Consider the following 57,571-nt stretch of genomic DNA (forward strand, 5'->3'; position numbering starts at 1 on the left):
TACAACATCGATTGCGGCCTCGCAGTACAACAACGGACTGAACGTCAACATCGGCCGTCGTCCAAGCGGCGATTTGTACTTCGACGGCAAGATTGATGAGGTGCGCGCCTATGATCGGGCGTTGACCGCTGCAGAGATCGCGGCATTGAATTAGCTGTTTTTCAATAACATAACATGGAAAAGAGCCTCACACGCCTTTGCAAGCGGCGTACGAGGTTCTTTTCCATGTTATAAGCTTCGCTTTTTCACGGAGGGGTATTTCTATACAGAATTGGATGTGCATGTTATATTCTGTTAAAGGAGTTGAACGACGTGAGAGAACATCATCAAGTGGCAGTTAACAATCTGATTGCCCACATCAAGGATCAGAATGAATTTTTGGCCATTATTGTGTCCGGCTCGATAGCCAAAGGAACCGCAAGAGAAAATTCGGATATTGATGTGTATTTGGTCGTTACGGAGGATGCATTTCACGAGAGGAAGCAAGACAATGATTTGTTCTACTTTAATAATGAGCTTTGCGATTATCCCGATGGCTATATTGACGGAAAAATAATAAATATGCGTTTTTTGGAGCAAGCCGTTTTGCGCGGAAGCGAGCCTACAAGAGCATCCTTTGCGGGCTCGATGGTCGTTTACTCAAGATTGCCTGGACTGGAGGCGCTCATTAAACAAATACCTGTCTATCCTGAGCATAACAGGATAAGAAATATAACGGACTTCTATGCGCAAGTGCGCTTATACGGGAATTATTTTGCCAATCAGGCATTGCAGCACGACAATGTTTATTTGGCAAGCCATTCCATCAGCAGCCTGGTGCTGTTCGCATCAAGATTGATTTTGGCTCATAATCGAATTTTGTTCCCCTGTCATAAGTCCTTAATGACGGCGGTGGAGAAAGCGACGGATAAACCGCAGCATTTCATCGAAAGCGCCAATGAAATACTGCGCGCGCCGACGATTGAGAAGGTGAAGGCTTTCGTGGAACAAATTTCTTCGTTTCAGCATTGGGGAATTACCGATAGTCAGGCGGTAAGTATTTTTGTCGAGAATAACGAGTGGAACTGGCTCGAGCAGGAGCCGCCATTACAGGATCGATAAGGCTTTGAACAGATTCGATCGGTTTGTCAAAATTGACTTATTTACGCCCGTGATGAAATTGGCTATGCTCATTTTTGAAAGTGATTTCAAAATAAGCGTGATAAGGAGAAGCATGTTGATTTTAAATTTAAGCTATGATGAGAGGGGCGATAGATTATAATAGAGTAACAAAAGGAGATTGATGCAATGATTCGTGTCATGCTCATAGATGATGAAGAAGATGCGCTGGATTTGCTCAGCATACTGCTGGGGCAAATGGGGGATGTAGCGGTGGCGGGAAGATATATGAATCCCATTCAGGCCCTGGAGGAGCTGGAGGCGACGAGGGATGCCCCTGTAGATGCCGTGTTCCTGGACATTCAGATGCCGGGCATGAAGGGCATGGAGGCCGCCAGGAGAATAAGGGACATGTATCCTGGCATGCTGATTGTATTCACAACGGCGTATGCGGAACATGCGGTCGAGGCGTTCGAAATTCAATCCATCGACTATCTGCTGAAGCCGTTTACGCTGGAACGTTTGCGAATTTCGGTTGACCGCGTGCAGCAATCCCGGTTCGTCCCCGCCGCACAGGACCGTCAGAGCGCAAGTTCCGACCCTGTCGTTCGCTCTATGGGCGGCTTCCAAATTGCAATGCCGGGCGAAGCGAACAAATCGCTGATATGGAAGACGCGGAAGGAAAAGGAGCTTTGCGCGTTTCTGATTCATTATGAAGGAGAAGCCGTGGATACCGCAACGATTATTGAGGCGCTGTGGCCAGGGCATGATTTGAGCAAGGCCAAAACCTACTTGTATACCTGTCTGTCTTATTTGCGGAAAAGCTTGGCGGAGCATCATATCGGAATACATATACGCAAGGCGAATCAAGGCTTCATGGCCGTTTTGAACGAACGGGTTGTCGATGCAATCGCTCTTGAGCAGTTGCTCCAGGACGTGTTTGTTGAAGCAGAGATGGATGAAACGGCTTATGACAAGATCAAGCGAATGTATCGGGGCGATTACATGGAAGCTTGTGATTACGGCTGGGCCGCCGAAAGACAGCTCGCGATAAAAGCTTCCTATGCTCGCGCGCTTCGTAAATGGTGCGATTGGTTCCAAGGCCGGAATAATCTTCGACTTGCGATGGACAGCTTGCAGACGCTGCTCTCGCTTGTTCCGGAATCCGAAAGCGATGGGCGGGAGCTGATCAGGCTTCTTCTTGAAACGGGCAATCGGCATGAAGCTCACCGGGTCTTGCAGCAGTTGGAGCAAGCCGTTCAAATTCAACTGGGTGCAGAACTGGAGGAAGAGACGTTGCGGCTAATCAGGCATATGCAAGACATGGACGAGCGTCGGGTCCGATGAAGAAGTCGGCTGCCGCGGCGTTAATTACGCTCTCGCTGTTAATTGCAACTTACGGCATGCTGTTAACTTATTTTTCCATTCAGAAGAAGCCGATGCCCGAAGCGGTGAACGGCGTTATGGATTTATGGGATTGGCAATTCGAGGAGAACGGAGTCGTTCGGCTGGATGGCGAGTGGTTGTTCTATCCGAATCAATTGCTCACTCTTTCCCCGGCGCTTTCCGCAGCGGGTGGAGAAACGACGCATGAGCTGATTGAAGTGCCCGGATCATGGTCCACGCAGATGAACACGCTTGGCAGGGCCACCTACCGTCTGCGCCTCCGCGTCGATGACGCCAGCGCAATCTATGGCTTGAAAACAGCCTCTATTCTTCTTTCCAACCGTATAATCATCAACGGTCAAGTGGTGGGACAGAGCGGTAACCCGGCTGAGCGCGAACATTACAAAGCGCTGAACAAGCCATATGTCGGTTATTTCAAGCTGCAGCCGGGCTGGAATGATATTCGGGTTGAGGCGGCCAACTACGAATTTCGCGTGGGCAGCGGCATTCGGGAATCCATTCAACTTGGCAAGGCGGATCAAATCGCGAGGCTGCAGGATCGGGCGAAGGCGCATGACTGGATTGCGTTAACCGCCTTCCTCATTATGGGCCTTTATTTTATCGGTTTATTTTCCCAGCGCAGAAATGATCGTTCCCTGGCGGTGTTCGGCGCGGTATGCGTCTTCATCGCCGCCTTCATAAGCGTCAGCGGAGAGCGGGTCTTGTTTGATGTAGTCGGAGCCATCCCCTTCTGGCTTTATTTCCGCCTTCAGATGCTTTTAACTGTTGGCGTGGGGGCGGGATTTTTCTTGTATATTTATACGGCATTTCGGCCTTACAGCTTGGGTTGGCTTACGCGAGGCGGTCTGATAGCAGGGGGAGCTCTGATGGTGCTGCATCTTGGCTTTGCCTCCCATATTACAACGGGGCCTTTCCGTCAATTGACTTCTTTGTATGTAACGTTCGCTCTGCTGTACGCCACCTATGTATTCGTCTATTCGGTTCTGAGCAAGGTCGCGGGCAGCTGGTATTTGGCGGTAGCGGCTATGGCATTGAATGTGCTCGTGCTCAATCAGAATATGAATGTTTATTTCGGCGTGCCCCTTTATTCGCTCCCGCCGATTGAGCCCTTTCTGGTTCTGCTGATGCTGGCGCTGCTGATGTCGCTTCGATTCTCGAACGCCTTCGAGAAAATCGAGGAGTTATCCGGGCAACTGCTGCAAGCGGACAAGCTGAAGGATGATTTCCTTGCTCGCACCTCTCATGAATTCAAGACGCCGCTTCACGGCGTAATGAATATTTCCCGGTCCATGCTGGATGATGCGTCGTACCCGCTGGCGGCCGGACAACGAGAGAAGCTTCAATTGATAACCGACATCACAAGAAAGCTTTCGCAGCTCGTGTACGATATTCTGGACTTATCAAAGCTGAAGCAGGGCGAATTACGAATTGTGCCGTCGAAAATTGATGTTCGTTCCGTAGCGGAGATACAGGTTCGATTCTACGCTTATCTGTGTACGGATAAAGAGATTGAGCTGAAGAATCAACTGCCAGAGAGTCTTCCTTGCGCCTATGCCGATGAAATTCGTCTGAGTCAGGTAATCGGAAACTTGCTCGACAATGCAATTAAGCACACGACTAGCGGAAGCATTGTTATTACAGGACGAGTGCATGAAGGGATGCTTGAAATTGCGGTGCGTGATACGGGCTCGGGCATTGCCGCAGCGGATATTCCATTTATATTCGAACCATTCAAATCGCTTGAAGACAAGCAGAAGCGAGGCTTCGGCTTGGGGCTCCCCATTGCGAAACAACTGGTTGAGCTGCAGCGAGGGACGCTATCGGTTGCCTCCGTGCCCGAAGCGGGCTCTGTTTTCACCTTTACGCTTCCAATTGCCGGCGGGGGGAGCAGGGCGGAAGCTTCCGCTTCTTATACGGATTTACCAATGCCGTCTATGGAAAATGAATTTTCGCTAATTACGCCTCATTATGCGAATGCCGGAGGCAAGCGTACAGTTTTGATCGCTGATGATCAGTTTGTCAATCTGAAGGTATTGCTGGATTTGCTTCAGGCACTCGATTATTGCGTTATTGCCGTTAAGAACGGGAAAGAAGCGCTGGAGCAAATGAACCTCCGCGGCAGGATTGATCTCGTTATTCTCGATTTAATGATGCCAGGCATGTCCGGCTATGAGGTATGTCAGGAAATTCGCAAGCGATATTCGCTGCTTGAGCTGCCCGTGTTAATGGTGACGGCGGCTATCAAGCCGCAGGATAAGGTTGCAGCCTTCCAGGCGGGGGCGAATGATTATTTGCCAAAGCCGTTTGATCTGGAGGAGCTTAAGGCAAGAATCGGAAGCTTGCTCGCCTTGAAGGAGTCGCTGGGTCGGGCGGTGCATATGGAGGTGGCTTTTTTGCAATCGCAGATCAAGCCGCATTTTCTGTACAATGTGTTGAACAGCATTCAGGCATCAAGCTACACGGATGTGGAGCGCGCGCGTAAGATGATTGCCGATCTCGCCAATTATTTGCGCGGGAGCTTCCGCTTCAGCAATGCGGAGCAGGACATTCCGTTCGCAGAGGAATTCGAGCTTATTCGAACGTATGTCGAGATTGAGCGGGCACGCTTCAAGGATCGTATTCGCTTTGAATACGACATATCCGAAGCCGCTTTCGCCTTGCGCATGCCTCCGTTGCTGCTGCAGCCGCTTGTCGAGAATGCGATTCGTCATGGCATCGGCAATCGTCTTGAAGGTGGTACAGTGAAGCTGACGGCGCAGGAGGAGCAGGGGCAGTGGAGTTTTATTGTGACTGATGACGGCGTCGGCATTGATCCCATACGATTGCAGTCTCTGTATGAGCTATCGGGAATTGATCATTCGGAGGGAGTTGGCTTGCCTAACATTAATAAGAGATTGAAATACGAATACGGCGTCTCGCTGGAGATAGAGAGCGAGCTTGACCGTGGGACGAAGGTCATTGTTCGTATTCCGTCTTCAATGGATTAACGAATCATGATTGAAGTGAGCCCCAGGTCTCGTCGATAACCGACGGGGCCTGTTCGTTATGTTGAAATCTGTCGATTTTTAAGGTTTCTTTAAGGTGCTGTCGGTTATGCTGGGTCTGGAGATGCGAACTATGCGATAATGCGACAAATCGGAGAGGAAGATGCAGATTGTTCTCGGCAATAAGCAGGAGAGGGATTATGGAAGGAATGCGAAAAACAGCGTTGTTTATCTTGGCGATCTTGCTTGCGGCACCGCTGCTGTTGAAAGGCAATATGGCTTCGGCGGCCAGCTCCAACTGGCAGTTCATAGATGGCGCGGGAATAAACGGAATCAATGTTGCTCCTGCCAGCAAGGCGGAAAATCCGGCCATAACGGTATGGAACAATGAGGTGTATGCAGCATGGCAGGAACGAGCCTCGGGCACTTCTATCAATCAAATAAGAGTGAAGCAATATAATGATTCGGGCTGGACGAGCATCGACGGCAATGGTACTTATGGATTAAATGTGAATACGGGCAAGGCGGCAACCAGGCCTGCCATGGCCGTTTTCGGGGAAGACTTGTATGTGGCCTGGACAGAACAAAACACGGCGTACTATAACCAGATCAGGGTGAAGAAATTTGATGGAGAAGTCTGGAGCAGCGCAGATGGCGGCGGCTTGAGCGGGATCAATGCGGATGCCTCCAAGAGCGCCGATATGGTTAATTTGACTGTTTATGATAATGCTCTGTACGCGGCATGGTCCGAGGCCGGACAGATTCGGGTCAAGAGCTTTGACGGCGATACATGGACGAGCGTCGACGGCGGTGCGACCGGCTTGAATATTTCGGGCAGTGTTGCGGGCTTTCCTGTAATGACTGTGTTTGGCGACGACTTGATTGCGGCATGGTCCGAGGTATCGGGATCGAATTATCAGCTTCGCGTGAAAAAGTACGACGGAGAGAGCTGGACGACGATCGACGGCGGAGCGACCGGCTTGAATATCGTGAGCTCGAAAAGCGCCGTTTATCCATCGCTCGCAGTGGTTGGCAACGCTTTGTATGCTGCATGGGACGAGCCGACCGGAGGCACGGATAATCAAATTCGCGTGAAAAAATACGATGGAGAAACATGGACAAGCATCGATGGCGGCGGTACATATGGAATAAACGTGAATCCGGCTTTTCGGGGGAATTATGTTGAATTAAAGGTATACAAAAATCAATTGTATGCGATATGGCAAGAGCATACAGGCACAGGAGTCGTATTTAAAATACGCGTGAAGAAATATGACGGAGAAAACTGGACAAGCGCGGAGGAAGGCACAAACGGATTGATTTACAATGTTTCGAGCGCCGCGAATTATCCATCTGCATTGGCGTTAAATGATGTTCTCTATGTAGCTTGGCAGGAGAAGAACAGTGTTGAGACACAAATTCGCGTTGCCTCGTATACAGAGCCGCCGCCGCCGAGCGTAAACAGCGTAAGCGTCAGTCCGAGTACGGCAAGTCTGATGCAGGGAGAGAGCCGGCAGCTCGCGGCTACGGTCGATACGGTGGGCGGAGCGGCAACGACGGTCACATGGACAAGCAGCGACACGGATAACAAAGTGACGGTGAGCGGCTCGGGATATGTAACGGCTGCAGCAGACGCCGCTCCGGGCAATTATGTTATAACAGCGATATCGACTGCGGATAGCAGCAAGTCAGGGACAGCGACAATCACCGTTACGGCCGCGCCAGCCGTAAACAGCGTAAGCGTCAGCCCGAGTACGGCAAGTCTGATGCAGGGAGAGAGCCGGCAGCTCGCAGCTACGGTCGATACGGTGGGCGGAGCGGCAACGACGGTGACATGGACAAGCAGCGACACGGATAACAAAGTGACGGTGAGCGGCTCGGGATATGTAACGGCTGCGGCTGATGCCGCTCCGGGCAATTATGTTATAACAGCGATATCGACTGCGGATAGCAGCAAGTCAGGGACGGCGACAATCACCGTTACGGCCGCGCCAGCCGTAAACAGCGTAAGCGTCAGTCCGAGTACGGCAAGTCTGATGCAGGGAGAGAGCCGGCAGCTCGCGGTAACGGTCGATACGGTGGGCGGAGCGGCAACGACGGTCACGTGGACAAGCAGCGACACGGATAACAAAGTGACGGTGAGCGGCTCGGGATATGTAACGGCTGCGGCTGATGCCGCTCCAGGCAATTATGTTATAACAGCGATATCGACCGCGGATAGCAGCAAGTCGGGGACGGCGACGATTACCGTTACGGCCGCTCCTACCTATTTGCTCGGAGACATCGCGGATCAGACGATGACGGCGATTATACAAGGCTATGCACAAGGCGCGCAAGAAACGAAAACCATTCCGCTCGTAAATACGGGTACAGGAGATTTAATGAATCTGTCGGTTTCACTTGGAGGAGAAGACACAGATAGCTTCACCGTTACGCAGCCGGATTCCACAACCCTGGGCGGCGGAGAATCAACGAGCTTCGATCTTCATGCGAACGACGATTTGCCATCAGGCACTTATACAACCACGGTCACCGTATCCGCGGAACATATGACGCCAGTCACGTTCGACGTTACGCAAGTTGTGAACCTGCCGAACGCCCCGGTCAATCCGCAGAATCTGTCAGCGGTCGGCGGCGACCGATCGGTTTCGCTTAGCTGGGAGTCGGTGTCGGATGCGACGCAATATCGTATTTATATTTCGTTGGATGCCGATCCTGGCAGCAGCGTCGAAATGGCGACGGTTACTTCCTCTACTTACAGCGTTAACGGTTTGTTAAATGGCGTTCATTATTCCTTCTTCGTCAAAGCGGAGAACGCCGGGGGCCTTAGCGGAGCATCAAATGCCGTCAGTGCAACGCCGGCGACGATTCCGGGAACGCCGACTGAGGTAACGGCTGTTGCCGGCAACGGACAAGCCCTTGTCACATTCACGGCCCCGAACGATAACGGCGGAAGTCCGATTACGGGCTATGAGGTGACCTCCGTGCCTGGCAATATTGTCGTAATTGGGGATGCAAGTCCAATTATCATGACAGGCTTGACGAACGGAACGAGCTATACCTTCACGATTAAAGCTATAAATGGCGCGGGAAGCAGCGAAGTCTCCGCAGAATCGAACGCGGTTACTCCTCTCTTGCCCGATACGCCGACCGATCCAACAGATCCAACAGATCCATCCGATACAGAAACACCGAGCGATGAAAGTAACGCAGTGGATATTCTTGTGAACGGGAAGATTGAGACTGCGGGATTCGCGAAAATATCCAAACGAAACAATCAGAGTGAAATCACGATTGTTGTAGACCAGACAAAGCTGGAGGAGAGGCTTGCGGCCGAAGGAACGAAGGCTGTTGTGACGATTCCGATCAATCAACCGTTCGATATCGCGGTCGCCGAGCTTAACGGCGAGATGGTGAAGAGCATGGAGAATAAGGATGCAGTCCTGGTATTCAAGACCGATCAGGCAACGTACACGCTTCCGGCCCAGCAGCTTCATATCGGGGAAATAGCCCAAAAAGTCGTGGCATCTGCGGTATTGCAGGACATTAAGGTGCGAATTGAAATCGCCGTCGTTGCGGGGGATGCATTAAAGCAGGCGGAGAACGCGGCAGCCAAAGGCGGTTTCACGCTTGTCACCATGCCGCGAAGCTTTACGGTAACAGCCGTATATGAGGACAGAACGATTGAATTAGAGGAGTACGACGTTTACGTGGAGAGAACCGTCACGATTCCAGACGGCATTGATCCGACTAAAATTACGACAGGTGTTGTCCTTGAAGAGGATGGGACAGTGCGTCATGTGCCGACGAGGGTACGACTGGTCAACGGAAAATATGAAGCGCAAATCAACAGCTTGACCAACAGCGCGTATGCCGTCGTATGGCATCCGCTCGAATTTGAGGATGCTGCGCAGCATTGGGCGAGGAACGCTATTAATGATATGGGCTCCAGGATGGTTGTGGATGGAACAGGCAAGGGGATGTTCGGCCCCGATCTGGCCATTACTCGCGCCGAATTCACGGCGATCATTGTTAGCGGACTAGGCCTCAAGCTGGAGAAGGGAGCAACGCCGTTCTCGGATGTATCGTCCGACGACTGGTACAGTCGCGCGATTTATACGGCTTACAGGTACCGCCTCATTAGCGGTGTGGAGGATGGAAGCTTTCGACCGAATGAACAATTAACGAGGGAGCAGGCTATGGTAATACTGTCTCGGGCAATGGTAATAACCGGCCTGAAGGAGAAGCTGTCCGAGCAAACTGAGGCTTCATCTCTTCGCATATTCCAGGATGCGGAGGAGGTGTCCGCTTGGGCGCAAAGCGCCGCCGCCGACAATGCGCAAGCCGGCATTGTAGTGGGTCGAGGCGATAACTTGCTTGCGCCGAAGAGGGCTATTACACGGGCCGAGGTTGCCGTAATGATAGAGCGCTTGCTGCAGAAATCGAATTTGATATAGGGTAGCGAAGAAGTAATTGTGAACGAGAGGAGCATCTGTCTGCGGATGCTTCTTTTTTTGCATTCGGAGCTTTATGCGCGGTTCGAGGATAAGGAAGCGGCGACTGACAACAACTTAAGATTGGTTTAAGATTCGCTGTTTATGATGGGTGTAGCCCAAATCTTAACCAATTGGAAGGAAGTGTCTTCATGAAACACCAGAGAAAATTATCATTTTTGCTTGCTGCAACTCTTGCCATACCCGGCGCAGCCGGAGCGGCAACCGTTGCATCAGCGGCAACCGTTGCTGCGGAGGATGAAACGGTTATCCAACTCTCCGACAGCTCTGTAACGGTGGATGGCGTCTTGGCTTCGACAAGCTCAAGCTCGGCAGTCTATACGAGCGATGACATCGTATACTACGAGGAAGGGACTGACGACACCTATGGCGAAGGCGCCGCGGGAGATGCGCATAGCGCGGAGGAGGCTGACGCCCATACGGTAGTTACGATTACGGAGCCAGGCACTTATCGCGTTTCCGGCGAGCTTTCCGCCGGACAGCTTGCAGTTGATCTTGGAGAGGATGCCGAGTCGGATCCTTCGGCGCGAGTTACGCTTATACTTGACGGCGTGGATATTACGAATACGGTTGCTCCGGCTGTCATTTTTTACAGTGTGTACGAGCCTTACAGCGCAAGCGAAGATACGCAAGGCACGGTCGATTTGACCGATGCCGGCGCGCAAGTCATCTTGGCGGATGGATCCATTAACGAAGTGTCAGGCTCCTATGTGGCGAAAATATATAAGGAAGGCACAACGAAGAAGCTGCATAAGTATGACGGAGCCTTCTATTCGAAGATGTCCATGCGCATCGACGGAGAAGCCGAAGGAGACGGCGAATTATATATTGAAGGGGAGAATGAAGGACTGGATTCCGAGCTGCATCTGAGCATTGACGGAGGTCATGTGTATATCGAATCTCAGGATGACGGCATTAATACGAATGAAGACGGCATTTCGGTTACGACAATCAACGGCGGTTATCTCCATGTCAATGCAGGCCTTGGGGCAGAGGGCGATGCTATCGATTCCAATGGCTACTTGACGATTAACGGAGGAACTATCGTGACGATGGCGAGCGATCACAGTCCCGACGGCGGAGTAGACGCCGACAAGGGCATTGTCATTAACGGCGGAACGGTAATTGCATTCGGCACGCGGAATGATGCGACGGAAGCAGATTCCCTTCAACCGTTCATCGAGCTTTCCTTCGCGACCACTCAGGCAATTGGCACGGAGGTTGTCCTGAAGGATGCGGATGGAAATGTGTTGTTGGATCACACAGCAGAGAAAGCTTTCCAAAGTCTTACGTTCTCCTCCGATGAGCTGGAGCTTGAGAAAGCCTATCAGTTATACATGAACGGTGTACAACAGCAATATACAGGTAATTCATTCGGTATGGGCGGAGGCTTCGGTGGTGGAATGCCGCCAGAAGGCGGATTCCCTGATGGAGAAATGCCCGAAGGAGGCTTCGGCGGCGGCACGCCTCCGGAGGGATTCCCTGATGGAGAAATGCCCGAAGGAGGCTTCGGCGGCGGTACGCCTCCAGAAGGAGGAATGGGCGGTTTTACTCCCGGGATGGATGGAGAACAAACAGATGTGAATGCTGCAGCTTCTTCCGACTTTATTATTACGAGCACTACACATAGTTTCTCGGGTATATCCGAGGCTACGGATGCAGTTGGCAAGACGGTGGCAACCTTCACTATCAATGATGGACAAGGTATTGCGAATGTCGCTTCAGGAGAAACGGCATTGCTGGAGCAAATTAAGGCGAACATGGATGTTCCGGCATCGGACATTCAAGTTACCATTACAGATGTACCATCAGAGAACTTTTCTGAGACGGGCTTATTATCAGAGCTGCAAGACGATTTCTCGCAGATTATGCCAACTGAGGATGGAATCTATCGTTTGACTGTGGCAGTAGTTAGCTCGAATGAAACGTATACGGGTGTATCGCAGTCTTACTTTACCATTGGCGGATTGCCATTCACGGATGTCAGTCCTGTCAGCGAGCTTTATAGCGCTGTGAAGAAACTGTACGAGAGCGGCGTTATGATTGGAACGGGCGCAACCACATTTGATCCGAATTCGGCAGTCACCCGAGCGACGGCCATTACGACACTTGGACGACTTCTCGGCGTAGAAGAAGCAGCCGACAACAGTTTTACAGATGTGAAGCAAGGCAGCTGGTATGCGGGCTATGTAGGCTGGGCCGTATTGAACGCTATCGTCCAGGGAGATGGCGCAGGAAATTTCATGCCTGATCAAGGCATAACCGCAGAACAGATGAAGCTTATTCTGGAACGTTATGCAGCGCTAAGCGATGTGACGTGGCAATCGGCCGCACTGGAGGGCGGCAACAGCAGCCGAGTATTAACCCGTTCTGATTTGGCTCTCATACTGTCGTCTATGCAATAGGCAAGTTTGATGGCATGTTTGCAACACATTCAAATAAGTGAAAGAAAGCAAGCTCCCGATGACCTGAGGTCATTCCGGGAGCTTGCTTTTTTCGAATCATGCCCCTCCCGAATACAAAAGCTTCTAATGGAAATAATAGCCTTCTGAGGTGAGGGTATGACGGATAAGCTGAGCAGATACAAGCAAAAAAGAAATTTCGAAAAAACATCGGAGCCGGAAGGTGCGCAGGCAGGCTCGGAGGAAAGGCTGAGATTTGCCGTTCAGCATCATATGGCCCGAAGAGAGCATTACGATCTGCGCCTGGAATGGGGAGGCGTTCTGCTGAGCTGGGCGGTGCCGAAGGGACCGTCGTACAATACGAGGGACAAGAGGCTTGCCGTTAGGGTTGAGGACCATCCGCTGGATTACAGAAACTTTGAGGGCATGATTCCAAAGGGGCAGTACGGCGGCGGGATCGTGATGCTTTGGGATGAAGGGTATTGGGAACCGCTTGGCAACGTAGAGGAAGGGCTGCGCAAGGGCGAGCTGAAATTCCTGCTGAGCGGAAGGCGTCTGAAGGGGAGGTGGGTACTCGTTCGGTGGAACGCAAAATCGGATAAGGAGAAGGATAACTGGATATGGATCAAAGAAAGGGATGAGTTTGTCCAAGCGGCAGACGGAATTTCCGAATTCAGTACCAGTATCAGGACCGGACGCACGATGGCGGAGATCGAGGCGGGGGATGAAGAGAAATTGGCGAAGAATCCTTTCAACAAAGCGGAGGTGCAGCTTGCCAAAAGGGTTGATGCGATTCCGGCGGACGAGAATTGGCTCTATGAGCTGAAGTACGACGGCTACCGAATCATGGCGTTTGTCGAGGGAAACGGCGTTCGGCTGATTACCCGCAACGGCCATGATTATGCGAGTCGCTTTCCTACTGTTGCGTCAACCCTTGCCGACCTTGCCGCCGGCAGAGCAATGGTGCTGGACGGCGAAATGACCATGACGGACGAAGCGGGGAAATCCGATTTTCAGGCGCTGCAGAGCTATCTGAAAAATTCGAAGGCCGGGAATCTGACCTATATCGTATTCGATCTTCTTGCGCTCGACGGCATGGATATTCGGAAGCATCCTCTAACGGAGCGAAAAGAACGGCTTGAAGCCTTGATGAAAAATGCTCCGCGAAGCCTTTATTTCAGCCGGCATATCAGAGGAAGCGGGAAAGAAAGCTTTGCCGCGGCCTGCAAAGCGGGAATGGAGGGAATCATCGGCAAAAAGCCGGATTCGGTCTACAGCGGCGCTAGAAACGGCGACTGGATCAAGCTGAAATGCGAGAACAGGCAGGAATTCGTTATTGGAGGATACTCGCTTTCCGACAAAAAAACGAGCGGAATCAGCTCGCTTCTACTGGGCGTCTATGAGGAGGATGAACTCATCTATGCAGGGCGTGTCGGAACGGGCATGAGCGAGGCCGACATGAAAGCGCTCAGAGCATTATTCGAGAAGCTGGAGCGGCCGAACTCTTCTTTCTCGTTTCCGCCTAAGCCAAGAGGGAAGGAAAAGCTAACATGGCTTGACCCCGAGTTGTCGGCGGAGATCAAATTTGCCGAGTGGACGAAGGATCATCTCATCAGACAAGGGAGCTTCAAAGGCATAAGGAGCGATAAGAACCCCATGGTTAATAAAAGGGAAATTGAAGGCGTGAAAATATCCAATCCGGACAAGGTGTTGTTCGACGATCCTCCGATTACGAAGGAAGACGTGGTTCGGTATTATGAGAAGATTTCGGAGCGGATGCTGCCCTTTGCGAGCCGCAGGATTCTGTCGATTGTGCGTTGTCCGAAGGGAGTTTCGCAGACCTGCTTCTATAAGAAGCATCCCGATAAGGACAAAGCCGGAATCGTCAACATACCCATAACGACTCCCAGCGGTAAAACGGAGTTATACTTCTATCTGGAGAACGCAACCGGACTCCTGTCCGAGGCGCAGATGGGCACGCTGGAATTTCATATTTGGGGAAGCCGTGTCGACGAGCTGGAAAAGCCCGATATGATGGTATTCGATCTCGATCCGGATGAGGGACTCGGCCTGGAGAAGGTCAGGCAGGGGGCGAGGGATGTGAGAAGCATTCTAAGAGAGCTCTCGCTTGAGGCCTATCTTAAAACGAGCGGAGGCAAAGGGTATCATGTTGTGGTTCCTATGAAACCGGTTATGGAATGGGGGGCATTTCACGATTTTGCGAGGCGCGTTGCCGAGGTCATGGAGCAGAAGTGGCCTGACCGCTATACCAGCAACGTCAGAAAGGCTAACCGCGCCGGCAAGATATTCATTGATTGGATTCGTAATGGAAGAGGGGCTACCAGCATCGCCCCCTATTCCTTAAGAGCGAGAAAGGGAGCAAAGGTGTCCATGCCGATCTCGTGGGAAGAGCTTGACAGCATTGCCCCTGACGGCATCCATTTGGCGGATGCGCTCAAGCGGCTTGGCGGCGACGATCCGTGGAAGCATTTTTTCGAAATATAGGAATGAATCAGGTTTCGCAGGCGATACCGTCGCCGTCACGATCCAGCTTAGCGCTGTAGCCGGGATCGCCTCTGTAGAGCGGAGCGGCTCCCGCTGCGCGAACAGCGGCGCAGTTGGCATAAACGATCTGATCGTCTATGGTCGAATCGAGCGGAGGAGCGCTGCTCTCCGGGAACAGATTTCCCGGTTTGCCGACGACGAACAGAATGCGGGTTCCGTCCGGATAATCGGATAACTGGCTGCCTACCCAGCTGCCCGCTCCGCGATTGTCGCCAGCATCGATATAGGCCACGCTTGCGCCTTCTCCGCCCTCCTTGCACATCGCCATGGGCCACTCGTCCCGATCGTAGCCCTCCCGAGTCTCGATGCCTGCGAGCGATTGCTTCCGATTGTCCTCCGCGCCGTCCCGATCGATCGTGCAGACGGCAGCATAGCCTTGCGCGATGGCTCCGTTTATATGCAGCGCTGTTTCAGGAAAACGGTCGCTTGGAAACACAAGCTTTGCGTCGTAGACGTCGCTCCCCGTCCTAGCTTCAAGACGGCATCCTCCAAGCAGAATTATGGCGCACAGCGCTGTCAACAAAACTTTTCTCACTATCATCGTCCCTTTTCGTGATGTTAGAATCAGCTTACACCAAATTGCTGCGCATGGCGACCAGGAATTAGCGCCCGCGCCGGAATCTATTATTCGTCATTTAGTTCTCCTTCGAGCGCGACCCTATCAAGTAACCGATAATCGTGGATTCGACCGGGAGTACGACTAATGTCCACATTTCCTTTAAACCGAAGTCGGGAGAGCGGAAGGTTTCCGGCGTCAGCGTATAGACGAGCGCGATGAGAAGAACGAGCAGGGCGATCGAGCCTGTGATATACAAACGGACGTTGTCGCCCGATCCGAAAAATTTTCCCAGAAAGCCAAGCTCCGCCTTGCGTTTCTCGTTTTCCGCGTTTGCCGCTATAATTTTGGTGGCTACCTTGGGATCTTGAATTTCCAGTTTATTCATGCGACGGGACCCCCTCGCTTGCATAAAACGTAAATGTCAACGCCCAGGAAGAAGCGTCCCGATTAACGGTAATCTCATAGCGCAATGAAAGCTTGCGATTGTGCATAACGCCGAGATGAAGCATCTCAGAGCTTCCGATCGGCTTGCCTCTTGGGAAGTTGACGCAAGTAATTCGCACTTCATTGTAGGCGACAAGTCGGATATCTGTCGTGAAATCATTCCGCTCCTGTTCGTATTCGATGCAAAAAACAAAAGTAAGCGGATCGTTTTCCTCCGATAATACGATTTCTATCGGATTCATCTCATAGGCGGATACTCTCCCATGATAGACGACCTCGAAGCCGCCGGATGTTATTTTCATTCTGATCCCTCCAAAACGATTTTGATTTCTTGCAGTCTTCCTTCTATTCTACGAACGCTGTTGCGAGGACATGACAATCTCCGTTGCTATAATCAGGACTAACTTTTATCATAAAGCAGGGATTTTGTCGGTTTATATCGAATTTTATAGCTAGAATACCAGACCTGAGGAGAGTTAATTGTTGAGAAGATCCCGGATTTATTTCATTCTTGTCTTTGTTCTTGTCGCGAGTGCGCTTACTATTTATTATGTTCATGATACGAAGGAACGGGCATGGGTGGAGGACGGGGTTCTGGATCTTTCCTCTATGGCGTACGATTACAACGGAACAATTGCGCTTAATGGAGAGTGGGAATTCTATTGGAATCAATTGTTGACCCCTGCGGATTTCGAACTGCAGAAGCCAGAGCCTCGCTATGCGAAGGTTCCCGGATCGTGGGAGCATGATCTGGATGGCAATACCTACAATTCCAAGGGGATAGCCACCTTCCGAATGACGATAGAGAACCTGCCGGAGGACAGTCGTTATTTTGGCTTGAAGAAGGCCAATGTAAGAACCGCGACCAGAATCTATGTGAATGGGGAATTGGTGCTTGAGGACGGTAAGCCGGCTGTGCAGGCTCAAGATAATATTGGCAGCAATCAGTCGAAGATCGTTTATTTCGAGATTGAAGGCCGAACGGCAGAAATTATTATTCAGGTAGCCAATTATGATTATATTATCGGAGGCATCGCCAAGCCTGTCACGTTTGGCGAGCAGCAGCCATTAATGCATATGCATTACCATCAGTTTCTCTTTGAATATACAATGATTCTGATCGTTTTAATCATTGGCTTGCTTTACTTATTCTTGTTTCTGGTCAGCAAGAGCTTCCGCAGCAGAGAGCCAGTCGCATTGTCGCTTGCGCTGAGCTGTCTCTTCTACGGGGCGATGAGCAGCACTTACAGCGAGCGCGTTCTCAATTTGTTCTATCCCCACGCCTCCATTAACTTTAATTTTCGATTTGGACATTTGATGTCCGTGCTTTCCGTGATCATGGTGCTGTTCGTTATTAATAAAGTCAATCCTCGCTATTTGTCCAATCGCATACGGAACGGAATGACAGGCATTTATTCAACCTTTATCGTGTTGATCTTCGCGTTTCCTTTGGAAATGTATATGCCGAGCATTGCATTCTATCTGATCCTCACGATTGCATCGTTTTTGGCAATCTTGCTCAGGGTGGTCATTCTGTACTTTAAAGAACCCGAAACCAAGAGCGGCAATCTGGAAAATAGAACAATTATTTTCGCGATTTTTTGTGTGATTTTGTATTGGTTCGATGACAGCTTGTACAGCTTCGGCATTAAGGATAATATGTATCTCTCCTTCTTGTCGGTTGCCGTATACAGCTTATCGCTGGCAGGTCTGCTCATTGCGAGGTATGTCTCTTCGTACAGGAAGAATGAAGAGCTTACGGAGAAGTTAATCGATGCCTTCACGACCCTGGATCAGACAACGAAGGAAGCGGAGAGGCACGAGATCGCCTTTCTGCAGGCACAGATCAAGCCGCATTTTCTGTTTAATGCCTTGAACAGCATCATCAGTCTGTGCTATACGAACGGAGCGCGCGCGGCGAAGCTGCTTACAGAGCTTTCGCAGTATTTGCAGAGATCGTTCGGCGTCAATCTGAGCTCGGATTTTGTTACCATTGAGAATGAATTGAAGCTGATCGAGGCCTATGTGGAAATTGAGAAGACAAGGTTCGGGGATCGAATCTCGGTAAGCTATGACATCGACGAGGACGCCCTGCCTTTGAAAATCACGCCCCTGGTCATTGAACCGCTTGTCGAAAACGCGATTAGGCATAGCGTCTTGCAGTTGAAGAGCGGCGGACAAGTGAAGCTGTCAATTAAGAAGAGGGAGGGCATGCTTTGCATTTGTGTCGAGAATAATGGCAGGGGAATGGATGCTCGTACCCTGGCTCAAATTCAGGATGAAGAGAGTGATCGCATTTCGTCAAAAGGACATGGCATCAGTCTGAAAAATATTAATGCGAGATTATACAGCTTCTATGGCGTCAAGCTGGATTTTCAAACAGAGACTAACGGCACGAAGGTGTGTATCGAGATTCCCGCTGTCACCGATGAGCCTCTTGATTAAGGGTAACAAGTGTGGCTTCAACTATAATGCCGGGACGATGCAGCAAATTAATCATTAAAGAGGTAGCAGGGATGAAGAAGAAAATTCTTATTGTGGAAGATGAAGCGAATATCGCCATGGTGTTGAAAGCCTTTTTGACAAATGCGGGATTTGCGGTGGAGCAAGCGTATAGCGGCGAGCAGGCTATGAATTTATTTGAAACATGGGAGCCGTCTCTTGTAATGCTGGATGTTATTCTGCCAGATAGGGACGGTTGGTCTATTCTTAAGGAAATCAGGAAGAAGAGCGCTTGTCCGGTCATAATGCTTACCGCTTTAAGCGATATCCATTATCGATTGGAAGGACTCAATGGCGGCGCTGACGATTATTTAACAAAGCCTTTCATCGGAGAGGAAGTAGTCGCTCGCGCTCGTGCCGTACTTAGGCGATTGCCTCAGTTGGCGACAGAAAAAACAGCTATTTTCGGCAGTCTGAGGGTTGATTTTATCGGGAACAAGGTTACGCTGCATGGCAAGCCTGTCCACATGACCCCAAGGGATTTATCGCTGTTCCTATTCTTGACGAGCCATCCGAACCAAACCTTTGATCGCGATCAATTAATAGACGCCGTATGGGGAGTCGATTATGTCGGGAGCGACCGTGCTGTTGATATGGCAGTGAAGCGGATTCGCCAGTCTCTTGCTGAATGGTCCTCGGATGAAGGAGATATTATTACGCTGAAGAGATTGGGGTATCAATTCCATGTCAAAACAAGAGCGTAAAAGCATTCTCTACTATTGGTCGATTCGATATTTTGTCATTCTATTTATAAGCATTATGGCACTTGGCTTGCTTGCGATGTATGCATTCTATCAAGCTTCTCTGAACAGTCAGCGTCATCGTTTGGAGAGTATGTCCGGCGATCTGGCGGCTATTGCCGCCGACAATGGAGGGAAGCTTCCTGATGTTCCGAGCATGGCGCGTTTCCTGGAAGATATCGCGGCTTCGTATGATTTGACGGACAGGCCCATCATGTTCATTCTTGATCAGGATGGCAATATTGTTCAACAATTTCCTGAAAACCCTCCCGAGGAGACGCAGCAAGTCTCGAGAAGGCTGTCGGAGATTACGACGAAGGTTCCGCATACGATAAAACTGAAATCGTCAGAGGATAAGGAGCCATATCTGGCAAGCATACATCCAATAAGGACAGAAGACTCTGTTGCTGGTTATGCCCTGTATGCGGCTATCGAACATAACGCGCTCGACGGCATGTTCGCCTTCAGATATCCAAGGTGGATCCTCCTGTCATCATTTTTGTTAATCGGCTGGTGCATCGTCTACATGATGATGCGGCGTTTAATCAGATCCATTCAAGAAGCGGCTGGCGCAGCGCAGCAAATCGTAGCCGGAGACTATCAAATCCAATTCGAAAAGTCGTATAAAGAGAAGGAGCTTTACGAGCTGACGCATTCATTCAAGACAATGGCGGATCGGCTGAGCCGGCTGGAAGCGCTCCGAACGCAATTGCTAGCCGGTGTCACGCATGAATTCAAAACGCCTGTTACATCCATCAGCGGCCTCATTCAGGCTGTGAGGAAGAAAGTGGTTAGAGGTAAGGAAGCGGAGTTGTTCCTGGATCATTGCCTCAATGAATGCAATCGATTGCAGAAGATGGTAGAGGATCTGCTGGATTTCAACAGCTTCGCATCCGGTTCGATTAACGTGAATAACGAAATAGTGCATTTGGAAACAGTCGTTGCGGCTATATTGTCAAGATGGCGTTACGGGCAAGATGGAGCGACGATCGAGGTTGTCATGGAAACAACAGGACTTGAGGCGAATCTGCATGTATCCACGGACCCGTCGCGTCTCGAACAGATTCTTATTAATCTGTTGAATAATGCGAGGGACGCGTTGGCTGAAGGCGGATTAATCGTTGTTCAACTCATTTCAGATCCCTTGCATTGCCGTATCCGGGTTCGAGACACTGGCTGCGGGATACCGGCAGAAGAGCAGATTGATGTGTTCGAACCGTTCTTTCGCGGATCAGGCAAGAAAACGCGCGTTCATGGACTTGGTCTTGGCTTGCCCTTTACACGAATGATCGCGCATTCCATGGGCGGGGATTTGCAATTAACGGAAAGCTCCCCGAGCGGGACGACCTTTACGCTTGTCATTCCGGCAAGTCATGGGAGCTAAGGCAATGCACTGGCCAGGATATCCATTCTGTCAGCCGGGGGATTGTCTTTTTTTTGGCCAAAATACCCCATTCGCGAATGTTCTGTCATTTGACTGACACGCTCGGATGCTAGCATAAGAGCAGTGACCAGGATCGCGGTCCGGAAAATGAGAAGAATGTACTATTAAATGGCGGTCAATGACAATGAACAGAGAAATAAACAAGAAGGTTGTGGATGTATGAATATGTGGATGGTTTACCTGCCGCTAGCTATTCTGATTGCAATTTGTTCGATTTCATTCCTAGTTGTATGGAAGCTGATGCATCCTTCGAGAAAGCCGATTCAATTGCCGAGCGATGTGGCTGATTTGAACTACGAGCCTATTGCTTTCCGAAGCCGCGATGGCGCTGTAGCGCTAAAGGGCTGGTTTCTTCCTGCTGCGGAAACTCCCAAGATGACAATTATCTTTGCGCATGGCTATAGGGGTAACCGCCTCCAGAACAATGTAGAAGCGCTAGATTTGGCCGTGGAGCTCGTTCATCGGAATTACAACGTGGTCATGTTCGATTTCCGCAATTGCGGCGAATCCGATTCCGGCATTACGACAATCGGCCTGGATGAGCAGCAAGATATTCTGGGCGCAATCGATTGGTGCAAGGCTTATCATGCGGAGCCGATCGGCTTAATCGGATATTCGATGGGAGCTGTCGCCGCTATTCTGGCTGCTGCCAAGAGCGTCGAGGTATCGGGAGTTATCGCAGACAGCCCGTTCAGCGACCTGAACCGGTATTTACTCGATAATCTGTCGGTATGGTCCAAGCTTCCGAAATATCCTTTCTCGCCGCTGATGGTGTTCTTCATTCGATTCGTGATGAGGAAGAATCCGCAGCATGTGAAACCGATCGTTTCCATTCAGGACATATATCCAAGGCCGGTCTTATTCATTCATGGCGATCAGGACGATGCTATCCCTTGCTCCAACAGTGAGAAGATGTGCGAGCGGCATGCAGACGCGTTCACCTATTGGAAGGTTCCGGGGGCCAAGCATACCGGTTCGTATAAGCTGTTTCCGCAGGAATACGCGAAACGGGTCGTACATTTTTTTGATAATCTGTCGGGAGGGCGTATCTAGCATGGGATCGAAAAGTAGAATTACCGGCATAGGCAGTTATGTTCCTTGCAAGATATTGGCTAATGCCGAATTGGAAACGATGGTCGATACCAACGATGAATGGATCGTTCAGCGAACAGGCATCCGTGAAAGGAGGATTGCCGCGAAGGAAGAATTCACGAGTCACATGTGCATTAACGCAATTGATAATCTTATCCATAAATATGATGTTTCGGTTCTGGACGTGGATATGATCCTGGTCGCTACCTACACGCCGGACTTCCATGCGCCCTCCGTCGCTTGCTTGATCCAGCAGCATTATGGCATTCCTGCGACGGGGACGTTGGATCTGAACGCGGCATGCGCCGGTTTTATGTACGCCATGAATGTGGCGGATGGATTAATAACGTCGGGGCTAAACAGAAAAATATTAGTTGTTGGAGCAGATACGGCTTCCAAAATTACGGATTATACGGATCGTTCCTCCTGCATTCTATTCGGAGATGCCGCAGGCGTCATTTTGATGGAACGAACAGAGGAAGCGGGCGCCTGTATCGCGCGACATTTCGGAGCTGATGGCAGTGGCGGCATTCATCTCTACCGGACAGGGCTGCGAAGTGAAATGACGGGCAAGAAGCTGACAGGAGGCGGCATGCTGATGCAAAATGGGCGGGAGGTATACCGCTTTGCGGTCGGTACGGTGCCGATCGGCGTGCGCAAGCTGCTGAATCTGGCCCAATGCGGCGTTCAAGAGATTGATTGGTTCATTCCGCACAGCGCGAATCTAAGGATAGTCGAGTCGCTGTGCAAAAAGACGGGACTTCCGATGGAGAAGACATTGACCAGCATGGAGTATTACGGTAATACATCCGCTGCCAGCATTCCGCTTTCCCTGAGCAAAGGAGTGGAGGCGGGTCAAGTTAAGGAAGGTGATCGATTGCTTCTATTCGGTTTCGGCGGAGGCTTCACTTATGGCGGGATGATTGTCAACTGGACGTTGCGCTGTTGTCGATCTAACCGCCGAACAGCCAGGCTTCCAATTCTCGGTCGAAGATCAAGGGGCTGTTGATCTTGGTCTTGATCGGACCAAATAAGGAGATTAGCTCGCTTGCGTGCAGCTCCCGAGGCTGATCGATCCAGCCGGCAAGCGAGGCGAGCGCGCCAACGAGCCGTTCAGGCCTGACGCCGCGTTCTCTCAGAGAAGCGAGGGTCAGCGATTTGTCGCGCTTCGACAACCGCTCGCCGGATGCGTCCGCAATGAGCGGCACATGCGCGAAAGCGGGAGCATGCAAGCCGAGCGCTTCGTATAGCGCAAGCTGCCGCGGCGTTGAGTCGAGTAAATCTGCTCCGCGAAGCACGTCGGTGATAGCCATCGCAGCATCATCGACCGTTACTGCAAGCTGATAGCTGAAGATGCCGTCCGCGCGGCGCACGACGAAATCACCTAGCGATTCGCAGTCGAATCGGAGATTTTCACCGCTTAGCGAGTCCCGGAACTGGCAAGCGGGGCTGGATGCCGGCATGAAAAAACGCAGCGAAGGCGATTTGTCCGCCGCTTTCGCCGCTTGCTCCGCCTCGGTAAGATGGCGGCAAAAGCCTGGATATGCCGGGCCTTCGGAGGACAAACCATGCGGCGCGCTAGCGAGCTGTGCCAGATCCTTCCGGCTGCAATAGCAAGGATACAGCATGCCGGACGAAATAAGCCTCGCAAGCGCCTCTTCATAGAGGTTTTCCCGCTCGCTCTGTGTGTACGGGGCGTAGGCGCCTCCCAGATCGGGTCCTTCATCCCAGTCGATCCCGAGCCATTTCAAGTCTTGGAGCTGAAGCGAGACCCATTCTTGTCTGGATCGCGGCTTGTCGATATCCTCAACGCGAAGCGCGAATTCTCCGCCGGCTTGGCGAATTTGCAGCCAGGCCGCGAGCGCCGTGAAGGCGTTGCCCAGATGCAGCAAACCGGACGGCGTAGGTGCGAATCTGCCCCTGCGGGTCGTGTGATTCATAAAATCGGCTCCTTTCAAACGATCAGGTTGTCGGCAGATGCAACAAAAAACAGAGCAGCTCGGCTACTCTGTTGAAAGTAATGGTAGTGTTGAAGGTTGAATGGCGGAGCCGACGGGATTCGAACCCGCGGTCTCCTGCGTGACAGGCAGGCATGTTAGGCCTCTACACCACGGCTCCTCATTTTCAAACGCTTCTTGAACACAAGAAATATCTTAGCATGAATGCTTGTTCGTTGACAAGCTTTTTTTTTTGAACATTAATACATGTAATCGACATCTCCTCGTCCTCGCTGGGAAGGGGCGGTTAAATACATAACTCTTTGAGACGACCTTTCAAGGTCGTTTTTTTTTGCAGTTGACTTTCGACAGCGGTCGACGATTTATATACGGCAAATTGTGTCGAAAAGGGAGGAACAAGGGCGAGGGCGTCGAATATTAACTTGCTATACACTCTTGCATCTTAGGTGTCTATTCTGAGTTAAAGGAATGAGCGATCACATGATGATTGATGTGCTGGAAATTCAAGAAGCCTTGCGTTCTCGCGGCATCCTCATCTGCTTCTCCGGAAAGCTGACGCAAGCGCTAATCGCTGAATACGGAGAAGCAGTCAAATCGTATTTGGAAACGGAGGACCGTCCACAGAACGAAGTGTTTAATATATTCGCCTTGTTCATCGAACAAACGCAAAACATTAACAATTACAACGCAGCCAAATTCGAAAACCCGAACCACGACGTACTGCTGCATTCCAGCATTGTGACGATTGGCAAGACGGACGACGGCAGTTATACGGTTTGCTCGGGCAATTTGATCGAAAGCAATGACGCAGGAGGGCTGCATGCTTATATCAAGCCGTTGCTCCGGATGGATAAAACCGAGTTGAAGGCGCTGTATAAAGCGAAGATGAAGGAAGAACTGATGCCGGGAGCAACAAGTGCGGGTCTCGGCATGATCGATATGGCGCGCAAATCCTCCACGCCGCTGGAATACTCGATCGTGGAACGCGATAACGGGATGTCCTTCTTCACTTTGAAGGCTACGGTAAGAGGAGTGTCATCATGAAGCTGTTATATGTTGAAGGAACGAAGAGCACGCCGGAAGTGAGATTTGATCCGCAAGCCGGAACGCTTGCCATTACCGGACAATCCTATCCCGAGAACGCGTTCCAATTCTACGAGCCGGTCATGAATTGGATGGACGAATATCTGGATCAGATGAAGCGGGATACGGTCGTTTCGATCGAGCTGCAGCTTCCCTATATAAATACGAGCAGCACCAAGTGTTTCATGATTTTGTTGGAAAAGCTGGAGAACGCCTATGCTGCCGGGAAGGCTGTGGAGGTTCGCTGGTATTGCGACGCAGAGAATGAAGCGGAGCAAGAATGCGCGGAAGAATTCAAGGAAGATTTGCAATTGCCGTTTTCCATTTTGCCCAGAGGTACGGTAGCGTGAGCAAAGATGCGATAGAGCTGCCTGAATCGGGCGTCATTTTTGAAGTGAAGATGGACAGCGGGATTCGGAGGGTGATGCTTCTCGCGAGCACGCTAATCGCAGTGTCGATCATATTGCTCGGCTCGTGGGTGTACGGAATTACGGAGCGCGCAGCTCTCCATAAACTGAAAACGAGAGATTTGCAGACGCTTGCGAGTTCAATATCCGCGCAGGTGGATGGAAGAATCGATCGCGCCGTAGAAACTTCCCTGGCCTTGTCCCATGATCCAGCCGTTCTGGATTGGCTGGCGGGAAGAGAGCAGAATCAGGAATTGGCCCGCATGGTCAGCGGCAAGACCAGTTATATGCATGGGGAGCTTGGCTATGATGCAACTTTTATCGTTGGCGCCGCTACCCGCAACTATTGGGATTATGAGGGGAATCTTCTATCCGTTATCGACGAGAAGGATCCGGCGGATACCTGGTTCTTCGATACGCTCTCCGCCGCGAAAGAAGTGTCCATCAACTTTGACTACAACCCGGAGCTTGGAGGCACTTATGCATTCGTGAATGTGCTTGCCGGAAGAGAACTGTCCAAGCCGCTCGGCATAGTCGGCGTGGGCATGAAGCTGGACGAGCTGACGGAGGAATTCGCTTCCTATAAGGACGGACGCGGTATTAATCTCTGGCTGGTCAGCCGGAATGGCGATATTTATCTCTCCGATGATTGGGAGAATAACGGAAGGAACATCAGCGACGTGCTTCCGGAATCCGCCATTATTCAATTGGCCGAAGCGGATGTCTCGAATGATGAGCCGTTCATTCTTGATTATGATAGGCCGCATGACGGCAAGATGGATCTCATCGCCCAGCCTTTGCGTTCAACTGATTTTCGGCTTCTAGTCGAAGTAGAGAGAAGCGAAACGACTGGATTCCTGCAGACGATTCGCTGGAATACGGTGTTCGCCGCATTCATAACAATGCTCGCGGCGGTTGTCTTCTTCTTCTATGTTTCCCGCAGAATCGCGAATCCTTACAAGCGGGCGCTCGAATTAAATCGACGGTTGGAGGGAGTGGTCGAGCTTCGCACGAAGGAGCTGTCGGATCGGAATCGCGAAATGCTCGACAGCGTCAATTATGCGCGTTTGCTGCAGCAATCCGTTCTGCCGAAGCCGGATGAGCTGGCGAGATTGCTCGATGAACCTTTCGTCATTTGGCGGCCAAGAGATGTGGTGAGCGGCGATTTTTTCTGGATCAAGCACCTTGGCGATCGGACGCTTGTCGCGGTGGGGGATTGCACAGGCCACGGCGTTCCCGGCGCGTTTATGACGATGCTTGCTCTATCCACGCTGAATCGGATAGCAGAGAAGGATGACGGAATGAGTCCGGCGTCCCTATTGGAAGAGCTAAACCGGTTAATAAAGGAAACCTTGCATCATGAGGATGAGGAAGGCATAACGGATGACGGTTTGTCAATCGGTCTTTGCGCGGTTGATTCGTCGGGAGCCTTGGTGTTCGCGGGAGCCTCCTGCAGACTCTATCGATTGGAGGGGGAAGAGCTGCTATCCTGGAAGGGCGACCGCCAAGGCATCGGCTATCGGCGAACGCCAAGCGATTTCCGCTACACGGATCATGACCTGCCGGCAGGGAAAGCGAGATTCTATATGACTACAGACGGATTTACGGATCAGAATGGCGGGGATCGCGATTATCCTTACGGGAGGAAGAGGTTCGAAGAGCTCCTCCGATCCATAGGCCATCTGGATGAAATTGCGCAGCAAGAGAAGATGACTGAATCGCTTGAAGCCTATATGCGGGGAGAACGGCAACGCGACGACATTACGGTGCTCTCCTTCCGAGCTCTCGGCAATGGCGAGAGGACGGGGGAATCCCAATGACGAAGCAGGAAGAGCAATACGCCGTCTATGAGCATGAGCTTAACGTGCTGTCCCGGAGCAGACTGGAGCTGCGGCGACCCGCTGCGTCGAGCGACAGCATACGCGCGGAATACGAGAGATTGATGGATGAATACGAGAAGCTGATGAAATGGTCCAAGAAAATAGCCGCCATCAGCGATGTGCAAGCCACGATGCTTCGTCGCAGAGAGCGTGATATTAAGAACCTGCTCGATCATGCGAACCAAGGCTTTCTGACCTTTGGACCTCGATTGAGCGTTAATCCGCAGTTCAGCAAGGAATGCGAGCGAATATTCGGAAGAAGCGTCTTCGGTCTTTCCATTGTAGATCTGCTATTTCCGTCGAAGGAAGAAGATCAGTCCGTATTCTGCGAGCTTCTCCGACAGGCGATGCGAACGGATACATCAATGGAAGAAGCGCGCTTGCTGTTAACGGAAATGCCGGAGAACGCGTTAATCGGAGAAAAGTACGTCACGCTCGAATACCGGCCGATTGTCGATGATATGTCCCAGGAACGGTTAGTGCTGCTAATTATTACGGATATATCGGAGCAAGCGGCTTCGCAGGAGCGAATACGCGATTTGAGCTACCGAGACCAGCTGACTTCGCTGAATAACCGGCAATATATGGAGCCGATTCTTGACCAGCCTCCTTCGTCGGAATCACTTCCGGTAAGTATGATGGTCATCGATTTGAACGGCTTGAAATTGGCCAATGATATGTTCGGTCATCGCGAAGGAGACAGACTGCTTGCAAGAGGCGCCGAGCTGCTGCGAGCCGTGTTTGGAGACGACCAGGCGGCGACGCTGGCGCGTTGGGGCGGAGACGAATTCGTCGTCTTGCTGCCCCGGACAGACTTGGAGGACTGCAACCTGGCAGTAACCCGGCTCAAGTCGGAATGCGAGCGGTCGGCTATCGATCCGGTGAAGGTGTCTATGGCGATCGGCGCCGCGACGCTCACCCATGGCGATGAACCGTTAATGTCGGCTTTCGCAGCTGCCGAGAAGCAGATGTACAAGAATAAGCTGCTGGATAACAGGAAGGTTCGCGTCGATATGATGAACAATGTCACGACGGCGCTGATTGCCCGCGGCGTCGAGGCGAGCGGCCACCAACAGCGTTTGCATGATCAGACGAGCCGTTTCGCGTCCCGAATCGGTCTAAGGAAGGATTCGCCCGACATGCAGCTGCTGGAATCGCTCATTCGCATGCATGATATTGGCTATTTGGCCCTGCCGTCCGACTTGCTGCTGAAGTCAGAATCCTTAACCGAGGAGGAGTGGGAGCTCGTCAAGAGCCATAGTGAGATCGGCTACCGAATGGCGTCCTCCATTGGCGAATGGGCGCTTGCTGAAGCGATTCGAGGCATGCATGAGAGCTGGGACGGCAGCGGATATCCCTACGGGCTGTCAGCGGAGCAAATTCCTTATGCTTCCCGATTGCTGGCTATAATAGATGCGTACGATGTGATGACGCATGATCAGTCCTACAAGCGCGCGGTATCGCCCGAGATAGCGCTCGGCGAGATTGAAGCGCAGGCCGGACGGCAATTCGATCCGGAGCTTGCTGAGGCATGGATGGCGTTTGTTCGGGAGACGGATGAAAGCATAATGAACGATTACGGTCATGCCGTGACGAAGCGAGCCGATTAGAAAGCGAAAGAAAGAAATTTGAAGGGAAGGATAGACATGAATCTGGAGATGGTAATGGCCGAACTGGAATCGCTGGGCAAGGAGCGAACCAAGAAAATCTATATGTCGGGCGGCGCTCGCGAGCCTCTGTTCGGCGTGGCAACGGGCGCAATGAAGCCTATCTTCAAAAAAACGAAGATCAATCAAGAGCTGGCCGAGCAACTGTATGCAACCGGAAATTATGACGCCATGTACTTCGCAGGCATTATTGCGGATCCGAAGGCGATGACGGCGGCGGATTTCGAACGCTGGATTGACGGAGCTTATTTCTATATGCTGTCAGACTACGTAGTTGCCGTCACTCTCGCAGAAGCGGATATCGCGCAAGAGGTGGCGGACAAATGGATCCAAAGCGGCGATGAGCTGCGAATGTCGGCGGGCTGGAGCTGCTACTGCTGGCTTCTGGGGAATCGCCCGGACGCTGAATTCTCCGCGCCCAAGCTTGCCCGGATGCTGGAAACCGCGAAGCATACGATTCACGATGCTCCCGAAAGAACGAAATACGCAATGAATCAGTTCATCTACACCGTTGCAGTGTCCTATGTTCCCTTGCATGAACTAGCGGTTGAGACCGCTCATGCGGCAGGTCCGGTGGAGGTGAAGAAGGGCGAGAAGAAACAAACCTTTCTCCGCGCCTCGGAAACCATTCAGAAGGCAGTGGAAAAGGGCCAGATCGGCTTTAAACGCAAGCATGTGAGATGTTAAAGCTAATGAAGGTAATTCTTCTGATTCAATGACCAAGCTCAGCCCTAATTTTCGCAGCTCCTGCGAATCTTATATAATAGAGTTGCAGCTTAGTCTAATCAGAAGGGAATGAGGGATCATGGATCAACTTATCATATCTGAAGAGGATATGGTGCTGGAAACGGAAGAGTTCTCGAAGGTGTATCCGATTTTAATGAATGAAATTGACCATATTGAACGTGTTAGAGGCAAGCTGAACGACTTTCAACTGATGCTGGCAATATCGAGGGCCAAGGATTCCATGGCCATTCTAAGCTGGGACCGACGCCAGACTGTGAATGCGATTCTGGAGAAATACGCGCAATTGTACCGCGAGTCAGGCAGAGAAGCGGCGGATGCCTGGGTAGACGAAACCTTCGGCTTTATCTTGAGATTAAGCGAGGATGAAGAGGCCGAGGCTGATTCGCTCGTTCCCCGCAATGCGGAGATGGCTGCCAAGGAACTGGAGGATGCCCGCGAATCGGAGGCGTCCAGCCGCATCGCGCGAAGAAAGCAGGAAATTTCCGGTCTCATCACCGTCAAAGAAACCGAGCTTCTGCAGCTGTATAGGGAATTTTACAAGCTTTCCAAGTATACGACATGATATAATGCGGGTCAGGTATCGCCGCGGACATTAAAATGCATTGGTAATCCATCTCAAGCCTGCCCATTGGGCGGGTTTTTCGTTTTTCAATCAAAATATATTGCAAAACGATAAATGTTATGATATCGTCTTAATGAAAATATTGAGGTGAGGTGCATGTTATGGAAAGCGGACGAGAATCGCGGGGCAGCACATTCTTTCTGAAGGCCGTTGTCTATTTGATTGGTTTGGCGGTGCTTGCCTTATGCGTTTTTGCGGTGCCGGGAATCGCGAACTATATGAAGGAATTGTATCCGGAGCACGGTTATTTGAAATATCTCGTATTTATTGACTTTTACGCGACGGCGGTGCCATTCTACCTCGCACTCTATCAAGCGCTGAGGCTGCTTGGCTGCATCGACAAGAGCTTAGCCTTCTCGGAGCTGTCGGTCAGCGCGCTGAAGAAGATTAAGTGGTGCGCGATTGCGGTAAGCGCTTTGTACGTGCTCGGCTTGCCGCTTTTCTATCTTATGGGGGAGAAGGACGACGCTCCGGGCGTTATCGTCATTGGGTTGGTTATTATATTCGCATCCATGGTCATTGCGGTGTTCGCTGCCGTGCTGCAGAAGCTGCTCAGGAATGCCATCGATATAAAATCAGAAAACGACTTGACGGTCTGAGGTGAATAACATGGCAATTATCATTAATATAGACGTAATGCTGGCGAAACGGAAAATGAGCGTAACCCAGCTTTCGGAGCAGGTTGGCATTACGATGGCCAACCTCTCTATCTTGAAGAACGGGAAAGCGAAGGCGATTCGCTTGTCTACGCTGGAAGCGATTTGCAAGGCGCTGGATTGTCAGCCTGGCGATGTGCTGGAGTATAGGGCAGAGGAAGAGGTCTAGCAGTAGCAGCCTTGAACATAGAGCATACGCAGGGGACGCGAGACTCTCGCGTCCTCTTTCGCATGCGCAGATAGATCAATTGTACAACTGTAACGGACAAATTCGGTTCTTAGACGCATGATTTCAAATGTTCAGAAAGCTGGAACTAAGGCTGCGAAAAGTCTGTTACGCGCCAGAGTAAGTCCCTTACGAAGCTCGGATCAGCCTTTTCCGAAGCCAAGCTCGTTCAGGCTTCTCTCACCCGTCTCGACAAACTGCTTATAATTCATCGATTGCTCCAGCGTCTTCAGGAAATCATCGTATTGGGACAACGGGCGCTTGTCGAAGAGGAATTTCGCAAGCTCTTCTTCGATATACCTTGTCGCGTCCGCGGAATTGTAGCCTTCCGGATTGTCGACAAAGCCGTTCAAGGTATGGATGCGCGGCTGGGCATTGGCGAATTCGATTTCTTTGACCTGATTCGGGAATTTGGTCATAAGATAGTCCATTTCGGGTCTGCCTGTGAATTGATAGAGCCAGGAATAGCCCATTTCGCTAATCTTATCCGTCGGCACTGTCTTGCCGCCTTCGATATTATAATGAACGCCCTCCACTCCGAATTGCACCAGCATGGAGCCGCCCTCCGGATCAGAGATGTAGTTCAGCAGATCGAATACGCGCTGCAGCTTCTCCGGATCCTTCTCGAGTGATTTCGGAATTGCGTATCGTCCCGGCGAGTTGCCGATATCCCAGGAGCCGTCGAATTGTCCGCCAGGTCCGGTCAGTGCTTCCATCTGCACCCATTCCGCATTCGGATTTACCGTCTTGATTTGCTCCACGAACTGTTCCTTCGTCAGGTTCGGCCAATCGATATAGATAATGCCGGCTTGGCCTTTGATCGCTTTCTCTTGATGCTGCAGGCCCGTGTTGACCAGAATTTCCGGATCGACGGAGCCGGTCTTGATCATCGACTGAATGAAGGACAGAGCGTCGCGGAACGCCGGATCGTAGAGCGAATTGACGATTTTGCCGTCCTTCTCGTAAAATTCTCCAGGCTGGGCAACGCCATATGAGCCGAAGACAGGAGCGAATGCGCCAAGCTTGCCGCCGGTCAGTCCGATCGTATCCTTCTTGCCGTTGCCGTCCGGATCGTCATTCGTGAACGCCTCGGCCACCTTAGCAAGCTCTTCCGGCGTAGTCGGCACCTCCAGGCCAAGCTTGTCGAGCCAATCCTTGCGAATCCAATACGTATTATATGGAATTTGCGGTGATTTCGAGAGCGCGTACAGCTTACCGTCCACCATGCCCTTCTTCAGGCTGTCTTCGCCGGTGAAGCTCTCCACCTGCTTCAATTGATCAAGATAAGGCGTCAAATCCAGCAGCAAGCCTTGTTGCGCGAATTGCACGAGCTGCTGGCGGCTGACCGAGAATAGATCGGGGAAGTTGCCGGAAGCCATGCGCACGTTCAACTGGTTCGTATAATCATCGCCGGAAGGATAGACGGTAAGGCCGATGTCGGCGTTCAGCGCTTTATCCAGCTCCTGCTTGATCACGTCTTTGTCCGGCGTAGGCAGATTATTGCCCGTCTCGATAATTTCAAGCTTTACCTTCTTCTTGCTTGGAGCGTCCGTGCTTGAGGCATTGGTTTGCGCAGGAGCGTTCGTGCTGTTGTTCTTGCCGTTTCCGTTGTCGCCGTTATTGCCGTTGCCGCTCGAGCAGCCTGCAAGCAGACTTGCCGTGAGCAGGACCGCCATCAAGCTCATACGCTTTTTTTTGTTAAACATGGATTCATCCCCTTTTTGAATTTCGAATATATGGAGCTACTGACAACTAACCCTTAATGGATCCAAGAAGCATGCCTTTCGTGAAATGCTTCTGAATAAACGGATAGACGATAATGACCGGCAGACAAGCGAGGATAACCGATGCCATCTGCATCGTCTGCGTCGGCGTAATGTTCTCCGCATTCTCGAGCGGCTGCTGGCTTTGCATTAATATTTCCCGAACGATGACCTGCAGCGGGAACAGCGTGCGATCCGTCACATAGAAGATCGCTTGAAAAAATTCGTTCCAATGCCCGACGAGATAAAATAATCCGACAGTGAGCAGAACCGGCATGGACAATGGCACAACGATTTGAAGCAAAATGCGAAACTCCTTCGCTCCGTCCATTCTCGCCGACTCAAACAATTCCTCCGGCATGCCTTCGAAGAAGCTTTTCATGATGAGCAGATTAAAGCTCCAGATTGCGTTCGGCAGGATCATCGCCCAGAGCGAATCGAGCAGTCCGACCGACTTGACGATCAGGTAGGTCGGAATGAGGCCGCCGCTGAACAGCAAGGTGAATACGACCATGAACAGGAAGAAGGATCTTCCGGGCAGCTGCTTCCGGCTTAGCGGGTAGGCCATCAACGCCGTCAGGGCGAGATTGACCGCGGTTCCGACGACAGTAATGAATACGGTTACACGGAACGCCTGAGGAATGTTCGATTCCGTCAGCAGCTTATGATAGGCTGTGAACGTTATCTCTCTCGGAATAAGGATGAAGCCTCCGTTGCGCAGCACCTCTCCAAACGGGGTTAGTGAGACGGACAGCACGTAGAGCAAAGGGAATACCGCGATCGCTCCGCAGAGAACAAGGATGACCACGATTAGGCCGTCGAATACTTTGTCCGTTTTGCTCGTTACCATATGCCTTCCCCCCATCTGTTCGCGATTTTGTTGGCTCCCAGCACCAGCACCAGCCCGATGACGGACTTGAAGAGGCCGACCGCCGAAGCGAGACTGAAATTGAGCTGCTGAAGTCCTGTGCGGTACACCCACGTATCAAGAATATCTGCGACCGGGTAGACCTGAACATTGTAGAGAATGTAGATCTGATCGAAGCCGGCGTCAAGCAGATGTCCCAGCTTCAGGATGAACATCAGCACAATGACGGACCTGATGCCCGGCAGCGTAATATGCCAGATCATGCGCAAACGTCCTGCTCCGTCAACACGAGCCGCCTCGTACAGGGTTGGGTCTATGCCCGCGATGGCCGCGAGATAGATGATGGCTCCCCAACCGAGGTTTTGCCACACCTCCGAGCTGACCAGAATGCTTCGGAAATAGTCGGTCGAAGTAAGAAACGGGATGGAGTCTCCACCGGATTCGACGATCCATCGATTCACCCAGCCGCCGTTCTGTGACAGCAGCGCAATCAGAATGCCGAAGATAATGACCCAGGACAGGAAATGGGGCATGTAGGTCAGCGTTTGCACGAGGGAACGAAGCCATTTGATCCGGCATTCGTTCAGCAGAAGTGCGAACAGAATCGGCGGAATGGTTCCCCATACCAGCTTATAGACGCTGATAAGCAGCGTATTGGTCAAGAGCTGGTTGAAGTAGGGAGAGTGATAGAAGCCTTCGAAATGCTTGTACCAGGGATTCGCCCACGGACTGCTCGTGATGCCGTCGAGAATGGCGTAATCCTTGAATGCGATCAGGACGCCATACATCGGGAAATAGCGGAATACGATGAAGTAAAGGATTCCCGGAAGCAGCATCAGATAGAACGCCCGATGCTTGAAGATCTTTTTGGCAACTGGGCCGATTTGCGCGGTCCGCGAGACCGCTGCTGCAGATTCTGGTTGATGTCCAAGCGAACCGTCCATGCGATCACCTCTTTCTTGAATGCGTTTTCAATTGCTTGTTGCTAGTATAAGAAATTCGCATGAAGGCCATCTATACACAAAAGCCGCAATAGTGTATCAATTTCGTGGAAACACTTTTATCGGAGCTTATTTGATGCTCAATACGATTATGAACGGGTTGTCCAGGAGCAGACAGGAGAAATTTATCATGACTCCGCTATCCTTTATTAAGGCTGCTTGCTTCCTGATAACGGCATGGAACAGCCCAGGATGAGGTTATGGAAGCAGTAAGCCAGTGTTTATAATAGGATAAAAGATTTTAGGCAAGGAAGAAAGTAGCGCAAAGAATTAGGCTTTTCTTTAATTAAAGACTTTAAATAGACTTTTCTTTTGAAATTCAAGGCATTAATCTAGATATATAAACCGGTAGTTTCAAGAATGGAGTGTGTAACGATTGAATTTTTCTATCATCGGGTGTCAGCACGCGCATATTGGCATTTTCATGAAGGAGATGCTTGAGCTCGGGCATCATTGCGCCGGGATTTATGAAGAGGAAAATATTGCATTGGCGGAAAGTTTGGCAAACCATTATCAGGTTCCGATGATTCATGACCGTGAGCTTCTGCTGGATGAATCTATTGCAGTTGTAGGCTGTGCATCCATTAATATTGAGAAAATCGATGTGATAGAGCTTTGTGAACAGAGAGGCAAGCATGTCATGATCGATAAACCGGTTGTGACGAATCAAGCGGATTTTGAGAGGCTGAAGGCTGTTGCGCAAAGAGCGTCAATTCAGATCGGCATGCTGCTGACTGAGCGGTATCGTGCTTCAATTATGACCTTAAAGCAGATGATCGATGCTGGTGAATTAGGCGACATCGTGCATATCGGCATGAGAAAGCCGCATCGCTTAACTGCGCAGAACAGGCCCCAATGGCATTTTGACAAAAAACAAAACGGCGGTATTGCGATTGATTTGTTCATCCATGACTTTGATCTGCTCAGATGGTTAACCGGTCAAGAGGTAATAGCCATAAACGGTTATATGGCTAAAAACATTTTGCCGGAATATCCAACCTTCTATGATGTTGCCAGCATGAATGTTTGCATGGGCAATAACATTATGGCAAATCTTTACGCAGACTGGTATAACCCTGAGATGAGCTGGACTTGGGGAGATTGCAGAATTTTTGTAACAGGAACCAAAGGCATGGCGGAGATCAGGCTTGAAGGCGATCCGTTTGTCTCCAAGGAAGAGTGTCTGCTTAAGGTTACACATGAGCAGGAAATAAAGCGGGTTGTTCTTGAACAGCCATCGGCGACAGTAACGGAGGACTTCCTGAATCGAATCCAAGGTCATCCTTCTTTTGTGACAATGGGAGATATCATGGCGGCCACGGAAGCGACGCTTACGGCAGATCGCAACGCATTAATCGTTAATAAGTTCACATCGTAATGCGAGATTCATTCTTTTCATCTGGAGTTCATTAAAAGACTATAAAAAGACATTTCTTTAATTTATTAAACATATTTAGGAGGAACTCTTATGAACACAAAACATTTGAACATTGGCATGATTGGTCTGGATACTTCGCATTGCGAGGCTTTTACCAAATTATTGAATGATTCATCACATCCTTATCATGTAGAAGGAGGAAGGGTGATCTCCGCTTATCCGGGGGGCTCAGAGGATTTTGAATTAAGCATTAATCGAGTTGACCAAATTACAGATACTTTAAAAGAGCAATATGGCATTATCATACGAGATTCAATTCGTGCTGTTGCGGAAGAGAGTGATGCCATTCTGCTAACCTCGGTCGATGGACGGGTACATCTGGAGCAATTCGAGAACATCGTGAGTCTTGGAAAACCCGTTTTTATAGACAAACCATTCGCAGTTCGGAGCGACCATGCACGCAAGATGTTCGAGCTTGCTGAGAAGCATCAAACTCCGTTGATGAGTGCATCTTCTCTCCGTTTCTCTGTCGAATTGGATGAAGCTTTAGCGGATGCGGAGGAAGGTTCAATTATTGGTGTAGACAGCTTTGGCCCTATGAATATTCAGGAAACGCAAGGCGGCTTATTCTGGTATGGCATTCATTCTGCAGAAATGCTTTTCCGGGCAATGGGCAAAGGCTGCGTAGAGGTGCAAGCCACTACGAATGAAGCTTATGAGATGGTGGTAGGCGTATGGGAAGATGGAAGAATTGGCACTCTACGCGGTAATCGTAAGGGCAATTCGCTGTTCGGGGTTACCATCCACAGAGAGGGAGGAACGCAGTTCGTTAACGCTAGCAAGCATCCGAAGCCGAACTATGCAGGACTGCTCGAATGCGCCATTCCATTCTTCCAAAACGGCGAGGCCAGCATTAATCCGCAGGAAACGATTGAGATTATTCGATTCCTCGAAGCGGCGAATGAAAGCCGCGAAACCGGAAAAGCTGTGAAGCTGTAGAGCTTGCCTGCACTGGTTCAGAGATACAAATAAATCATGAGCAAGGAGAAACGGAAATGTTTAAAAAAGCTCGCTTTGGAGTTTTAGGCTGCGGTAATATATCCAAAATTCATATTCAAGGCATTATGAATACAGAGGAAGCTGAATTGGCTGCCGTCTGTGATACAAATAAAGAAAACTTAAAGGAGTATGTCGAAACCTATGGTGTGCGGGCCTTCAATGATTATTCGGAGATGCTCAAACAGGATGATATCGATGTCATTTGTATATGTACGCCAAGCGGCTTGCATCCCCTGCAGACGATTATGGCAGCGGAAGCGAAGAAGCATGTCATCTGTGAAAAACCGCTGTCGTTCGATGTATCGGATATCGATCGAATGATTGAAAGCTGTAAGGATAATGGTGTATTGCTTGCTGCTATTTTCCCTTGGAGAATGTCCCCGGTTATGCAATACGTGAAATGCTTTATCGATGAAGGCGGATTAGGCAAGTTAAGTCTGTGCTCCGCGCATATCAAGCCTTTCCGCGCTCAAGAATATTATGACAGCGCAAGTTGGAGAGGCACCTGGGCCATGGATGGCGGCGGTGTGCTAATGAACCAGGGGATTCATACCATTGATTTGCTTCAGTGGTTTGCCGGCCCTGCTGCTTCCCTCTATGCCAAATGCGACAATGTTCTGCGCGACATCGAGGTGGAGGATACGGCAGTGACTGTGCTCCATTTCAAGAATGGAGCGATGGGCGTCATCGAAGCTTCTACGACTGCTTATAAGACACCGGATACTCTTCATTTGCACGGGGAAAAGGGGACAATCGTGCTTACTGCAGGGGAGATCACAAATCTTAGTCTAATCGATCAAGAAGAAGTTGAGATTCCTGCATTTGAACCATTTAATGTCATTCCCGACGGACATCGCATGCAGATTCGTAATATGGCGCTTGCTGTATTGGAAGGCATGCCAATTGAAGTCACAGGGGAAGACGGGAGGCATGGACTGGAGATTATACTCGGAACCTACGAATCTGAGCGAACGAAGCAGGAAGTGCAATTGACATGAACCAGGGTCCTGCTTTTTAGGCTCTTTATATCGCGGCTGTTCCAAACGTCATCATTGACAGGGGGCAGCCGTCTTTTATTCGCAGAAGATACTCAGGAGCTCCAGGCCCTCTTTTGAAGCTTGCGCTTATCGCTATATCTTTGTTTGCAGCCGAACACCAATAAGAAAGAAGAAAGAAGAAAGGCTGCATACTCGCTAATTAATTAATTTCGTGGAAACGTCAATCTTACGATTGTTCCTGTGCCCTGGAGACTGCGGATGCGCAACCCGTAACGATCGCCGTAATGAATGCGGATGCGGTCATGGACATTCTGAAGGCCGATGCCGGTAAAGCTGTAGCGACCTGAAGAGGAAGCGTTTTTAGTTTCCTCGCCGTTTTCCGGTTCAGGATTTGAATCATCTTCTTGCTCGGAATTGCTTCTTACTATTTTTGCTTTGTAGGGAGCCATGCCGACGCCGTCGTCCCTCACGTACAATCTGACGATGCCCTTGTCCATCGAACCTCTTACGCAGATCGTTCCGCCCTCCTTGGGAGCAATGCCGTGGAACAGCGCATTTTCGACGAGCGGCTGCAACGACAGCTTCAGCATCTTCTGATCGAGCAAGGCAGGGTCGACTTCGACGCGATAACGATAGCTTCCGCCATAACGTATTTGCTGAATATGCATATACATCGAGAGTCCGTCCAGCTCCTCCTGCAGCGTTACATATTCCGAATGCTTGTCGAAGCTGAACGAAAGCAGACGAATCAAGGCGCGGATCGTTTCGCGCACCTCGTCAATGCGCTGCTGTCTGGCGAGCGAGCTGACGCAGGCCAGCGTATTATACAAGAAATGGGGAGAAATTTGGCTGCGAAGCATCTTCAACTCGAATTCCTTCTTCCGCTCCTCGGCCAGTCGCGTCTTCTGCAGAAGCTGCTGAATGCGCTCAAGCATCGCACGATAGCTTCGGGACAACCTGCCAATCTCATCCTTGCGGTCCTCGAATAGTCTTGGGATAACCTCTACGTTCTCCACCATATCCATCTTGTGCACCAGTCTTCGGATGGGGCGCGTGAGCAGACGGCTGAGCATGAAGGCGCTAATGAGCAAGACGATTGTCCAGACCAGCGTCGCTACGCGAAAGCTTGTATTGAGCTGATGCAGGCTCTGATAGAGATAATCCTCTTCGATAAAAGCGATCAGCGACCAGCCAAGGCGGTTGGTCGAGGTCTTCACGGCCATTAGCTTCTCGCTTCTGCCCTTGATTTCACTTGTTCCTGTCTGAAGCTCCATTAGCGAGGAGCGGAAATCATCCGTAAGAATGGGCGGATAGACTCCGGCCTGGGTCGGCAGCAGTTTGTCGCCGGATTCAAGCCGGTTAATCATATTGCCGTCTCTGGTCAGAATCGCGAAGGACTGATAAATCATCGGCGATATGCTTGTCGTCAAGAAGTCCAGATTCACCTCGGCTACAACGACGCCGGGGTATTGCCCCGCCCCGTTCTTGCCTTCGCCTGACATGGGCAGCACATAGGCCAGCGTGCGTCCCGACAAGGGGGACACATAGGGCTCGCTGACGTTCAGCGCTCCGTAATTATCGAGCGCAAGCTCATATAGACGAGGAAGCTCGGGATTGCCAAGAATGTCGTAATAGACCTGGGAGCTGGATATGACGCTGCCGTCGCTGCGGATCATATAGAGCGTTCTTGCTATGGAGGAGCTTTTGCTTGCATACTGGCGAAGCGTGTCGATTGCGAGTTGCTCGTTCTCAGGCTTCAGCAGATCCAGACGGTTTTCCAGCAGCAATACGATATTCTCGATGTTGTCCAGGCTGGCATCGATGAATTGATTGGTTCGGGCCGCGAGCAGCTCGGCGTCACCCGTCTTCTGCGAGCGCAGCACATGCTCCGCTTTCCCGAGATTCATCCAGGCCAGGAGCAGGAACAGCCCAAGCGTGACGAAGAACAAGAACAGGAAATGCTTGGTGGCAATGCTTGAATGTCGGATTCGATTGAATATCGACTCTCTTTCCATGAGGAGATCAGTCCTTCCTTCCGGTATCACGCTTACAGTGAGTGTTCGTATCTCTTACTCTTATAGATCAACGCTTGAATGATGTGGGAGACACTCCCGTCCAATTGCGGAACATGACGGAGAAATAACGATAGCTCGGAATTCCGACCTCCGCAGCGATTTCGTACACACGCTTATTGGTATGAGTCAGCAGTTCGATCGCTTTCTCCATGCGAAGCCGCGTCATATAATGGTTCATCGACTCGCCCGTCTCCTCCTTGAACAGACGGCTTATATAGTGGGGGCTTAGGCCGACATGTTCCGCTACGTGGGACAGGGAGAATGGGGAGCCGAGATTCGCGTTCATCCATTGAATCGCTTCCTTGATTTCGAGCCTCATACGCGGGAGATCCTCGTCATTCATAATAGCCTTGGAGAGCGCTTCGCACAGATCGTCCAGCGTGCGCGCGGCAATAAGCTTCAAGGCGTCTCCCGGTTCGGAGGCGGCGGCATTAAGGCCGCTCTGATAGGCAAGCAGCCATTGCAGTGCCCATTCCTTTAATTGACGCGGCTTGATGCGTCTATCCAGGCACCATTTCCGAAAGCCTCCATTGATTGCATCAGCCAATAGTTCGCCTTCATCTGTTGCCGGCGCGCGCAGCAGCTCTCCCGCTTCGAGCGACATTCTCTTCGACAGCTCGTTAAGAGGAAGCAAGTGTCCGGCAGTAATGGTCGACAGCTTGCTCCAATCATAGAAGAACGCTTCTTCCCAAGCGGAGAGAGCTTTCAACTCAAAAACGCCGGCATTCGGCTCGAATGTCGCGCCCAGCATCGCCTTGACGAAGCTTCCTTTCTCCTCTTTGCTTTCCGGCAGGAGCTGCAATCGCCACTGTTCCATAATCTCTCCAAGCTTGGCAGCTAATTCGCGTTCCCCCATTGATTCAAGCTCGGCAAAGAGCAGCACGCAGCGGCCAGGACCAGTCATGGCCCATGCGGCTAATCCGGCCTCTGCCTCCAATCTTGCGAGAGCTACGCGCAGCGAATGCGGCAGCGACGTCGCATCCTCGCCCGGAAGCTCATCATCCCCTTCCTGATCGGAAATCTCCGACCATAGGAGCTGGCCCATTCGATAAAGCTTTGCCTCCCCCGGAAAGATCGTCTCATTCTCTTCGAATAAGGAACTCGCGGCTCCGTTCAGCAGGCGATGCAGCCGATTAGCCAGGAGGAAGCGGCTTCGTTCCTTCTCCGTCAGCAAACGTTCCCGGTCGCGGCTTATCGCTTGGCGCGCTTTGCCCAGCGCCTGCTCGAGCTCCGTATCGTCCAGCGTTGCCTTCAGCAGATATTCCAGCGCTCCGAGTCGCAGCGCCTCGCGGGCATAATGAAATTCATGATGGCAGGTCAGCAGTATGATCTGGGTCGCAGGAAGCGCGGAACGAAGCTGCCGCACGAGCTCGAGCCCGTCCATGATGGGCATTGTTATATCGGTTACGACAATGTCGGGCTGCAGACGCTTGCATCGTTGAAAAGCTTGTTCGCCGTTTGCGGCTTCGCCCACCAATGTCATATTCCATCTCTCCCAAGGAAAAGAGCGCAGCTCGTCGAGCAAAGGCAGTTCGTCGTCGACGACAAACACAGTTAAGTTCATCGGAAAAGGTGTCGCTTTCAAGGACATTTCCATAATAGGCAATACCTCCTGTTGGACTATGAATTTCAATCTCGGGTAAGCGGTTGCAACAATGCCGCCGAATTCCCACTCAAGGCGGCCTTGGTAATCGTATATTATAACATTGCGATAAACCTTCGAATATACAGCAGATGGTGGAAACTGTTCGAATTTCGTAAGAGAGTCGTCGAATCAAATCAGGTTTATCCATTAATTATTGGATACCGCTTCTTTTCTCTAGGTGTGAGTTAGTTATGATATAGTAGCACCATAACTATACTACTTAACTTGCCAGGGGAGCTATCCTATGAACAAAAGCTGGTTTTATCGCACGCTTCTTTCGTATTTGCCCATATTTTTCATGACCACTTCAATCCTCATACTCCTGGCCTTTCTGGCGATGAATCAGATGAATCGCAGCGCGATTACGAAGTCGAATGAAATATCTGCCAGACAGACGGCTGCGATGTTTGACAATACCTTGCACGCCATTGACCGCTTAATGCTAAAAGAAATCGAACATTCGGAGGCGATAGCAAGGTTCTTCGATATCAGTTATCGTTCCGATTCATATCTCTCCGTATTCGGAGCCTCCGAGATGATCAGTTCGATGATTGCCAATGAATCTATTATTGATTCCATTTATTTCTATCGAAATGCCGATCGAGCTGTGCTGACGCCGAAGGGCGTGCTTAAATTCGATCAATTCGGAGACAATCCATTTGTCTCGCAAGTGCTGAATGAAGAGATTCTAACTTACAAATGGACGGGAATTAGAAGTTTTCAGGAATTTATAGACGACGGTGAAAGGAGGCAGGTCGTCAGCCTTGTCAGAAAAGTGCCTTTGCTTAGTGGAAGCGACGGGTTAATCGTAACTAATGTAAGCGTGGATTCTCTTAATCGATTGGTTAAGGAAATGAGCTATGCCCAATTCGGTTTCATTTATGTGTATGATCAAAGCGACCAATTGCTAATCCGATATTCGGAGGAGCTCGACAGCCTGGAAGAGTCCCGTTTGGATTCAAGCGGGACTCCGTTAAGTCGTTTCCGGTCGAGCTATACAGGATGGGAGTTTAGGAGCGGAATCCAAACGGAATCATGGCTGAATTGGATGTATTCGCTTTCTTCATTTTGGATCCTGTTCGGTATATTGACCGTGATCGCGGGCTTCGTATGGATAATCGCGGCAACCAGGCGCAATTATAAACCGATTGAATCCATTTTGGGACGTATACATTCGTTTTCGCAGATAAATATGAAAACGCTCCTGGATCGAGGGGAAGATGATGAGCTTAAATTCATCGAAAGCTCTGTAGAAAGTTTAATGGAACAGACGACCAAGTACCAAAAACTGCATGAAGACGATTTGATTTTCAGAAGACGGTATTTCTTTCAAGAAGTAATGGAAGGAGCGCGTTCTATTACGGACATGGAGTGGAAAAACCAGTCCGGGGAGTTAGGGTTGGCGCATGAATTTATTCAAATGGCCGTTTTTGTTGTGGAAATTGACAAGTATGCTGAATTCTGCGAAATCTATTCGAACAAAGACCAGTATCTGTTGAAATTCGTTGTAAGCAGCGTCGTGAACGAAGTGACCGAGCAACGGGAATGCCATGCATGGAGGGAATGGATTGCCCATGATCAGCTTGGGGTACTTGTTCTATTCCAGCAGGATGTTAAAGATGGGTATAATTCCGCGACGGATCTATGCCGATTTTTAAAACATTGGGTAGAAGAGAACTTGAATTTCACCGTCACAATCGGAATTGGTTCGAATGTGCTGCAAATTGCCGATCTTCCCATTTCCTTTGATGAGGCCATTGACGTTCTTCGCTTCAAATCCTCGCTTGGAAGCAACAAAGTACTGCTGCACGAGGAATTAAGCCGGAAGCCGAGAGGAGAAGCTTACTCATGCTTGAAGCTAATCGATTCAATTGTGCAAGCGTTTAGTGCTGGAGATGCGTGGGAAGACAAGTTCGACGAATGGTTTCACGCGTTGGAAGCCAAAATGTATTCTTTCGAGGAAATCGTTAATCAAATGAACTACATGATGTACGGCTTTGATCGGAAATTCCAGCGGCTTTCGACTGAATACATTGAATTGTGGAAAGAGGCTTTGCCTTCCTTGGAGCACAATATTGGCAAGATTGAAAGCATTACGGTCTTGAAAAAACAATGCGTGGAAATATTGAGGAAGCTTGCGGAGCAGATGGAAGGATTAAGAGGGGAACGAACAAATTACAGCATGATTATGGAGGTCAAGCAATGTTTGGAGCGAGAATACAGCAATTCGGAGCTTTCGCTCAATCAAATAAGCGATCGGTTCAGCCTTCATCCTTCTTATCTGAGCAGAATCTTTAAGGAGGAGACGGGTGAGAATTTCATCGAATGCTTGCTGAATATCCGGATGGAGCACGCCAGAAGGCTGTTGAAGGAAAGCGAACTGTCAATTCAAGGCGTGGCTAATAAAGTTGGATATTTGCGTTCCATCTCGTTTATTAGAGTATTCAAGAAGGTCAACGGCATGACGCCGGGCGATTACCGCAAAGAAAGCTGAGATATAAGTTAGAGAGCAGCGGCGCCCTTTTTTTCCTTTGAAGGCGAGTCAAGCAATCAATCAAAGCACATCAATCAGAAATGGTTTACTTCCTATCAGCCCGCTGGCGGCAACCCTCTTAATGGTTGCCGCCAGCGGCTTTTTGTATGTCAATCAAAAGCGGTTTACGGGGTAAATTCATGGTTATTGCCGCGAGATTTGATCTCCAGTACAGTGAATGTAGCTTCAGAACACATTCCATGATTACAAGAGGTGAACCATGTCAACCCTAAGCGCACGAAGAAAATTCAAGCAAAATGTTCCATTGTTTATGATGCTCATCCCTGTCTTGGCGTTTTATATTATTTTCAAATATTTGCCTATGGCCGGATTAGTTATCGCTTTCAAAAATTATAATTTTACAGACGGTATCCTTCACAGCCCATGGACGGGCTTTGATTATTTCGAATGGATATTCACGAACTCGCAAACGCTGGCCATTATTCGCAACACCCTGATACTTAGTCTATTGACAGTCGTTGTGAGCTTCCCATTTCCAATTCTACTTGCCATTCTGTTAAATGAAGCAAGAAAGATGTGGTTCAAGCGGGCCGTGCAAACCCTGGTTTATTTGCCCCACTTTTTCTCATGGGTCATTGTCGGCGGAATTATCGTGACGATCTTCTCCCAGCAGTCCGGTGTCATTAATCATGCATTCGAAGGATGGCGCGGCGAACCTTTTCCTTTTCTCTATGACGAAACAGCATGGATTGCCATCTTTCTCGGATCGGGGGTGTGGAAGGAGGCCGGCTTCAGCGCGATTATCTATTTGGCCGCATTGAGTACAATCGATACCAGTTTGTATGAGGCTTCCAGTCTGGACGGCGCAGGGAAGTTCAGGCAAATTTGGCATATCACATTACCAGGCATCCGATCGACAATCATCTTATTGTTGATTCTCTCCATGGGGCAAGTCATGGAGGTTGGCTTTGATAAAGTGTTTGTGCTCCAGAATAACGCGGTGGCGAATGTCTCCGAAGTTATTAGCACCTATATCTACAAGACGGGATTGCAGTCCGGACAATTCAGTCTGGCCTCGGCAATCGGCTTCTTCGAATCCTTTGTAGGCTTGGTGTTGATTGTAACGGCCAATCGAATTGCCCGGCGCTTTGATCAACAACTATGGTAAGGGGGTTAAGTGTTGAAAACGACTGTCAGTGAAAAAATGTTTTATGGTTTCAATTATGCCATATTGACGATCGCGGCGTTATCCTGCTTGTTGCCGCTGCTTCATATTATTGCGTTGTCGCTTAGCGATTCGCATTCGATTATGTCCGGTTTCGTATCGCTATGGCCAATGAATCCAACGGTGGAGTCTTATACTTTGATGCTTGAAGGAACTCGTGTTGTAGAAGGCTTCAAGAACAGCGTGACGATTACGATTGTGGGGAGCTTCCTCAGCATGTCCTTTACGATTATGGCCGCTTACCCGCTTTCGAGGGTGTATTGTTATGCGCGAAGCCAATTGACATTCTTCATTGTGTTCACCATGCTATTTAACGGCGGCATCATCCCTATGTTTCTGGTGCTTAAAGCGCTTGGGTTGATCAACTCTTACGGGGCGATCTGGCTGCCGGGCTTGATCAGCACCTTTAATATGCTGGTTATGCGGACCTTCTTTCAAAATATACCGGATGAGCTCGATGATGCCGCGCGCATAGACGGCTGCGGCGAATGGCGCTTGCTGTTAAGCATCTATTTGCCATTGTCAAAGCCTGTACTCGCAACGCTTACGTTATTCTACGCCGTAGGCTTCTGGAATGCATTTATGAATGTGCTCATTTTCATCAATGACACCAAGCTGCAAAATTTAACCGTTATCGTGCAACAAATGGTGCAAAATCAATCGTTGCTGCAAGAGATGATCAGTCTTCAGCCGGAGGATATCGCATCGGTTACGCCGGAGGGCATTAAGGCGGCTGGCATTATGGTTATGATCGTGCCTATGCTAATCGTCTATCCATTCCTGCAGAAATACTTTGTCAAAGGCGTGCTGATCGGTTCGGTCAAAGGATAGCGCGCAAGGCCCTAAGGGAGGTGGTGCCAGAGAATAATCGGTAAGATAGATATGTAGCGACAGGATTAGGGAGAACATGATTGCAAAGATGATAAATTGGGAGGTTGAACATGGACGGAAGATGGAAAAAGACAGTGTCCATTTTGGGGATAGCTATGGTGAGTGCGATTGTTGTTCTTGCGGGTTGCTCGAATGACAATTCAAACGGAAGCGCTCCCACAAATGAAGAGAACAACAGCGGAGCCAATGGTCAGCAGGAAGAACAGACAAAGCATGAAATTTCGGTATCCATTTATGATCGCGGCAATGTTCCCTCTGAAGAAGGGACGATTGAGGACAATCGCTGGACGGAATGGCTTGTCGAGAACAGCGGTATCGATGCGTCATTCGTTGCCATTCCGCGCAGCAATCCCGCAGAGAAATTGAATACATTGTTTGCTTCCGGCAGTGCGCCGGATGTAATTTTTGAATTTAACGCGACAATTCGGAATCAATTGTACAATCAGAAGCAACTGATGCCGCTAGACGATTTAATTGAGCAGAACAGCTCAGAATACAAGGAATTCCTTAATAAATACCCAATTATCAGAAAGTTGACAGCGAAGTCGGACGGACAAATGTATGAGTTCGGAAGAATTTCGGGTTTGAATCCTAATGTTGTGTTAATGGTTCGAGAGGACTGGCTGGAAAAATTAAATCTGGATGCACCGGAAACAACCGATCAGTTTTTTGAGATCGCGAGAGCGTTTACCGAGGATGATCCTGACGGAAATGGAGTAGGGGATACATTCGGAATGGCGCTTAGCTTTGCCAGCGGTATGGCTGTGGATCAAATGTTCGGCTCTTATCATGAAGCAACCGGCGATTCTACATGGGTGATCGAGAACGACAAATTGGTCCGACAATGGGACAGAATTCAAGCAGCGATGGCTTTTGAGAAAAAATTGTACGAGGCAGGCATAGTCGATAAAGATTTTATCGCCGACAAAAATGGAGATAAATCAAAACAAGACTTTATTACAGGAAAGCTGGGCATGATCGGGATGGCCGGAGGATCCGGAGCTGCCGGTCTGCAGGCATATGAGTCGCTTAAACAAAACGATCCCGACGCGAAGGTCATCATTATACCTTTGCCCGAAAGTGAATTTGGAAGCTTTACTGCCAATGTGACGCCTCCCGTACAGACAACGGGAATCGTAAATGCTCGTGCGGAGGATCCTGTCGGCGTTATGAAGTATGTGGACTTTTTGGTTAAGCAGGATACGCAAAAAACACTTGCTTACGGATTCCAAGGCACGCATTGGAGTCAGGGAACGAACGGCTGCCCGAAGGCGATTGATGAAGCAAAGAATAAACAGGAGCTGTCATGGAACATTGATTTTTCGATGCTGTCATCTCCAGGTCTTGATGCATGCTCTTCCTTCAAGAATAGTCTGAATCCGACCGATCCGCTAGAACAAGAGTTTATTGGGTTGATTGATGCCGCGGAGGAAGCCTATATTTCGCCTGATCGCCCGATTCCGCTGTTTACGCATCAGGTTTATTTCCCGGCGATGCCAGAGGATATCGATCAAATTCGTAAAAGCGCAGAGCCCAATATGTTTGGCAACATTTACACCAAAGCTGTAATTGGCGGATCAAAGTACAGCGTTGAGCAAGCCATGCAGGATATGCAAACCGCTTGGAAACAGGCGGGAGGAGAGAAAGTGGACGAATGGTTCGACAACTGGTACCAGGAAAATAAGGAGACTGCCGTGTTGACCAAAGATATCTATGAATTGAATGAAGCGCTGAAACAATAGGCTGCGGCAGGCGAGAGGAAGTTACAGATTAGATTCACTAGTAACTTCCTCCCATCGTTTCATATTCATGGAGAAGGGGCGAAGGTTATGGGAGCTTTAAAGAAATCGAAAAGTAGGATATTTGTTCTGCTGGCCATGTTGATTGTTTTATGCAGCATGAATACCTTTCAAGCAACAGCGTTTTCGGATAATAGCAATATGACCGATGAGGACTTCTTTGGTGCTTGGAACGACTCGGAATCCGCTTGGACGACTGAGGGGAAGCTCGACTACGCCTTTAGCCCAAGCCTGTCAAGTGTTGAAAATTACGTCAAGCAAGGTGATTATAGCGGTGCCGGAACAGCATTACTCGAATATTTTGTAAACCGAACCTCTATCGCAGTTCAACCTTTCAGCAGCGAAAAAAGAAATAGCGACACTGCAAATCTATTATTGGATGATGTGTTCACCTCTGATGGCGAATATTATCTGGATACTTTCACCGTGAATGATCTTTATCAAACCATTGATATATCGATTACGGATGCGGTTAAGGCGGCAATGGATGAAAATAAACAATTGACCCTTATTCTGATGGGCAGGAATAAAACAGGATCTGCCGCTACGTTCTACAGCAGGGAGCAGAGCGGCAACAAGCCGCAATTGGAAGTGACAACAGGGGGAAATACGTATAGCTTGACGGCAGTCAAGGATACTTATATTCAACCTGATGCCTATGGCGATACAAATTTCGGTACAAGTCAACAATTGATTGTGAAGGATTCAGGCGAGCCTTTTGACAGCCTTACCCGCAGAACGTATATTCAGTTTGATTTAAGCAGCTTGGCAGAAATTCCTGTCAGTGCGACTTTAAAGCTATATGGCCGGAATGCCTCTCAAACGGGAAATATGGATATCATGCTTTACAGGATTGCCGATACAGCATGGAACGAAACGACGATGTCCTGGAACAGCACCTTTGGGAACACGTTCTCCTGGCAAGGAGCCATCGCAAGCACGGATTGGGCTCAGCCTTTGACGGGAGCTGCGGCGTCATGGAAAAATATTATGTCGCGCTTTCAATTTGCTCCCCTATTGATTAACGAATACCAAGCGACAAGCGACGAGAGCTATGCTAGCAAATTAATCAGCCTTATACTTGATTTTATTACAGACCAAGGCAATTCGGATCCCGGTTATTTCTCCAGAATCGATCCGGGCATTCGATCGGTTTTCTGGATAAGAGCTTACGATGCATTGCTGGACAGCGCTTCAATCGACGCTCCGGCAAATACGGCTATGCTGAAATATATGTGGCAGATGGCAAACCATTTATATAACCCGGATAACTATGATACGTTCTCCAACTTCGGAGTTTTACAGACTCGAGGTCTCTACTTTCCAGCTGTTTATTTTCCGGAATTTAAAGATTCGGCCAACTGGCTTTCTACCGCCAATGCTAGATTCGACGGTTTGATAAAGACATTAAATTATATTGATGGCTCCTATTCGGAGGATAATTCGCAGTATAATATCGTCACGATTAACACCCTCATGGACAGTAAAAAAATGGGGGACTTGAATAACAAAGCATTCGGTGAAACGTTCAACCTTGGTCTGGAACGAATGGGGCGTTACACTATGAATCTTCTGTTCCCGAACGGATACAACCCGCAGTACGGGGATGCGGATTACGTGAATAACCGGCCGGTTGTGCTTGATATTGGCAATACTTACGACAATGAGGAGTTGATTTATTATGGCAGCAACGGCGTAAGCGGCACAATGCCAGCTTCAACCTCCATATTTTATCCCGAATCCAACCTTGCGATAATGCGATCGGATTGGACGGAAGACGCATTGTATATGCACGTTAACAATAATCATGGCGTACATGCGCATTCCGATCTTCTTAGCGTTATTGCCTATGCCTATGGACAGCCGCTGCTAATCGATCCGGGCCGATTCACCTATTCGACCGAATCCCCCATCGTGCAATGGCTGAGGCTTTCGCCGGAAGCGCATAACACGATCGAGATTAATGATAGCAACGGAAATGCAAGCTTGGAAAAACAAGTGGATTCCTGGGCAAGCAATGGGAATTATGATTTTTTCGAAGCAAACCAAGAGGCCTATCCAGGCTTTAATCATCAAAGAAGCGTGTTGTTCATCCATTCAAAATATTGGATTGTTTCCGATTACATCACTTCGAGCACAGGTACGAATAAGTACGAACAGACCTGGCACTTGCTGCCGGAAGCTAATGTGACGTTGGACGGAACAACAAAGAAAGCACAAAGCCAATTCGAGGGGAGCGCCAATATTCAAATCGTTCCGGCGGATCCTGCTTCTCTGACAGCATCGTTAAGGGACGGCTACTATTCCGAGAGATACCAGAATGTATCCGACGCCCCGTTCGTATCCTATGTTAAAAATGCTAGCGGCAACGTTACTTACGACACCGTATTGTATCCTACCGAATCCGGGGATACCGATCGAAATGTGGAGGTAACACGGCTTTCTACGGGAGCTCCCGCCACAACGGCTACAGGGCTCAAGATCGACTTGAATTCCGGACATAATGGAGACATTGGGTATTATTACTTGTCTCATGAACAAAAACCGTCTGTGGAAAGAAGCTTCGATATCTACCATTACGATGGGAAAATGGCTTATGTGGAAACGGATCATATGGGAAGTATTCGCAACGCTTCAATTAAAGCGGGAAGATCATTGAAGAAAAATGGCATGCCTCTCATTGACTCTTCGTTGGAGATTTCCGACATGGGGGTCGTGTGGAACGGCTCAACGCTTGAAATTACCGGCACGGATTTAAAGGCAGATTCGGATAGCGCTACGGCTATTGCCCTATACGCTCCCTCGGTAACCTCTGTACAACTGAATGGAACTGCTGTGCCGTTCTCAGTAGATGGCGACTATATTTATGCCGTTCGCCCGTCTAAAGTCAGTTTCAACTCTAAAACGGATTATTCATCTGTGCAAGGAGCAAACGGGTGGTCCTACTTGTCCTATGACGGCGCGAACGTTTCCGAGCTTGAGTATGAAGCTTCATTGGACCGTTGGGAACAGCCTGGCGGCGTACATCCATATGTAAGCGACATCTTGCAAACAACGGGATCTTCCAGGGATTCAATACGAAGATGGACAGCGCCGGCTGACGGTGTGATTCAGATGAAAAGCAGCGTGAAAGGTCATCCCGGTTATACGTCCGGAGACGGAAGAAATGTAAAAATAATAAAAAATGGAACGACAAATGTATGGCCGGAATCGGGATGGGAATTTATATCGGGCAGCGACACGACAGGATATGAAATGGATGAGATTCTGGAAGTCAGCGCTGGAGATACGATTGAAATGATTGCGAACAATTTCGACACTGCTTCGGCCGATCATCTCATATGGGAGACAAATATTGATCTTTATCCTGGGGCATCCTTGCTCTACGATGGCTTTCAAGACGGGGACAGCTATGGATGGACGCCTCTGCATGCATCGAGATGGACAGTGGGCAGCGATGGAGACGACTACTTCTACGCATTGAATACGACGGACTATTCCAATCAAAGCGGGAACAGACTTGGAGAATACGCATTGCTGGACGGCTCTGTTTCCGACAACTTCATCATTAATCTTAAGGCGAGAATGGGTGACGATGTAACCGTAAATGCTGAAGCCGATTTTGCCGTTGTGTTTCATTATCAAGATGCGGACAACTATTATTATTTGTCGATGAATAATGATAAAGGCAAGACGCAGCTTTTTAAAGTGAAGAGCGGCGCCGGACAGCTCATTGCCGATTCGGATGGCTTTACCGATTGGATAACGGATAACGAATTCCATAGCATTTCCATAGAGGGGGATGAAAATGGCAAGATTGTCGTCTATTTCGACAATCAAGTTGTGTTGAGGGCAACAGATAAAACGTTTGCCGGCGGTCAAATCGGAGTCGGTTCCTATAACGACAGCGCTTATTTTGATGACATTGCAGTTATTAATGTGAAGTAGGGAAAGCAATTTCAAATCGAACAGGGCTGGAGAGGGATGAACGCCATGAACATTATTTACATGAATACACATGATACCGGAACCTTCATACAACCGTACGGCGCCCCGGCAGCTTCGCCCAATTTGATGAAGGTTGCCGAAGAAAGCGTCATATTCCGTCATGCTTTCTGCGCAGGTCCGAGCTGCTCGCCCAGTCGCTCGGCTCTTCTTACCGGGATGTCGCCGCACTCATGCGGCATGCTTGGTTTATCGCATAGAGGGTTCCAGCTACATGATTATGGAACTCACTTGGCACATTTTTTGCTTCAGAATGGCTACGAGACGATCCTGTGCGGATTTCAACATGAGGCTCCCTCTCCGGAATTGCTCGGCTATACCACTGTGCGAAGCTCGAATCATCCAGATGAAATAAGCGGAGAGGGTTTCAAGTCCTGGGACTTGAACAATGCCAGAATGGCGACGGAAGAGATCGGAAAATCAAGAAATAAGCCTTTCTTCCTTTCATTCGGATTAATGAATACACATCGTCCGTTTCCGGCTATTGACGGCGATGTTAATCCTGATTTTGTGTCGCCTCCACATCCGGTGTTCAATAATAGGATGAACCGTGAGGATACGGCTGCGCTCATGACGTCTGTCGGTGTGGTGGACGAATGCGTTGGAATGATATGGGAGGCGTTGCGGAAATCCCGCAAGGATGAGGATACGCTGCTGATTTTTACGACGGATCATGGGATTTCATTCCCGCGAATGAAATGCCATTTGTACGATGCGGGCATTGGCGTCGCTTTGATGCTGAGAATGCCTGGAGGCAAGAACGGCGGAAATGCCGTGGACGGTCTGGTTTCGCAGATTGATTTGTTTCCGACGATTTGCGAACTTGCTGGTTTGGACAAGCCGGACTGGTTGGAGGGAAGATCCATGCTTCCTTTAATAGAAGGGAGCGCGGAGACGATTCGGTCGGAGATTTTTGCCGAGACTGCCTTTCACATTGCGTATGAACCGGCCCGCTGCATTCGGACGGAACGTTACAAGCTTATTAAGTTTTTTGAGGATCACGGGCGATGGGTTCATATCGGGGGAGATGGCGGAGAAAGCGAACAATTTGCAATAGAGCACGGGATTCTGGAAGAAGAGCGGGCAGATGAGATGCTGTTCGATTTGTTCCTGGACCCGGTGGAAAGAGTTAATCTCGTTCATCAAGCGCGATATCGGGCGATTTATGATGATTTGTCGCAACGATTGGATTCATGGATGAAGAAGACGAACGATCCGCTTCTGTCGGGAAGGATTGCTCCTCCGGATCCCAATAAGATCGCCGCGCCATGGGAATTGAATCCTAACCTGTTGAAGAGCGATGAATGAAGAAGACTTAATGGAGCTATTGGGGGGGAATGAAATATGACGATATCATTCATAAATAAAGTAGCGGAATGCACGATGCGCATGGATTTGAATGTGGACAAAAAAGGAGAATGGGACTGGGGAGCAGGCGTAGCGCTCTATGGTCTGAGACGGGTATACGAGCAAACGGGGAATAAAGATATCTATCTCTATATAAAACGATTCGTCGATTATCATATGGAGCATTCCGAGCTTGCTTATACGGTTAATACGACTGCGCCTCTCTTATCTGTTATTTTGTTGTATAAGGAAACCGGCGAGTCAAAATATTTGTCATTTTGTGAAAGCTTTACTTCCTGGCTAATGAAGGATGCGCCAAGAACGGAAAACCGTGAGCTGGAGCATACTGTTATCAATAGCAAATTCAGCGATGAAATTTGGGTCGATACTATTTTTATGGCAGGTGTATTTCTTGTCGAAATGGGCTGTCTTACAAAAAATGATCGTTACGTGGAGGAAGGGATCTTCCAGGCGACAAGTCATATGGAACGATTAATGGATGAGCAAACGAAGCTGTTGTATCACGGATATAGCTATGCGACAAGGGATCATTTAAGCGGATGCCTCTGGGGAAGGGGGAACAGTTGGGCGGTCGTCAGTGCAGCCGAGATCGCCGAATTGCTGCAGAGCGAGCTTGGGGCGCGCTTCAACGGGCAAATGGAGAAGCTGCTCCGAATGATTGCGGCGCAAGCCGAAGGTCTCTGCGCTGTGCAAGCCGATAATGGCTTGTGGCATACGATCTTGAACGACCCGGCAAGCTATTGCGAGTCGTCCGCATCCGCCGGCATTGCATATGGGCTAAGCAAAGGAGCTCGTCTCGGTTATTTGGCAGGCGAGGCTGCCGCTGCCGCAGCGAAGGGCTGCGAGGCCGTCAAAGCCAAGATCTCTCGCGATGGTGTTCTTACGGATACTTCCATTGGCACGGGCATTCATAAAAATCTGGATGGCTATCGTCTTGTGCCGAAGGACAAGATTATGCCTTGGGGACAAGGGCTTGCCTTGCTGATGCTGTCCGAGATGGATAGACAGAGGATGTGATTTCAGTGATTGCGGTACAAGGAATGAGGGTCGTACCGACTGTTCCGGTCTCTATGGCTGTCATGGTGGAGCCCGGAACAATCATTTGGGATAATGGAGAAACAACCGTGTTGAAGGAGTCGGTGAAGCTGCAAGTTCAGTCCTCCGGTACTCAAGCATTCAAAGACCATGCTTATCAGATTAGGGGCGAAGCGGACAAGCTTCCCGGCTATTGGAATGGGGAAAGCATACGGGGCTCAGGAGGCGCGCCATATCAACGAATGATCCCCGGTACGCTCACGGTCTACAATGAGAGTCGGTCGATTCCATATCAGGAATCGATCGACTATATTGTGGACTGGTATTGGGGAACGGTTAAACGAAAAGCGGGAGGCGCAATCGCTCGGGATGAGCGGCTGTCTGTTGATTATGAGGTGTACCTATGCCGATACGATGCTGTTGCCATTAGCCGAGATGGACAGTTTAAGCTTATCCGCGGAAGCGATGAAGCGCCTGAATCACGCGAGCTGCTTCTTCCCGATCCGCCCATGGTTCGGGAAGGCCGCGTGCTTGCTCATCTGTTCGTCGGTTGGGGAGCAACTGCCATTCATGACGGTGAATATGCCATTCGGCATTCATCCGGAACGCTTGATGAGCTTGATGAAGTTCGTATTCGCGGCAGATATATGGATATGATTCCACGAACCTATTTCATTCAACGTGTGAAGATAGATGAAGCGTTGTCTTCAAATGAGGGATCAGGCTTGGAATCCATGATGATTCGAACAGGGGCAACTGGAGAAGAATATGGTACAGGCATGGAACGTAAGCGTGAGAACATGCTGTGGACCGAACCGCAAAGCTATGTTCGGAATGAGCCGATCCCGCTTTTGCTGCAATCCGCATATGGCTTTCCCGTGGATTGGGGATTATCGCTGGATGTTTCCCTAGCAGATAGAGCGATGGCGAACGAAGCTCTCTCTGAGATCTCCGTTACCGTGTATCCGCATGCTATTTTCGATATGCGAGACGCGACGAATGTGCCGGATTCCGCCGTTACCATTCGAAATTCCGGCGGCGCAGCGAGGTTGAATCATAAGATGGAAGCGGGAGAGAATGTCCGGATTGCCTATTACGGCGAGAGCACGTCACGCTCCGGGAGATGGCCCTATCTTGTCGCAAGCCAGCTCCGAGGATTGTATCCGCATAGCTCTATCAAAACTTCCAACATGGCAGTCGGAGGGGAATCCAGTCTTAAGGGCTTTGAGCGGCTGTCAAGCGATGTGCTGAAGGTTAATCCCGATTTTGTATTTATCGAATATATGCTGAATGATATGTGCAGCGGCATGCTGGAGCAAACGTTGGAGCTGACAGAGCGTATGATATCGGGCATACTCGAAAGCGGTGCGGAATGTGCGATTGTAACGGTGAATGGCATGAATCCGCAGTTTCATGAACAAGGCTCCGCGCGGTTGTTCCGAAGCTATCATGACAAGCTTATCGAATTGGCGGATCGCTATGGCGTGGTTTTCATTGGCGGTTACGATTATTTTGAGAAGTTGCACGAGTTCGGCCGTTATTTCCTAACTGAATTGAAAGGCAATATGATTAATCATTCATGGGGAAATGTTGATCGGAGCTGGGGCAGTTTTGATGACGTGTTGGCTAAAGGCATTGACCGTTTATGGCACTGAAATTGAATCGTTCTCTGAATTTCGAGCCTCCTTCGCGGGGGCTCATTGTTTTTGGAAGGAGATTTGCTGAATGACTAGAGTTAGCGGTAGTCGATAGCCTCTCAATTCTTTTGTTTACTTGTACAGAATATTATCTTAATATAGTGCCATGGAATTGAATTTAGTATATTTTGTCGAAATTTGATTGGAGTTCTTCGAGCGAGTGCCCTTGTCATTAAGCAACAATATACGAGAGGAGGGAAGATAGCGTATTAGCCGAGCTCGCTTGAGAAAGTTATGAAAATAGCATGTATGGTTTAGAAGGTATGCCTATACGTTATCATGTGAATTTATGGGAGTGATTATAATTAAAGCTTATGATGTAAGGCAAAGGTTGTTATCGGGTTTCTTGGCGCTGTGTTTGATGTTTGGGATGAATTTAGGCTGGACGCATCCTGTAAGCGCTGCAACTCAGCCCGCAGCGCCAAGCGCGACGGGCGGCGAGGAAAGCATCACGGCGAGCAGCTTCACGTCGGGCGCGACGCTTAAGCTGTATTTGACGAACGGGAATCTGCAGGATACGGCGACGAACGTGACGGATGCCAGCTATACCTTCGAGAACATAGAGCCGAACAGTCTGCAGTTCTATGTGACGCAGACGGTGGGCGGCGAGGAGAGCGAGAACTCCAGCTTCGTGGGCGCGAGCCTGCGTACGCCGTCGGCAGCGGCGGGCATCGGGTATGTGGATGTGACGAACGTCTACGCCGGCGCAACGGTGACTTTGTATGACGATCAGGATCAAGAGGTGTCGAGCGCTCCGGCGGATCAGGGCGGAGGCGTGTGGCGCTTCAGCGGACTGACGGCGCGAAGCGAATATTATGTCGTGCAAAGCATAAACGGCGTGGTGAGCCTCCCCTCGTCAATCGTGACGGTTCAGCCGGATATTCCGGCGGCGCCAAGCGCGGCGGGCGGCGAGGGAAGCATCACAGCGAGCAGCTTCGCGTCGGGCGCGACGCTTAAGCTGTATTTGACGAACGGGAATCTCCAGGGCACGGCGACGAACGTGACGGATGCGACGTACACCTTCGACAACGTAGTGCCGAACAGTCTTCAATTTTATGTGACGCAGACGGTGGGCGGCGAGGAGAGCGAGAATTCCAGCTTTGTGGGCGCGAGTCTGCGCACGCCGTCGGCAGCGGCGGGCATTGGGTATGTGGATGTGACGAATGTCTACGCCGGCGCAACGGTGACGCTGTATGACGACCAGGACCAGGCGGTGTCGAGCGCTCCGGCGGATCAGGGCGGAGGCGTGTGGCGCTTCAGCGGACTGACGGCG

The 57,571-nt window shown here is 50.0% G+C and carries 41 protein-coding genes, 1 tRNA gene and 1 pseudogene; 32 read left to right on the top strand and 11 right to left on the bottom strand.

The genetic code is table 11. The features are described from left to right. The first annotated feature begins 10 nt into the window (after window positions 1-10). The 7 genes from HFP08_RS29685 to ligD all read left to right on the top strand — a co-directional run bounded on the left by HFP08_RS29685 (window position 11) and on the right by ligD (window position 14,910). Window positions 11-154 (top strand): LamG-like jellyroll fold domain-containing protein, encoded by a 144-nt coding sequence (locus tag HFP08_RS29685; RefSeq protein ID WP_206109221.1) that lies wholly within the window; start codon window positions 11-13, stop codon window positions 152-154. Between the two features lie 158 nt (window positions 155-312). Continuing rightward, window positions 313-1,101, top strand: a complete 789-nt coding sequence (locus HFP08_RS09865) for a nucleotidyltransferase domain-containing protein (RefSeq protein WP_168120420.1) — start codon at window positions 313-315, stop codon at window positions 1,099-1,101. Between the two features lie 186 nt (window positions 1,102-1,287). Continuing rightward, window positions 1,288-2,445, top strand: coding sequence for a response regulator (locus HFP08_RS09870; RefSeq protein WP_168120421.1), 1,158 nt, complete (start codon window positions 1,288-1,290; stop codon window positions 2,443-2,445). Then, window positions 2,442-5,492 (top strand): ATP-binding protein, encoded by a 3,051-nt coding sequence (locus tag HFP08_RS09875; protein ID WP_168120422.1) that lies wholly within the window; start codon window positions 2,442-2,444, stop codon window positions 5,490-5,492. Before HFP08_RS09870 ends, HFP08_RS09875 begins: the two co-directional genes overlap by 4 nt. 197 nt (window positions 5,493-5,689) lie before the next feature. Continuing rightward, window positions 5,690-9,946, top strand: coding sequence for an S-layer homology domain-containing protein (locus HFP08_RS09880; RefSeq protein ID WP_168120423.1), 4,257 nt, complete (start codon window positions 5,690-5,692; stop codon window positions 9,944-9,946). 188 nt (window positions 9,947-10,134) lie between these two features. Then, a complete protein-coding gene (locus HFP08_RS09885) occupies window positions 10,135-12,408 on the top strand; it encodes a carbohydrate-binding domain-containing protein (protein WP_168120424.1) in 2,274 nt (757 codons plus the stop codon). 156 nt (window positions 12,409-12,564) lie between these two features. Further along, window positions 12,565-14,910: a DNA ligase D gene (gene ligD, locus HFP08_RS09890; RefSeq protein ID WP_168120425.1), complete on the top strand. Its 2,346-nt coding sequence runs from the start codon at window positions 12,565-12,567 to the stop codon at window positions 14,908-14,910. 7 nt (window positions 14,911-14,917) lie between these two features. Here the strand turns inward: ligD and HFP08_RS29245 are convergent, their stop codons facing one another. From HFP08_RS29245 to HFP08_RS09905, 4 genes and pseudogenes are all read right to left on the bottom strand, one after another. After that, window positions 14,918-15,118 (bottom strand): excalibur calcium-binding domain-containing protein, encoded by a 201-nt coding sequence (locus tag HFP08_RS29245; protein WP_240941264.1) that lies wholly within the window; start codon window positions 15,116-15,118, stop codon window positions 14,918-14,920. Then, a pseudogene (locus HFP08_RS29250) lies at window positions 15,104-15,511 on the bottom strand (sporulation protein); the annotation flags it as partial. The pseudogene HFP08_RS29250 and the gene HFP08_RS29245, both read right to left, overlap by 15 nt. 94 nt (window positions 15,512-15,605) lie before the next feature. Beyond that, a complete protein-coding gene (locus HFP08_RS09900) occupies window positions 15,606-15,914 on the bottom strand; it encodes a hypothetical protein (RefSeq protein ID WP_168120426.1) in 309 nt (102 codons plus the stop codon). Beyond that, entirely contained in the window at window positions 15,907-16,275 is a 369-nt protein-coding gene (locus HFP08_RS09905) for a DUF6864 domain-containing function (RefSeq protein WP_168120427.1), read from the bottom strand. Before HFP08_RS09905 ends, HFP08_RS09900 begins: the two co-directional genes overlap by 8 nt. 181 nt (window positions 16,276-16,456) lie before the next feature. Here HFP08_RS09905 and HFP08_RS09910 point away from each other — a divergent pair, with 181 nt between their 5' ends. The 5 genes from HFP08_RS09910 (at window position 16,457) to HFP08_RS09930 (ending at window position 22,760) form a co-directional block, all read left to right on the top strand. Then, entirely contained in the window at window positions 16,457-18,418 is a 1,962-nt protein-coding gene (locus HFP08_RS09910; protein WP_168120428.1) for a sensor histidine kinase, read from the top strand. Window positions 18,419-18,489: 71 nt separating this feature from the next. Continuing rightward, the gene (locus HFP08_RS09915) at window positions 18,490-19,179 is read left to right on the top strand and encodes a response regulator transcription factor (protein ID WP_168120429.1); all 690 of its coding nucleotides are present in this window, start codon (window positions 18,490-18,492) and stop codon (window positions 19,177-19,179) included. Next, the gene (locus HFP08_RS09920; protein WP_168120430.1) at window positions 19,160-20,599 is read left to right on the top strand and encodes a HAMP domain-containing sensor histidine kinase; all 1,440 of its coding nucleotides are present in this window, start codon (window positions 19,160-19,162) and stop codon (window positions 20,597-20,599) included. Before HFP08_RS09915 ends, HFP08_RS09920 begins: the two co-directional genes overlap by 20 nt. A 219-nt stretch (window positions 20,600-20,818) precedes the next feature. After that, entirely contained in the window at window positions 20,819-21,712 is an 894-nt protein-coding gene (locus tag HFP08_RS09925) for an alpha/beta hydrolase (RefSeq protein WP_168120431.1), read from the top strand. 1 nt (window position 21,713) lies between these two features. Further along, complete coding sequence (locus HFP08_RS09930) at window positions 21,714-22,760, top strand: ketoacyl-ACP synthase III (protein ID WP_168120432.1); 1,047 nt, start codon at window positions 21,714-21,716, stop codon at window positions 22,758-22,760. Here HFP08_RS09930 and gluQRS read toward each other — a convergent pair. Continuing rightward, window positions 22,705-23,691 carry a tRNA glutamyl-Q(34) synthetase GluQRS gene (gene gluQRS / locus HFP08_RS09935; RefSeq protein ID WP_168120433.1) on the bottom strand — a complete coding sequence of 329 codons (987 nt, stop codon included), beginning with the start codon at window positions 23,689-23,691 and terminating at the stop codon, window positions 22,705-22,707. The genes HFP08_RS09930 and gluQRS overlap by 56 nt on opposite strands. A gap of 101 nt (window positions 23,692-23,792) precedes the next feature. Further along, window positions 23,793-23,869, bottom strand: a tRNA-Asp gene (locus HFP08_RS09940). A gap of 308 nt (window positions 23,870-24,177) precedes the next feature. Between HFP08_RS09940 and HFP08_RS09945 the strand changes: the two genes are divergently transcribed. The 8 genes from HFP08_RS09945 (at window position 24,178) to HFP08_RS09980 (ending at window position 30,940) form a co-directional block, all read left to right on the top strand. Beyond that, the gene (locus HFP08_RS09945; protein WP_168120434.1) at window positions 24,178-24,753 is read left to right on the top strand and encodes a SiaB family protein kinase; all 576 of its coding nucleotides are present in this window, start codon (window positions 24,178-24,180) and stop codon (window positions 24,751-24,753) included. Continuing rightward, entirely contained in the window at window positions 24,750-25,142 is a 393-nt protein-coding gene (locus HFP08_RS09950) for a DUF1987 domain-containing protein (protein WP_168120435.1), read from the top strand. The genes HFP08_RS09945 and HFP08_RS09950 overlap by 4 nt, the downstream gene beginning before the upstream one ends. Then, complete coding sequence (locus HFP08_RS09955; RefSeq protein WP_168120436.1) at window positions 25,139-27,019, top strand: SpoIIE family protein phosphatase; 1,881 nt, start codon at window positions 25,139-25,141, stop codon at window positions 27,017-27,019. The genes HFP08_RS09950 and HFP08_RS09955 overlap by 4 nt, the downstream gene beginning before the upstream one ends. Then, complete coding sequence (locus HFP08_RS09960; RefSeq protein WP_168120437.1) at window positions 27,016-28,689, top strand: bifunctional diguanylate cyclase/phosphohydrolase; 1,674 nt, start codon at window positions 27,016-27,018, stop codon at window positions 28,687-28,689. Before HFP08_RS09955 ends, HFP08_RS09960 begins: the two co-directional genes overlap by 4 nt. Window positions 28,690-28,725: 36 nt before the next feature. Further along, window positions 28,726-29,433, top strand: a complete 708-nt coding sequence (locus HFP08_RS09965) for a DNA alkylation repair protein (RefSeq protein ID WP_168120438.1) — start codon at window positions 28,726-28,728, stop codon at window positions 29,431-29,433. A gap of 118 nt (window positions 29,434-29,551) precedes the next feature. Beyond that, complete coding sequence (locus tag HFP08_RS09970; RefSeq protein ID WP_168120439.1) at window positions 29,552-30,055, top strand: hypothetical protein; 504 nt, start codon at window positions 29,552-29,554, stop codon at window positions 30,053-30,055. A gap of 161 nt (window positions 30,056-30,216) precedes the next feature. Continuing rightward, window positions 30,217-30,714 (top strand): DUF2975 domain-containing protein, encoded by a 498-nt coding sequence (locus tag HFP08_RS09975; protein ID WP_168120440.1) that lies wholly within the window; start codon window positions 30,217-30,219, stop codon window positions 30,712-30,714. Window positions 30,715-30,724: 10 nt separating this feature from the next. Continuing rightward, entirely contained in the window at window positions 30,725-30,940 is a 216-nt protein-coding gene (locus HFP08_RS09980; protein WP_168120441.1) for a helix-turn-helix domain-containing protein, read from the top strand. Window positions 30,941-31,140: 200 nt separating this feature from the next. On the opposite strand, the gene HFP08_RS09985 is transcribed toward HFP08_RS09980, so the two are convergent. From HFP08_RS09985 to HFP08_RS09995, 3 genes are read right to left on the bottom strand one after another with little or no spacing between them, the layout of a single operon-like run. Beyond that, window positions 31,141-32,703, bottom strand: coding sequence for an extracellular solute-binding protein (locus HFP08_RS09985; protein WP_168120442.1), 1,563 nt, complete (start codon window positions 32,701-32,703; stop codon window positions 31,141-31,143). 46 nt (window positions 32,704-32,749) lie between these two features. Then, a complete protein-coding gene (locus HFP08_RS09990) occupies window positions 32,750-33,610 on the bottom strand; it encodes a carbohydrate ABC transporter permease (protein WP_168120443.1) in 861 nt (286 codons plus the stop codon). Beyond that, window positions 33,604-34,464 carry an ABC transporter permease gene (locus HFP08_RS09995; RefSeq protein WP_240941266.1) on the bottom strand — a complete coding sequence of 287 codons (861 nt, stop codon included), beginning with the start codon at window positions 34,462-34,464 and terminating at the stop codon, window positions 33,604-33,606. The genes HFP08_RS09990 and HFP08_RS09995 overlap by 7 nt, the downstream gene beginning before the upstream one ends. Window positions 34,465-35,005: 541 nt before the next feature. Between HFP08_RS09995 and HFP08_RS10000 the strand changes: the two genes are divergently transcribed. The 3 genes from HFP08_RS10000 (at window position 35,006) to HFP08_RS10010 (ending at window position 38,064) form a co-directional block, all read left to right on the top strand. Further along, the gene (locus tag HFP08_RS10000; RefSeq protein WP_240941253.1) at window positions 35,006-36,007 is read left to right on the top strand and encodes a Gfo/Idh/MocA family protein; all 1,002 of its coding nucleotides are present in this window, start codon (window positions 35,006-35,008) and stop codon (window positions 36,005-36,007) included. 90 nt (window positions 36,008-36,097) lie between these two features. Further along, complete coding sequence (locus HFP08_RS10005; protein WP_168120445.1) at window positions 36,098-37,006, top strand: Gfo/Idh/MocA family protein; 909 nt, start codon at window positions 36,098-36,100, stop codon at window positions 37,004-37,006. A gap of 56 nt (window positions 37,007-37,062) precedes the next feature. Next, entirely contained in the window at window positions 37,063-38,064 is a 1,002-nt protein-coding gene (locus HFP08_RS10010; RefSeq protein WP_168120446.1) for a Gfo/Idh/MocA family protein, read from the top strand. A 203-nt stretch (window positions 38,065-38,267) separates the two neighbouring features. Here the strand turns inward: HFP08_RS10010 and HFP08_RS10015 are convergent, their stop codons facing one another. After that, window positions 38,268-40,079, bottom strand: coding sequence for a cache domain-containing sensor histidine kinase (locus HFP08_RS10015; RefSeq protein WP_168120447.1), 1,812 nt, complete (start codon window positions 40,077-40,079; stop codon window positions 38,268-38,270). Between the two features lie 67 nt (window positions 40,080-40,146). Then, complete coding sequence (locus HFP08_RS10020; protein ID WP_168120448.1) at window positions 40,147-41,736, bottom strand: response regulator transcription factor; 1,590 nt, start codon at window positions 41,734-41,736, stop codon at window positions 40,147-40,149. 292 nt (window positions 41,737-42,028) lie between these two features. Here HFP08_RS10020 and HFP08_RS10025 point away from each other — a divergent pair, with 292 nt between their 5' ends. The 9 genes from HFP08_RS10025 to HFP08_RS10065 all read left to right on the top strand — a co-directional run. Then, window positions 42,029-44,278, top strand: coding sequence for a helix-turn-helix domain-containing protein (locus HFP08_RS10025; RefSeq protein WP_168120449.1), 2,250 nt, complete (start codon window positions 42,029-42,031; stop codon window positions 44,276-44,278). 259 nt (window positions 44,279-44,537) lie between these two features. Then, window positions 44,538-45,446, top strand: a complete 909-nt coding sequence (locus tag HFP08_RS10030) for an ABC transporter permease (RefSeq protein WP_168120450.1) — start codon at window positions 44,538-44,540, stop codon at window positions 45,444-45,446. Between the two features lie 12 nt (window positions 45,447-45,458). Beyond that, window positions 45,459-46,334, top strand: a complete 876-nt coding sequence (locus tag HFP08_RS10035; protein WP_168120451.1) for a carbohydrate ABC transporter permease — start codon at window positions 45,459-45,461, stop codon at window positions 46,332-46,334. Window positions 46,335-46,444: 110 nt separating this feature from the next. After that, window positions 46,445-48,136, top strand: coding sequence for an extracellular solute-binding protein (locus HFP08_RS10040; protein ID WP_168120452.1), 1,692 nt, complete (start codon window positions 46,445-46,447; stop codon window positions 48,134-48,136). A 198-nt stretch (window positions 48,137-48,334) separates the two neighbouring features. Beyond that, a complete protein-coding gene (locus tag HFP08_RS10045; protein WP_481856555.1) occupies window positions 48,335-52,141 on the top strand; it encodes a CBM96 family carbohydrate-binding protein in 3,807 nt (1,268 codons plus the stop codon). 45 nt (window positions 52,142-52,186) lie between these two features. Next, entirely contained in the window at window positions 52,187-53,506 is a 1,320-nt protein-coding gene (locus tag HFP08_RS10050; RefSeq protein ID WP_168120454.1) for a sulfatase family protein, read from the top strand. Between the two features lie 36 nt (window positions 53,507-53,542). Further along, the gene (locus HFP08_RS10055; protein WP_168120455.1) at window positions 53,543-54,583 is read left to right on the top strand and encodes a glycoside hydrolase family 88/105 protein; all 1,041 of its coding nucleotides are present in this window, start codon (window positions 53,543-53,545) and stop codon (window positions 54,581-54,583) included. 5 nt (window positions 54,584-54,588) lie between these two features. Continuing rightward, window positions 54,589-56,256, top strand: a complete 1,668-nt coding sequence (locus HFP08_RS10060; protein ID WP_168120456.1) for an SGNH/GDSL hydrolase family protein — start codon at window positions 54,589-54,591, stop codon at window positions 56,254-56,256. A 403-nt stretch (window positions 56,257-56,659) separates the two neighbouring features. Continuing rightward, window positions 56,660-57,571: hypothetical protein (locus tag HFP08_RS10065; protein ID WP_168120457.1), on the top strand; the 912-nt coding region annotated here is incomplete at its 3' end.

It is taken from the genome of Paenibacillus sp. HB172176, from assembly GCF_011947265.1.
GTDB lineage: Bacteria > Bacillota > Bacilli > Paenibacillales > Paenibacillaceae > Pristimantibacillus.

Bases quoted from the DNA above. Each gene is read 5' to 3' on its own strand.
- HFP08_RS09870 (WP_168120421.1), top strand. From the start codon at position 1,288: ATGATTCGTGTCATGCTCATAGATGATGAAGAAGATGCGCTGGATTTG.
- HFP08_RS09875 (WP_168120422.1), top strand. From the start codon at position 2,442: ATGAAGAAGTCGGCTGCCGCGGCGTTAATTACGCTCTCGCTGTTAATT.
- HFP08_RS09880 (WP_168120423.1), top strand. From the start codon at position 5,690: ATGGAAGGAATGCGAAAAACAGCGTTGTTTATCTTGGCGATCTTGCTT.
- HFP08_RS09885 (WP_168120424.1), top strand. From the start codon at position 10,135: ATGAAACACCAGAGAAAATTATCATTTTTGCTTGCTGCAACTCTTGCC.
- ligD (WP_168120425.1), top strand. From the start codon at position 12,565: ATGACGGATAAGCTGAGCAGATACAAGCAAAAAAGAAATTTCGAAAAA.
- HFP08_RS09900 (WP_168120426.1), bottom strand. From the start codon at position 15,914: ATGAATAAACTGGAAATTCAAGATCCCAAGGTAGCCACCAAAATTATA.
- HFP08_RS09905 (WP_168120427.1), bottom strand. From the start codon at position 16,275: ATGAAAATAACATCCGGCGGCTTCGAGGTCGTCTATCATGGGAGAGTA.
- HFP08_RS09915 (WP_168120429.1), top strand. From the start codon at position 18,490: ATGAAGAAGAAAATTCTTATTGTGGAAGATGAAGCGAATATCGCCATG.
- HFP08_RS09920 (WP_168120430.1), top strand. From the start codon at position 19,160: ATGTCAAAACAAGAGCGTAAAAGCATTCTCTACTATTGGTCGATTCGA.
- HFP08_RS09925 (WP_168120431.1), top strand. From the start codon at position 20,819: ATGAATATGTGGATGGTTTACCTGCCGCTAGCTATTCTGATTGCAATT.
- HFP08_RS09930 (WP_168120432.1), top strand. From the start codon at position 21,714: ATGGGATCGAAAAGTAGAATTACCGGCATAGGCAGTTATGTTCCTTGC.
- gluQRS (WP_168120433.1), bottom strand. From the start codon at position 23,691: ATGAATCACACGACCCGCAGGGGCAGATTCGCACCTACGCCGTCCGGT.
- HFP08_RS09945 (WP_168120434.1), top strand. From the start codon at position 24,178: ATGAGCGATCACATGATGATTGATGTGCTGGAAATTCAAGAAGCCTTG.
- HFP08_RS09950 (WP_168120435.1), top strand. From the start codon at position 24,750: ATGAAGCTGTTATATGTTGAAGGAACGAAGAGCACGCCGGAAGTGAGA.
- HFP08_RS09960 (WP_168120437.1), top strand. From the start codon at position 27,016: ATGACGAAGCAGGAAGAGCAATACGCCGTCTATGAGCATGAGCTTAAC.
- HFP08_RS09965 (WP_168120438.1), top strand. From the start codon at position 28,726: ATGAATCTGGAGATGGTAATGGCCGAACTGGAATCGCTGGGCAAGGAG.
- HFP08_RS09970 (WP_168120439.1), top strand. From the start codon at position 29,552: ATGGATCAACTTATCATATCTGAAGAGGATATGGTGCTGGAAACGGAA.
- HFP08_RS09975 (WP_168120440.1), top strand. From the start codon at position 30,217: ATGGAAAGCGGACGAGAATCGCGGGGCAGCACATTCTTTCTGAAGGCC.
- HFP08_RS09980 (WP_168120441.1), top strand. From the start codon at position 30,725: ATGGCAATTATCATTAATATAGACGTAATGCTGGCGAAACGGAAAATG.
- HFP08_RS09985 (WP_168120442.1), bottom strand. From the start codon at position 32,703: ATGTTTAACAAAAAAAAGCGTATGAGCTTGATGGCGGTCCTGCTCACG.
- HFP08_RS09990 (WP_168120443.1), bottom strand. From the start codon at position 33,610: ATGGTAACGAGCAAAACGGACAAAGTATTCGACGGCCTAATCGTGGTC.
- HFP08_RS09995 (WP_240941266.1), bottom strand. From the start codon at position 34,464: ATGCTGCTTCCGGGAATCCTTTACTTCATCGTATTCCGCTATTTCCCG.
- HFP08_RS10005 (WP_168120445.1), top strand. From the start codon at position 36,098: ATGAACACAAAACATTTGAACATTGGCATGATTGGTCTGGATACTTCG.
- HFP08_RS10010 (WP_168120446.1), top strand. From the start codon at position 37,063: ATGTTTAAAAAAGCTCGCTTTGGAGTTTTAGGCTGCGGTAATATATCC.
- HFP08_RS10015 (WP_168120447.1), bottom strand. From the start codon at position 40,079: ATGGAAAGAGAGTCGATATTCAATCGAATCCGACATTCAAGCATTGCC.
- HFP08_RS10020 (WP_168120448.1), bottom strand. From the start codon at position 41,736: ATGGAAATGTCCTTGAAAGCGACACCTTTTCCGATGAACTTAACTGTG.
- HFP08_RS10025 (WP_168120449.1), top strand. From the start codon at position 42,029: ATGAACAAAAGCTGGTTTTATCGCACGCTTCTTTCGTATTTGCCCATA.
- HFP08_RS10030 (WP_168120450.1), top strand. From the start codon at position 44,538: ATGTCAACCCTAAGCGCACGAAGAAAATTCAAGCAAAATGTTCCATTG.
- HFP08_RS10040 (WP_168120452.1), top strand. From the start codon at position 46,445: ATGGACGGAAGATGGAAAAAGACAGTGTCCATTTTGGGGATAGCTATG.
- HFP08_RS10045 (WP_481856555.1), top strand. From the start codon at position 48,335: ATGACCGATGAGGACTTCTTTGGTGCTTGGAACGACTCGGAATCCGCT.
- HFP08_RS10050 (WP_168120454.1), top strand. From the start codon at position 52,187: ATGAACATTATTTACATGAATACACATGATACCGGAACCTTCATACAA.
- HFP08_RS10055 (WP_168120455.1), top strand. From the start codon at position 53,543: ATGACGATATCATTCATAAATAAAGTAGCGGAATGCACGATGCGCATG.